This is a genomic window from Turicibacter sp. GALT-G1 (genome assembly GCF_025594995.1).
In the GTDB taxonomy this organism is placed as follows: domain Bacteria; phylum Bacillota_I; class Bacilli_A; order MOL361; family Turicibacteraceae; genus Turicibacter; species Turicibacter bilis.
Map to the genome: position 1 here is coordinate 1 of NZ_JAMQUS010000010.1, position 51,453 is coordinate 51,453.

41 protein-coding genes, 1 riboswitch and 1 other annotated feature are annotated in these 51,453 nt (G+C 35.0%); of the genes, 25 read left to right on the forward strand and 16 right to left on the reverse strand.

Annotation, left to right across the window (positions count from 1 at the left end):
• From NEH74_RS02570 to NEH74_RS02585, 4 genes are all read left to right on the forward strand, one after another.
• Positions 1-309, forward strand: a 309-nt coding sequence (locus NEH74_RS02570; protein ID WP_262941040.1) for an IS66 family transposase, incomplete at its 5' end; no start/stop codon positions are given.
• Positions 310-492: 183 nt separating this feature from the next.
• Positions 493-2,049, forward strand: coding sequence for a glycosyltransferase family 39 protein (locus NEH74_RS02575; RefSeq protein WP_262941041.1), 1,557 nt, complete (start codon positions 493-495; stop codon positions 2,047-2,049).
• 358 nt (positions 2,050-2,407) lie between these two features.
• Positions 2,408-3,874, forward strand: a complete 1,467-nt coding sequence (locus NEH74_RS02580; RefSeq protein ID WP_262941042.1) for a glycosyltransferase family 39 protein — start codon at positions 2,408-2,410, stop codon at positions 3,872-3,874.
• 27 nt (positions 3,875-3,901) lie between these two features.
• Positions 3,902-4,852 carry a glycosyltransferase family 2 protein gene (locus NEH74_RS02585; RefSeq protein ID WP_262941043.1) on the forward strand — a complete coding sequence of 317 codons (951 nt, stop codon included), beginning with the start codon at positions 3,902-3,904 and terminating at the stop codon, positions 4,850-4,852.
• Positions 4,853-4,901: 49 nt separating this feature from the next.
• On the opposite strand, the gene NEH74_RS02590 is transcribed toward NEH74_RS02585, so the two are convergent.
• From NEH74_RS02590 to NEH74_RS02600, 3 genes are all read right to left on the reverse strand, one after another.
• Entirely contained in the window at positions 4,902-5,285 is a 384-nt protein-coding gene (locus tag NEH74_RS02590; protein WP_262941044.1) for a GtrA family protein, read from the reverse strand.
• Positions 5,278-6,744, reverse strand: coding sequence for a glycosyltransferase family 39 protein (locus NEH74_RS02595; RefSeq protein ID WP_055305774.1), 1,467 nt, complete (start codon positions 6,742-6,744; stop codon positions 5,278-5,280). The genes NEH74_RS02590 and NEH74_RS02595 overlap by 8 nt, the downstream gene beginning before the upstream one ends.
• 153 nt (positions 6,745-6,897) lie before the next feature.
• The gene (locus tag NEH74_RS02600) at positions 6,898-8,463 is read right to left on the reverse strand and encodes a ClC family H(+)/Cl(-) exchange transporter (RefSeq protein ID WP_262941045.1); all 1,566 of its coding nucleotides are present in this window, start codon (positions 8,461-8,463) and stop codon (positions 6,898-6,900) included.
• 148 nt (positions 8,464-8,611) lie between these two features.
• Between NEH74_RS02600 and NEH74_RS02605 the strand changes: the two genes are divergently transcribed.
• Genes NEH74_RS02605 through NEH74_RS02615 form a run of 3 tightly spaced genes read left to right on the forward strand, consistent with a single transcriptional unit; the run spans position 8,612 to position 12,486 of the window.
• Entirely contained in the window at positions 8,612-10,180 is a 1,569-nt protein-coding gene (locus NEH74_RS02605; protein WP_262941046.1) for a spore germination protein, read from the forward strand.
• A gap of 2 nt (positions 10,181-10,182) precedes the next feature.
• Positions 10,183-11,346: a Ger(x)C family spore germination protein gene (locus NEH74_RS02610; RefSeq protein ID WP_262941047.1), complete on the forward strand. Its 1,164-nt coding sequence runs from the start codon at positions 10,183-10,185 to the stop codon at positions 11,344-11,346.
• A 15-nt stretch (positions 11,347-11,361) separates the two neighbouring features.
• Entirely contained in the window at positions 11,362-12,486 is a 1,125-nt protein-coding gene (locus tag NEH74_RS02615) for a spore germination protein (RefSeq protein WP_262941048.1), read from the forward strand.
• 12 nt (positions 12,487-12,498) lie between these two features.
• On the opposite strand, the gene NEH74_RS02620 is transcribed toward NEH74_RS02615, so the two are convergent.
• Positions 12,499-13,155, reverse strand: coding sequence for a hypothetical protein (locus tag NEH74_RS02620; protein ID WP_262941049.1), 657 nt, complete (start codon positions 13,153-13,155; stop codon positions 12,499-12,501).
• A gap of 73 nt (positions 13,156-13,228) precedes the next feature.
• A complete protein-coding gene (locus NEH74_RS02625) occupies positions 13,229-14,158 on the reverse strand; it encodes a YihY/virulence factor BrkB family protein (protein WP_068759003.1) in 930 nt (309 codons plus the stop codon).
• 157 nt (positions 14,159-14,315) lie between these two features.
• On the opposite strand from NEH74_RS02625, the gene pdaA reads away from it, so the two are divergent.
• On the forward strand, positions 14,316-15,104 hold the full coding sequence (pdaA, locus tag NEH74_RS02630) for a delta-lactam-biosynthetic de-N-acetylase (protein WP_055277085.1): 789 nt from the start codon (positions 14,316-14,318) through the stop codon (positions 15,102-15,104).
• 1,340 nt (positions 15,105-16,444) lie between these two features.
• Here pdaA and NEH74_RS02635 read toward each other — a convergent pair.
• Entirely contained in the window at positions 16,445-18,031 is a 1,587-nt protein-coding gene (locus NEH74_RS02635) for a Na+/H+ antiporter NhaC family protein (protein WP_262941050.1), read from the reverse strand.
• 146 nt (positions 18,032-18,177) lie between these two features.
• A riboswitch (Lysine riboswitch) is annotated at positions 18,178-18,350 on the reverse strand.
• A gap of 187 nt (positions 18,351-18,537) precedes the next feature.
• Between NEH74_RS02635 and rlmD the strand changes: the two genes are divergently transcribed.
• Positions 18,538-19,932: a 23S rRNA (uracil(1939)-C(5))-methyltransferase RlmD gene (rlmD, locus tag NEH74_RS02640; RefSeq protein ID WP_055305782.1), complete on the forward strand. Its 1,395-nt coding sequence runs from the start codon at positions 18,538-18,540 to the stop codon at positions 19,930-19,932.
• Positions 19,933-20,732: 800 nt separating this feature from the next.
• Here the strand turns inward: rlmD and NEH74_RS02645 are convergent.
• Positions 20,733-21,032, reverse strand: coding sequence for a hypothetical protein (locus tag NEH74_RS02645; protein WP_147614372.1), 300 nt, complete (start codon positions 21,030-21,032; stop codon positions 20,733-20,735).
• Positions 21,033-21,277: 245 nt separating this feature from the next.
• Here NEH74_RS02645 and NEH74_RS02650 point away from each other — a divergent pair, with 245 nt between their 5' ends.
• From NEH74_RS02650 to NEH74_RS02680, 7 genes are all read left to right on the forward strand, one after another.
• Positions 21,278-21,736 carry a DUF805 domain-containing protein gene (locus tag NEH74_RS02650; protein ID WP_055277090.1) on the forward strand — a complete coding sequence of 153 codons (459 nt, stop codon included), beginning with the start codon at positions 21,278-21,280 and terminating at the stop codon, positions 21,734-21,736.
• Between the two features lie 184 nt (positions 21,737-21,920).
• The gene (locus NEH74_RS02655) at positions 21,921-22,865 is read left to right on the forward strand and encodes a glycoside hydrolase family 43 protein (RefSeq protein ID WP_055242379.1); all 945 of its coding nucleotides are present in this window, start codon (positions 21,921-21,923) and stop codon (positions 22,863-22,865) included.
• 602 nt (positions 22,866-23,467) lie between these two features.
• Complete coding sequence (locus NEH74_RS02660; protein ID WP_055242377.1) at positions 23,468-24,412, forward strand: ABC transporter substrate-binding protein; 945 nt, start codon at positions 23,468-23,470, stop codon at positions 24,410-24,412.
• On the forward strand, positions 24,405-25,385 hold the full coding sequence (locus NEH74_RS02665) for a FecCD family ABC transporter permease (RefSeq protein WP_055242375.1): 981 nt from the start codon (positions 24,405-24,407) through the stop codon (positions 25,383-25,385). Before NEH74_RS02660 ends, NEH74_RS02665 begins: the two co-directional genes overlap by 8 nt.
• Positions 25,386-25,387: 2 nt before the next feature.
• Positions 25,388-26,389 carry a FecCD family ABC transporter permease gene (locus NEH74_RS02670; RefSeq protein ID WP_262941051.1) on the forward strand — a complete coding sequence of 334 codons (1,002 nt, stop codon included), beginning with the start codon at positions 25,388-25,390 and terminating at the stop codon, positions 26,387-26,389.
• Positions 26,390-26,408: 19 nt separating this feature from the next.
• Complete coding sequence (locus NEH74_RS02675) at positions 26,409-27,194, forward strand: ABC transporter ATP-binding protein (RefSeq protein WP_212725001.1); 786 nt, start codon at positions 26,409-26,411, stop codon at positions 27,192-27,194.
• A gap of 19 nt (positions 27,195-27,213) precedes the next feature.
• The gene (locus NEH74_RS02680) at positions 27,214-28,482 is read left to right on the forward strand and encodes an MFS transporter (RefSeq protein WP_262941052.1); all 1,269 of its coding nucleotides are present in this window, start codon (positions 27,214-27,216) and stop codon (positions 28,480-28,482) included.
• A 12-nt stretch (positions 28,483-28,494) separates the two neighbouring features.
• Here NEH74_RS02680 and NEH74_RS02685 read toward each other — a convergent pair whose 3' ends face one another.
• The gene (locus NEH74_RS02685; RefSeq protein ID WP_262941053.1) at positions 28,495-29,508 is read right to left on the reverse strand and encodes a helix-turn-helix transcriptional regulator; all 1,014 of its coding nucleotides are present in this window, start codon (positions 29,506-29,508) and stop codon (positions 28,495-28,497) included.
• A gap of 392 nt (positions 29,509-29,900) precedes the next feature.
• Here NEH74_RS02685 and NEH74_RS02690 point away from each other — a divergent pair, with 392 nt between their 5' ends.
• On the forward strand, positions 29,901-30,221 hold the full coding sequence (locus tag NEH74_RS02690) for a hypothetical protein (protein ID WP_055306058.1): 321 nt from the start codon (positions 29,901-29,903) through the stop codon (positions 30,219-30,221).
• Positions 30,222-31,197: 976 nt separating this feature from the next.
• Here NEH74_RS02690 and NEH74_RS02695 read toward each other — a convergent pair.
• A complete protein-coding gene (locus NEH74_RS02695; protein ID WP_070099817.1) occupies positions 31,198-31,359 on the reverse strand; it encodes a DUF1540 domain-containing protein in 162 nt (53 codons plus the stop codon).
• A gap of 172 nt (positions 31,360-31,531) precedes the next feature.
• On the opposite strand from NEH74_RS02695, the gene NEH74_RS02700 reads away from it, so the two are divergent.
• From NEH74_RS02700 to NEH74_RS02710, 3 genes are all read left to right on the forward strand, one after another.
• Positions 31,532-32,497: an alpha/beta hydrolase gene (locus NEH74_RS02700; RefSeq protein ID WP_055242363.1), complete on the forward strand. Its 966-nt coding sequence runs from the start codon at positions 31,532-31,534 to the stop codon at positions 32,495-32,497.
• Positions 32,498-33,370: 873 nt separating this feature from the next.
• Positions 33,371-33,571 carry a hypothetical protein gene (locus NEH74_RS02705; protein WP_055306057.1) on the forward strand — a complete coding sequence of 67 codons (201 nt, stop codon included), beginning with the start codon at positions 33,371-33,373 and terminating at the stop codon, positions 33,569-33,571.
• Between the two features lie 79 nt (positions 33,572-33,650).
• Entirely contained in the window at positions 33,651-34,625 is a 975-nt protein-coding gene (locus NEH74_RS02710) for an IS30 family transposase (RefSeq protein WP_055305169.1), read from the forward strand.
• Positions 34,626-34,796: 171 nt separating this feature from the next.
• Here the strand turns inward: NEH74_RS02710 and NEH74_RS02715 are convergent, their stop codons facing one another.
• Together NEH74_RS02715 and NEH74_RS02720 are read right to left on the reverse strand one after the other, a co-directional pair.
• Entirely contained in the window at positions 34,797-36,101 is a 1,305-nt protein-coding gene (locus NEH74_RS02715) for an MATE family efflux transporter (protein ID WP_238581317.1), read from the reverse strand.
• A gap of 127 nt (positions 36,102-36,228) precedes the next feature.
• Complete coding sequence (locus NEH74_RS02720; protein ID WP_147614392.1) at positions 36,229-36,933, reverse strand: hypothetical protein; 705 nt, start codon at positions 36,931-36,933, stop codon at positions 36,229-36,231.
• A gap of 484 nt (positions 36,934-37,417) precedes the next feature.
• On the opposite strand from NEH74_RS02720, the gene NEH74_RS02725 reads away from it, so the two are divergent.
• The 3 genes from NEH74_RS02725 (at position 37,418) to tpiA (ending at position 41,345) form a co-directional block, all read left to right on the forward strand.
• A complete protein-coding gene (locus tag NEH74_RS02725) occupies positions 37,418-39,334 on the forward strand; it encodes a response regulator (RefSeq protein WP_055306044.1) in 1,917 nt (638 codons plus the stop codon).
• Between the two features lie 128 nt (positions 39,335-39,462).
• Positions 39,463-40,569 carry a glycosyltransferase family 4 protein gene (locus tag NEH74_RS02730; RefSeq protein WP_055306041.1) on the forward strand — a complete coding sequence of 369 codons (1,107 nt, stop codon included), beginning with the start codon at positions 39,463-39,465 and terminating at the stop codon, positions 40,567-40,569.
• A gap of 23 nt (positions 40,570-40,592) precedes the next feature.
• Positions 40,593-41,345 (forward strand): triose-phosphate isomerase, encoded by a 753-nt coding sequence (tpiA, locus tag NEH74_RS02735; protein ID WP_055306040.1) that lies wholly within the window; start codon positions 40,593-40,595, stop codon positions 41,343-41,345.
• A gap of 676 nt (positions 41,346-42,021) precedes the next feature.
• Here the strand turns inward: tpiA and NEH74_RS02740 are convergent.
• The 3 genes from NEH74_RS02740 to NEH74_RS02750 all read right to left on the reverse strand — a co-directional run bounded on the left by NEH74_RS02740 (position 42,022) and on the right by NEH74_RS02750 (position 45,184).
• Positions 42,022-42,483 carry a universal stress protein gene (locus tag NEH74_RS02740; protein ID WP_055306024.1) on the reverse strand — a complete coding sequence of 154 codons (462 nt, stop codon included), beginning with the start codon at positions 42,481-42,483 and terminating at the stop codon, positions 42,022-42,024.
• Positions 42,484-42,606: 123 nt separating this feature from the next.
• Entirely contained in the window at positions 42,607-43,017 is a 411-nt protein-coding gene (locus NEH74_RS02745; protein WP_055306025.1) for a YrvL family regulatory protein, read from the reverse strand.
• 55 nt (positions 43,018-43,072) lie between these two features.
• Positions 43,073-45,184, reverse strand: coding sequence for an alpha-amylase family glycosyl hydrolase (locus tag NEH74_RS02750; protein ID WP_238581315.1), 2,112 nt, complete (start codon positions 45,182-45,184; stop codon positions 43,073-43,075).
• Positions 45,185-45,397: 213 nt separating this feature from the next.
• Here NEH74_RS02750 and NEH74_RS02755 point away from each other — a divergent pair, with 213 nt between their 5' ends.
• Entirely contained in the window at positions 45,398-46,435 is a 1,038-nt protein-coding gene (locus NEH74_RS02755; protein WP_055306027.1) for a DUF2600 family protein, read from the forward strand.
• 103 nt (positions 46,436-46,538) lie between these two features.
• Here NEH74_RS02755 and NEH74_RS02760 read toward each other — a convergent pair whose 3' ends face one another.
• Both NEH74_RS02760 and NEH74_RS02765 read right to left on the reverse strand, forming a co-directional pair.
• Entirely contained in the window at positions 46,539-47,102 is a 564-nt protein-coding gene (locus NEH74_RS02760) for a class I SAM-dependent methyltransferase (RefSeq protein WP_055306028.1), read from the reverse strand.
• Position 47,103: 1 nt separating this feature from the next.
• Positions 47,104-48,060 carry a TIGR01212 family radical SAM protein gene (locus NEH74_RS02765; protein ID WP_055242341.1) on the reverse strand — a complete coding sequence of 319 codons (957 nt, stop codon included), beginning with the start codon at positions 48,058-48,060 and terminating at the stop codon, positions 47,104-47,106.
• Positions 48,061-48,288: 228 nt separating this feature from the next.
• Positions 48,289-48,509: a binding site (T-box leader), on the forward strand.
• 424 nt (positions 48,510-48,933) lie between these two features.
• Between NEH74_RS02765 and leuS the strand changes: the two genes are divergently transcribed.
• Positions 48,934-51,369 (forward strand): leucine--tRNA ligase, encoded by a 2,436-nt coding sequence (leuS, locus tag NEH74_RS02770; protein WP_055306029.1) that lies wholly within the window; start codon positions 48,934-48,936, stop codon positions 51,367-51,369.
• The last annotated feature ends 84 nt before the right edge of the window (positions 51,370-51,453 follow it).

Below are 51,453 nucleotides of genomic sequence, written 5' to 3' on the forward strand. Positions count from 1 at the left end.
AAAGAACTGATGGCATTTTTGAAAGATGGACGATTAGAAGCATCGAATAATCGTGCCGAACGTGCCATCAAAACCGTGGTTATTGGACGGAAAAATTACTTATTTTCAACAAGCTTATCAGGGGCTGAAGCCAATGCGATCATTTATAGCATCATCGAAACGGCTAAGGAACATGGCCTAAATATCTATAAGTATTTAACTTATTTATTTGAACACCTACCAAATGTTGAGTTTTTAATGAAACCAAAGCTCTTGGAGGACTTTTTACCCTGGGCAAAAAAGGTTCAAGAATATTGTAAAGGAATCTAAAAGAAAAGAGACCTCATCTGTACTTTCAGTCTACAGGTGAGGTCTTCTTTTTTCTATACGTGTTATTATTACCCGCTTACAATCAAAAAGAGTTAATTCAAAAAAGTGAAATATATTTCGGTTTATATATAGAAAATATTTCTGCTTGTATTTAGACTGAATAAGAAGGGATAGATATTTAAAATGAATTTTATGAAATCAATGAAGTTATTGAATATTCAGTCAGTTTTAATGAGGATATTTAATGGCGTATTTATTTTAGTGTTCGGATATATTATTTTTAATATAGTTTCCCAACCGTCTGTTTTATGGAGCTTATTTAAACCTATCACATTAATAATGGGTAGTTTAATCTTTATTGGTTTATTTTTAATGATTAACCACTGGTTATTGAAGGTGTCTCAAAAGACATTGGTTAGATTAACTTTTGTAAATTTTGTAATTTTGTTCTTATTACAATTATTTTTCTTTCGTTACTTTAGAGTTATACCAAGTTGGGATTTTGGTGCAATTTTAAACTTCGCTTTATCGACAGTTGAAAGCACAGGAGATTTTGTTTTAGATCGTTATTTTTATTTTAAATATCCTAATAATATTCCAATTTATTTAATATATGTAGGCATGATTAAGTTTTTAAATTCAATAAATGTGACCGATTACTTATCGATTTTTATCATGCTTAATATAATTCTTGTAAGTTTCTCTGTTTTTTTAACCTATTACTTTATATATTTACGATATGGACTACAGCAAGCAACATTATTTAGCTTTTTGATGCTATTTATCACACCATTTTACACATATACAACAATTGTTTATACAGATACCTTAGTCATGATTTTTCCAATATTATCTATACTACTATATTTTTTATTTAATCAGTCTAAAGGATTTAAATGTTATGCATGGTTGCTGTTATTAGGAGTTATCCTGGCCATAGGAACGATGATTAAAACGAATGTTATTATTACTTTAGTTGCCATTTTAATTCATTATTTTATGACTAATAAAGGATGGAATGTTGTGATTTTTATTATTTTATTAGTGCTGCCATTTTATAGTGTTACGTCGATTTATCAACAAGAGATTTCACAGTATTCTCCGATTTCTCAAGAGGAAATGGGGTTTCCAGCGACTCATTGGATTTTAATGGGACTTCATGATCAACCGCAAAGACCAGGAAGTTATTATGCTGATGATGTCAAGCAGACAGAAGAATTAAAGCGTTCAGGACTTACTAATCAAGAGCTTTCAAATTGGCATTTAGAGGCCATCAAAGAAAGATTAGAGGATTATGGAGTTCATGGATATCTGAGATTTTTAAATAGAAAAATTAATTTCACGTGGGGGGATGGAACTTATTATGCTACTAATAAACTATCGAGACAACCGATGGAGGATAATATCTTCCAACCATATGTATTTGGAGAGAAAAATGAACCTTTCGTCATGGCTTGTCAAACTATTCAAGTAGCAATTTTAGGATTAGTATTAGTTGCTGGAATAAGTTTATTTAAATCATCTCATAAATTTGAACAAGTATTAACTATTCTTTTATTTGGATTGTTTTTATTTCTATTAGTTTGGGAAGCTAGATCGCGATATCTTATTTTATATGTACCCGTCATCGCAACTTTGGGGATTTATGGATTAAATCAATTAAATAGTTATTTAAAAAAAGTAAAAGTTCATTATTATAGAAATTTAATAGATAAAAAGTATGAATCTGAGGGAAATTAGTATATACTCATGATTTTTGATAAGAGATAGAGTTATCACCTGTCTATATAGAAGTAGCGATAAGTTTTTCACAGTTGAAAAACTAAGTCCTAACATTAGGGATAGTTACGAGCGAAACTCGCTATAAATCTGTTTTAGTCTTACTCACCTCACTGCTTTGATAGAGGTTACCTGTCATTTCCAATAGCAATGTATCCTCCTCCGCTAAGGCTCTAAAAGCTTTTATCATTTAAGAAACTTACCTGGACTTATATATTCGAAAGAATATAATGAAAATAATTGGAATTGTGTCGAATATATGTTTTTTTTAGTATATAATGGTATAGTTAAAGGTAAATGTGTTTAAAAGGAGGATTTAATGACAATAGAAGAGAAAGTTAAATTAATACTACTTAGTATTTTTAATGTATTATTTATCGGGATATTTTCGTATGTGTTCATTGATGCACTAATTCATCCGAGTCAAGTTTTTGCCATAATGAATCCGTGGATTGTTTTATTACTTTCCTTAATCGTGTTAGTTATTTTATATGGAGTATATCATACCTTAAGTCAACTGTCTAAAAAGTCATTGATTATTTTTTCGTGTTTTAACTTTTTAGTTTTAATAGGGCTTCAGATTTTCTTTCTAAGATACTTTCAAGTGGAGCCAGCATGGGATGTAGGAGGAGTTTACCATTCAGCCTTATCTGTAAAAGATGGTTTTACTGTCTTCCCAGAGTATTTTACGGATAAGTATCCAAATAATATTCCTTTATTTTTAGTTGAATTATTAGGAATGAAGCTTTTAAGTTTACTTCATATTGAAAATTATTATTATGTTTTTACGTTTGCTAATGCCTTAGTGATGACGTTAACCATGGGATGTTTTTATTGGTTTATTAAACGACGTTTAGGGTTAGTAGCGGCGACATGGGGAAGTTTTTTCATGTTATTTATTACGCCACTTTACACCTATACGACGATTTTTTATACGGATACGACAGTAATGATTTTTATGATTTTTGGTGTGTTATTGTATGATTTATTTTATCATTCTAAAGATCGTTCACATTATACGTGGCTTTTATTAATGAGTGTTGTATTAGCAATAGGAGTCTTATTAAAGGCGAATGTTATTATTTTATTAGTTGCCATTTTGATTCATTTTGTTATGACGAATAGTTATAAGAGCTGGTTAGGGTTCTTTACAGGCTCACTGTTACCATTTTTTATGTTGACTATATTATATCAACAATGGATCACGCCTTATTATCCTGTTGAAAAAGCAGAGATAGGTTATCCGATGACACATTGGATTATGATGGGATCAGAAGGAAGAGGAACCTACTCAGCTACTGATGATGAGTTCACAAATGATTTAAAGTTAAATCAAGAATTAAGTAATGAGCAAATAAAAGAGGTTCATTTAGAAATCATTAAGGATCGATTAACGAAAAACGGATTCAGTGGATTGATGAATCATTTAAAAGAGAAAATTAATTTTACATGGGCTGAAGGAACTTATTTTGCACCTGAAAAATTGAGTCGCTTACCAGTGAGTGAGAATGTCTATCAACCTTATATTTGGGGAGATGCTAAAGTTTACTTAGTGTACTTCTGTCAGGCCGTTCAGCTAGTTATATTAGGGTTAATCGTTGTTGGAGGCATTAAATTATTCCAACAAAAATCAGCTTTTGAAATCGTCTTATCGATTGCAATCTTTGGAACATTTTTATTTTTATTAATTTGGGAGACCCGTTCTCGTTATTTAATTGTCGCTTTACCTTTAATCATGGCATTATGTGTTTATGGTATGGCATCTAATGAAAAATTATTAAATTAGAGTTTATTAGTTATTTGGAGGATTTATATGTCGAAAACAATTTATTTTGTTATTCCTTGTTACAATGAAGGAGAAGTATTAGAAGTCACAGCAACAAAGTTAACAGAAAAAGTTGAAACTTTAATTGAGAGAGGTTTAATTAGTAAAGCGAGTCGTATTACTTTTGTAGATGATGGAAGTAAGGATAATACGTGGGCCTTAATTCGAAAACTAGTAGAAGAAAATGTTTTAATCAGTGGAGTTAAACTTTCAAGAAATAGAGGGCATCAAAATGCATTATTGGGTGGATTAATGACGGTCAAAGATTTATGTGACGCAACGATTTCATTAGATGCAGACTTACAAGATGATATTGATGTCATTGATCAATTTATTGAAAAGTTCATCAATGAACAGTGTGATGTTGTTTATGGGGTGCGAAGTGATCGTGCAACGGATACAGGATTTAAACGACATACGGCCCAAATCTTTTATAAGTTAATGAGTATGATGGGAGCAGATATTGTTTATAATCATGCTGATTATCGTTTATTAAGTCGTCGTGCGCTAGAAGGGTTAGCAGAGTTTAAAGAAGTTAATTTATTTTTAAGGGGATTAGTTCCACTGGTTGGATATAAATCAGATGTTGTTTATTATGAACGCCATGAACGATTTGCTGGAGAGTCAAAATATCCATTAAAGAAAATGTTAGCTTTTGCTATTGAAGGGATTACATCTTTAAGTGTAAAGCCTATTCGATTAGTGACAAGCTTAGGAGTAACGGTGTTCTTATTAAGTTTAGTTCCGTTACTATATTCATTTATTCAATGGCTAAATGGGAATACGATTCAGGGGTGGACGACGTTAATTTTATCAATTTGGACATTAGGCGGAATCCAAATTTTATGTATTGGTATCATTGGTGAATATATTGGAAAAATTTATTTAGAAACAAAAGATCGTCCACGCTTTATTATTGAAGAATTTTTGAATGATTAAAAGTGGCAACTTAAAAGGCACTATCAGTCAGTTGATAGTGCCTTTTAAATTATTTTTTTAATGCGAAACGAACCATGAAGAAGTTGATAATGATTGCGATAGGGAAGACAAAGATAGGAGCAAGATTATCTGGCATTCCGATGAAAATAAATACATTTAATAAAATCATATGAACAAAATAATTGATTAAATGGGCGCCTGCAAAACGAATTCCATTTTGTGCATTTGCATTCGTTTTAAACGTGAAGAAAGTAGAGGCGAAGAAGTTAAAGATGAAACTAAGGATATACCCTATCGTATAAGCAAAGTTATAATTAATATGTAGTCCATACTCTAGACTTAAATAAATCGCATAGTGAATGGCTGTTGCTATGACACCAACAATCACAAATCGAGTAAACTCTAGTGTTTTCTTATTAATTATTTTAGACACTTTTATCACATCCTTTAAATATTTGAGTTCCGTAAGCTGCTAAAGCTAAGAAGATTGGAAGATATAAAACTAAATATCTTGAGCGCGTTTCCCACAATAATAGGAATAAAAATACACCTATAATTGTAATGGTTAAAATGGATTCGAATAGATCTTTTTTACGTAATAATCGGAAAGCACCTATTAGCATCGATCCAATTAGCGTAATATGGGAAATTTGACTGAAATAAATAAAATACTTATTTTGATGACCAATTATATAATCGGCATATGGATTATTTTCCATTAATGGTTCACGAATTAGCTTTCTAATCGAGTAGTAGGTCCCGTCCGACCAAGTATAATTAATCTTTTGTTTCAAGTGATCAATCATACCTGTAAATCCATAATTCTGAATTCGTTCTTTTATAATTTGAATATTTGCTTCTTTAATTTCTTGATTTGATTTATCGTCATTTTTTAATCCAATGGAGAAGTGAGCATCGTTATCATCATATCCTCCTGGATTATTTAGTCCCATCATAATCCAATGTGTACTTGGAATTCCAGTTTCACCTCGTGGCATAGAATTATGTGGATAAATCATTACTTTATAAATGAGAATTGTGCTAATAAATAATATTGAAATGGTTGAAGTAAATTTAATCCATGTTTTCCAATCGTGTGTCATAAAGTAATGAATAAGAAGTGCAATTAAAATAATTACCACGTTCGCTTTAATTAGGGTTCCGATGGCTAACCAAATGCCAAGAATAATTAAGAGTTTTTTATTCTTTATTTCAGCATGATAGAACAGATCATACAGTAATAAGGCTACGATCGGGAAAATCATTGAGAATGTATCTGTGTATACAATTGGAACATAGGCATAAAATGGGGTTATTAACAGGAATAAGAAACTAAATAAAGTAGCAGTTTGAAGATTGTAACGACGATAAATATACCAATAGGTACAAATTAGCGATATAAAAATAATTAACATATTAACAGCAATTAAAGGAGTTAAGTAATCTGAAATTCCAAATAATCTAAAGAATCGCATTAACAACATTTCTACAATTAATAGTGGAATGTTATTAGGATAGTATCCAACAAAGTAGAAAGATAAGTACTCAAACTTATCTAATTGACTTAAAGCCCCGTTATAGACCATTCCAAAATCCCAACTAGGATTTACTTGGAAAAATCGTAAAAAGATAAATTGTAAAAGAAATAGTACACTAAAATTAATGATTGAAATAAATATTAGCTTCTTTTTAGAAAGTTTACTAAAGCTCTTTATTAATAAATATAATATTAACAGAAGAATTCCTACACCGAGAATGATAATGAATGGATTTAACTCCATATACATCGGATAGGGATTAAATAGTCCATCATATAAAATATATGAGAAGATGACAAAGAACATTAATGTACATATTTGTAATAGAATTGTTTTGATCACATGATGATTCATAGAACCTCCCCTTTCGTAGATAGTAAAAAATTTTTAACCCATATATAGTATCATTTCCCATTTATAACCTAAATTATTATAGTATAAAATATGCTTGAAAACCTACTATTTTAGCTAAATTTCAACATTTTTCAAGTAAACAAAAGGTCTAATCTATTTGATAGTTAGACCTTTTTGTGTATTGCAGCATAATTTTAACTCTTCTTGAACGGATGAAGCAATGCTTTCTTTGAGAAGAATGACGAGGTAATCACCTGCTAAAAGTTCGGTATTCCCCCTTGGGATGATTTCATGACTCCCACGTTTGATGACAATGAGTAGACATCCATCCGGTAGCGATAAGTCGCGGACGAAACGCCCATCGATATAGGAATTAGTAAAGACTGGGATTTCAATCATGAGTTTGTCCTCTGACGTTTCAAAGGTTTTAGTTCCTTGAAGTTGTCGCCCCAGTAGGTAATCATAAACGGGCTCACTTTTTAGACATTCAGCCACGGTATAGGCGATGAGTGAAATTAAGGATAATGAAAGAAGATGCGTCAATGATCCGGTCATTTCAGTGATTAAGATACTCCCTGTAATAGGTGCACGGACGATGGCGGTAAAATAGCCGGCCATCGCTAAAATGATAAAGTTTTGAATCAAGGTTTCATTGATGAGTCCAAGGCTTGCTGCAACAGTTCCAAAAATCGAACCTGTGAGCGCACCTAAGACGAGGAGTGGAAAAAAGATACCACCGGGTACGCCTGAACCAAAACTAATCATGGAAAAGATAAATTTAACAATTAATAGAAGGAGTAACATTTTAATCGTAAAAGAACCGTGAATGAGGCTTTCCACGAGCGAATGTCCACCGCCTAAAACTTGAGGCAGAATGAATAAGAGAAGGCCTGCTAAAATAAAAGGAATGATGGGACGATACTGTTTTTTTAGCCAGGTGAGTTTATCGTATCTCTCTAATGTCCTTTTAATTGTTTTATTATAAAAGACACCACAAAGCCCGGTTATTATTCCAAGAATGATAATGAGCCAGTAGTGATCAAGTGGGATGGCCTCGAGTGTATTAAAGTTAAAAACAGGTTTTAAACCGAAGAAGTTTTTAGAAACGAAGTCAGCCGTTAATGAGGCTGACATGGCTGAGATAAGAACGAGCGGTGAAAAGTGTTTATGGACTTCTTCTAATGAGAACAGAACACCAGCTAAGGGAGCATTAAAGGCGGCAGCAAGACCGGCACTAGCCCCACTTGAAATTAAGTATTTTTCTTCTACTTTTGACCGATTGGTAAGCTGGCTTAAGTATTGAGCTGTGGCTGCTCCAAGTTGAATAGAAGGCCCTTCTCTCCCAACTGAAAGACCTGCTCCAATACATAATGTTCCTCCAATAAATTTTCTGATGAGAACAGATAATGGGTTCATTTTTAGTTTGTTAGCGAGAACCCCCTCTACTTGTGGAATTCCACTTCCGCAAATCATGGGATCTTTTATCATAAGTTTCCCGACAAATAGAGCAACGAGAATAAGAAGGATGAACCAGCTAATGGTATGCAAGATGGAATGTTGTGATGAAAAGAGGAGTTGTCGAGCCTGTTCGGCTTTCTCTAAAATGAGTCGATAAAAGACGACAACAAGACCTGAAATTAACCCGACGATCATCCCCTCAAGAGCGAGTTTAAGTTTGAGTTGTCGAAGTTGTGTTAATAAGGTTGAAATTGAATTCATATGCTTTCCCCCAATCTGAGTGCATTATAGTCTGTTTACTACAATAATTCAAGGTATTGGGTAAAAATTAGAAAATTATGAATGGGTATAACTTATCTTTTTTCACAAATAATAGGATAAATGCCGAAAAAAAGTGGGTGAAAATGAGATGGATATTTTTAAAATCTTTAAAGGAAAAAAGAATACGAAGGAACCGATTCCTGAAAAAGAACCCCAACGAATTTATTCAAACTTGGAACAAAACTTAACATTAATTAAAGAGAAGTTAGGAAATGCTAATGATTTATTGATTCGAAAGCTTCGTTTACAGGGTGCTGATGATGTCGCTGTTGCCATTCTTGGAATCGATGGATTAATTGATACGAATCAAGCGGAGCAATTTATTGTTCATGTTTTAGCTATTGATTTGTCGTTAGTTGAAGATTCAAAGACGCGTTCATGTGGTGTTTTTCAATCGATTTTTGAGTCTCGTATTAGTATGATAGATGCACAGTGTGCGCAAAGGTTTGACGATTTATATACAAATTTATTAAATGGACATATCATCGTCTTAGTTGACGGGGTCGACCAGTTAATGATGTTTGATTGTAAAGGATGGCAAATGCGCTCCATTAGTGAACCCCAAACGGAACAGTCGTTATATGGTCCGAAAGATTGTTTTGTGGAGACGATTCGCACGAATACGGCGACGCTTCGTCGTCGGATTAAAGATCCTAATCTTCGTTTTGACGCTCATGTGGTCGGAACGGTGACACAGACCGATGTTTTTGTGGCTTATATTGAAGGAATTGCAAATCCTGAACTTGTTCAGACCGTGAATAAGCGAATTAAAAGCTTAGATATTGATGGATTGGTTGATTCGAGTGAATTGATGCAGTTGATTGAAGATCACCACTTAACTATCTTTCCTCGTTTGACTCAAACAGAGCGTCCAGATAAAGTAACAGCTGCCCTTATGCAAGGAAGTGTGGCCATCTTATTCGATGGATCTCCTTTTGTGACGGTTGGACCTGCTTATTTTATTACGATGTTTCAGATTACAGATGATTATTATTCACGGCCTTTGATTGCAACATTAACTCGAATCCTTCGTTATGCTTCTTTTTTATTGGTTATTTTAGTCCCCGGTTTATATGTTGCGATTTCTACTTATCATCAAGAGATGATTCCAACGGTCTTACTCATCACCATTATTAATCAGCGGAGTTCAAATCCGTTTCCAACCTATATTGAAACCTTGGTTATCTTAGTCCTCTTCGAGATTATTCGAGAGGCTGCGTTACGTAAACCAAATGTGGTAGGGGATTCAATGACCATCGTTGGATCTTTAATTATTGGACAGACGATTGTTGAGGCAGGCCTTGTTTCTTATATGGTTATCATTATTGTTTCGATTACTTCGATTGCAGGCTTTATTTTATCAAGTAGTCGTCTGAATAATGCGACTCGAATTTTAACATTTATCTTCTTATTTTTAGGAGCAGCGTTTGGTCTTTACGGAATTACGATTGGATTTATTATGCTTATTCTTCATTTAGCTTCCTTGACGACGCTAGATCAACCTTATCTTGCTGCAATGGCTCCTTTTAATTTACATGATCAAGAGGATCAATTTTTAAGATTACCTTTTTCATGGATGAAATATCGTCCTAAAATTTTCAAAACGGGTAATCGAACGCGTCATAATATGAAAAATCCAGTAAGGAAGGAGGAATAGTGATGAAGCGATGGCTATTTTTAATGAGTGTTTTAGTTTGTTTAAGTGGTTGCGCTCATAAAGTTGAAATGAGTCAATTAGGAATTGTGTCAGGATTTGGAATCGATAAAATTGAGGATCGATATCGTCTAACGGCTCAAGTCGTTAATCCGAGTTCAATTGCTGGAAATCAACATGATACCCTTTCTATTTTTTCTGTTTCAGCTGAAGGTGAAACATTATATGATGCGTATCGTGAATTAAATACGTTGACTTCTAAAGTCCTCTATCTTCCTCATTTAAGCGTGATTGTACTAGACGAAGAAATTGCGAAAGATGGGATTAATACCGTGTTAGATTTCGTTTTACGTAATGCCGCGATTCGCCCCAATATTACAGTGGCGATTGCCAATAATGCTCCGGCGGCAGATATTTTACATGTTTTAATACCGAGTGATCAAATTCCCATTACTCAATTAGATTCATTATCAAATATGTGCGTAAATTGTACAGGAAGACAGGTAAATTATAACCTTTATCAAGTGAGTGAGCGAGTTAATGCTGAAGGAGATAATATTGTCCTAAATAGTGTTGCGATTATAGGAGATGGAATCTCACAAGGTGAAAAAATAGAAAATATTTTACAAGTAGAGCCGCCTACTCAATTACAAATCGATTCATTGGCTGCTTTTAAAAGTGATAAATTGGTCGGTTATTTAGATAGTGAGGAAGCTGAGTACTATAATCTTTTAGTGGGGAATAGTAAGCGTTATGTGTTAAATACAGTCATAGATGAGACATATAAAGTCGCTTATGAAGCACGGGACACAAAAGTTGAGATTAAACCGAATCTTGATGAAAAGAAAGTGAAAGTTGAATGTAAATTGAGTGGAATTTTAATGGAGAATGAATATCCAATCAATTTAATGGAACCTAAAAATATCTCCATCTTACAAAGTTATTTTGAGGAGACTTTAAAAAAAGATTTAATGGATTTTATCTCTAAAACACAACAAGAGCTTCAATCGGATATTCTAGGTGTTGGAAGTAAGATTCATCAAAAAGATCCTAAAAAATGGGCAGCGGTTAATGGCTATTGGGAAGAAATTTATCCAACGCTTGAATTTGAGGTTGATGTGAAAATCGAGATTAATTCGGTTGGAGATATTGCTAATTTAAAAGATTAGAAAGGAGAGTCTGTTATGAAAACATCACGGATTAGTTTAAATCAATTTTTAACTTTACTTGTTTTGTTTTTATCTAGTAGTGCATCACTTGTTAATGTGGGACGTTTTTCAGGACGCGATGTTTGGATTGTCATTTTAATTAGTACTGTTTTTGGTGGTCTCTTATTTACTATTTATTATCGAATTAGTAAATTACATGGGTTTCAATCGTTGACAGAAATTATTAGGGATCTTTTTGGAAAATGGATAGGTGGGTTAATTATTCTTGCTTATATGGGATATTTCTTGTTTTTAGCGACGGGGTTATTGAAAAGTACGTCTGATATGATTAAGGCAACCATCATGATTGATGCTAATCTAACGCTTGTGATTACACTTTTAATGATTCCAATTGTCTATGGACTGATTCTTGGGGTGAATGTCATTGGTCGCTCATCAGAGCTGTTGTTTTATGTTGTTGGTATTTGTTTTATCCCATTATTAATTGCCGTTTTTACATCAGATATCTTTAAATTTGAAAATCTATTACCAGTTCTTGAAAAAGGATTATTTGCCTTAAAGACTGATATTTATACGATGAGCTTGTTTCCATATGGTGAAGCCCTTGCCTTTCTATTTCTTTTTCCATTAATCCCGAATGATAAAAAAGGAAAAATCTTGAAATATGGCTATGTCGGCATTACTTTGGCGATGGTTATCTTACTTGGAATTGATGTGATGAATATTGGGATTTTAGGTGCTGATTTAACAGAAAACTTCGTCTATCCTTTCTTTAATGCGATGAAAATGGTTGGAGTGAGTGTTGTTTTTGAACGAGTTGATCCATTATCTATTATTATTTTAATGACGACTTGTTTTTTTAAGATCAGTATTTATTGTTATGCAGGACTTTCTTGTTTAGAAAAAATCGTTGTTCGATTTAACTATCGTCAATTAGCTATTCCTATTGGAATTTTGTTAATCGTTGGAGCAACAAAGATTAGCTCTAAACGGATTGAAAATATTTACCGTGTAATTATTGAGAATCCTAAAGGGCTTCTCCCTATTTTCCAATTAGCTATTCCAGGATTAATCTGGATTATGAGTGAGTTTAAGTATCGTAAACATCCGAAAGACGTAAAAACTGAGGCTAGTAATTAGCCTCAGTTTTTACTATTTACGGTCGTAGGCCGTTTCTGAAAGACGATCAATTTCTGACCAAGCCAATGAGATGTATTGTTGAGCGAGTTTTTCATTTTCCGCATTTGCATCTAATAACACTTGGCGATCTTGTAAAGTTTCCGCTTTAAAGACTTCATATTCTGCTGTTTTATATTCAACGTTGTAGTGATAAGCCTTTACAACATAGTCTTGAAGCGTTGCGACCTCTTCATTTGGTCGTTTTAGTGATTCAATAGCATTCATTTCATTCGTTGTTTGTTTTAATAGATTATGTCGGATTGAAAGTTGAGCTGTTTCAGCTTCTGTTCCCGCTACAGAATATACTTGCGTTAAGTTAGAGTCGAGTAGTGAAATGGTGTCTTCAAGGGCCTTTACTTTTTCATACATATAATCTACAAAGTCTTGCTGTGTGGCGAATGTTTTTTCTGTTGAATTGGTGGTTTCTGTTTGTTGATTTGAATCATTTGGTTGTGAATTGTTTTCTTCCGTACTTGGATTAGAGACCGTGTTAGTGTTCGTTCCGGTATTGGTTGTGATGGATAGACTTTGTAGCGATTGAGGTGTTGAGATAGTTTTTGGACTTGTATTATTGGAGCAACCGGATAAACTCATGATCATTAATCCTAAAATTAGGCATACATTTTTCATAATTTTCACCTCAGTTATCAGTATGTTCCATTGTATTCATGAAGGTAGAGGTTCATACGAAAAGGAGGTGCATTTAGTTTATCTTTTGTTCGTCATTAACCGTAAATTTTGTCCATTTTGAAAGATATTTAGATTTTTGAATCAGAGTTAGGCGAGGTAAGTAGTCAACGCCTCCGTAATAATCGCGTTTTAAGATATAGTTCACTTGTAATCCAATCATGATGGCATAGCCTAAAATATAGAGCCAAAAGAGAAGGATAATAATGACTGAGAGGCTCCCATAGAACTTATTATAATTGGCGATGTAATTGACATAGAAACTAAACCCAATTGAGGCGACACTCCACCCAACGGCTGTTACTAAAGCACCGGGTATAATTTCATGAATTTTAATTTTAATGGTTGGTGCGAGGTAGAACAGGAGGACAAAGAAGGAGAAATAGGAAATGAAACTGATCGTTGATCGAATGATATTAAAGAGAATAATCATGTATGAATCCACTTGAATATTGAGAAGGTGAAGGACGAGTGAGATGATAGCTTGACCAAATAAAGCGAGGATGATAGCAACCACGAGAAGTAAAATCATAAAACAAAGCATCATAAATGAAAAGATACGTTCAAGATAGGCGAATTTCATGAGGGGAACTTGATAGGTCGTGTTAGCAGCTATCGAAATCCCGTAAAAACCTTTTGAAATGAGCCAAAAGAAAGAGATGGCGGTCAGTAGAACAAATAAAGTTCCCGATTGAGGAGCAGAGGTTGTATCAAAAAGATAGAGTAAAAGTTGTTGAACTTCTTGTGGCGCATAGGCTGTAATCAAATATTTCACGAGATCGGTATTTAAAGAGAGATAAGTTCCGAGCTGAACAATGACGACGAGTAGCGGGACGATGGCCATAATTAAGTTGAATGCAATTTGTTCAGGTAAGGCTTTAATCTCTCGATGATTCATTTGTTCTTTTACTTTTTTGATAAAGGTTAAGCTAAAAACATGTTGCATAATTGGTCCCTCCCAACTAAGGTTTTTAATTTATGATATGTCGTCAGTTTAAGGGAAATACCATGATTAATAAATGGTTTTATGTTGTTTATGTATATTTTACACAAAACTCGACAAATTATTAGTGATAATTCTTTTATAATGAGAGGTGAACAACATGAATCGACATTTTAGTTGGAAGTTGACTGTTCTAACGTTCCTCTTATGCTTTATCTCAGTTTGTCACGCAGAGGCGAAAGATATAGGCTGGGGTATCCCAAAAGGTGAGAATCATGAGCAACCATGGCCGGGTCAAGAGTTTGATGATATTATTCGTCAAAATGATGCTTATTATATTGGTCCCGCCGATCAAAAAATGATTTATTTAACATTTGATTGTGGTTATGAAAATGGAAATACACCCTTAATTTTAGATGTTTTAAAAGAACATCAAGTGCCAGCTTTATTCTTTGTGACGGGACATTTCATGGAACAAAATCCGGAACTTGTGAAACGAATGGCAGATGAGGGACATATCGTCGGCAATCATACGTGGCATCACCCAGATTTAGCGAAAGTCAACAAAGAAAAATTTAATGAAGAATTACAATTAGTTGAAGATAAATATAAAGAGATTACGGGCCAAGAGATGGTTCGTTACTTAAGACCACCTGAAGGACATTTTAATCAACAAATGTTAGATTGGGCGAAAGAGCGTGGCTATTATACAATTTTATGGTCTTTAGCCTATATGGACTGGGATGTGAATAAACAAAAAGGTGCGGATTATGCGTATAATCAAATTTTAGCACGTATGCATCCGGGTGCCATTGTGTTAATGCACAGTATCTCAAGTGATAATGCAGAATGTTTAAATAAGTTAATTCCTGAACTTCGAAATGAAGGGTATGAGTTTAAGTCACTGCAATATTTAATGACACAAGATAGTCCGGTGATTATTGAATAATTGGTTATAATTTGTAGAAAAAAGTGATGTAAACGTTACAGGGACACTGAAAGAACACGTTTAATTCATTTTTTGTACATAACTTTGTGCCATAATAACTATGGATGAAAATGATAATAAATTTTCTCCCCCTTTGATTTTCTTATTCATTATGTTTTCTCACTCCCAAACGGATCGTGTTCCCCCACGACCGTTTAACCAAACCTCGAGAGTTCCCCCTCTCGAGGTTTATTTTATGTTTGTTCAGCTATTTTTGTAGAGCAAAAATTTAGCTGAACTATACTCCGCGCTTGGCGGAGTTGTCTGCTTAAGTGAAGAGATAATTTCGGATTTTCGAAATTATCTCTTTTTTTCTAGGTTGTGGTTAAAAGTTTGATTATTTCTTTAGACATTCATCAGGTAGCTATATAGATAAAAGATGACTAAATTATAATAATATAAATGAGGCATTTATTTTCGATGAAGTGCTTTTAATGGGCATTGCATATGATAAGTGGTTTCACCACTTATCATCCCATGATAGACTCCCTCGTTAAATTGCCTCATTTTATTTATTATTATCATAATTTCTAGGAAAAATGAATTTTGAATCAACCTTTTACTTTGTGGCTAGTGCTTATTAAGACTTCTACTAGTAATAATATAAAAAAATATGAGAGGAAAATCTCTTTTATCAGTTAAATGGTCTTGTATAGAAGGAAGTATCCATTTAGGTAGAAGAAATTAGGTATAACCATTAAAGGTGAACTGTATAAGATGACTTTGATAGGATGATAAGCGTCGCACAGTTATTATTGAAGTGCCTATAAAAATGACCTCGATTTTAGAAGATAATTTATTAATATTTAAAATAGAGTCTTCACCAAAAATGGTGCTTGACTTGGTTCAACTAAGAAATTAACTCTAATGGTTCATCATTAGTAATGATAAAATACTGAAATTCTAAATCTGTGATTCAGCTATTTGTATCAACTTTTTTGTCAAGAACCAATTCTGGTGTTGAGCCTTAAAATAATGAAAAAATTTTCGGATTTTTGTTTAGGATTTTGAATGGGTGCCTATAATGAGGGTGTGTAGAGATAACCTCCCAAGTTAATAGTCTTTCATGGTGGGACTATACTTTGAGTTTGTACTTGAAGTTCTCTATTTACCAATACAGAAGTCTTATGTATTTATCATCTTGATGCTAAATACATATAATGTAGACTTTCTTCTCCAATTCTCTCAACCTCTCTTTAATATAGAAAAAAGGAACTAAGATGCAGTTTCCCCTCTGCACTTAGTTCCTTTTGTTATCTATAATTATTTTTTCCACCTTTGATTTTGTTTTGGAAGCGACCTTATTCTTGGATAGCTTCCGATTTGTTTTGTGATTTTGCATAAAAGATTGTAGCGATGAAGCCAATGATGATGATGAGATAGGCAATCATTAAACTTTCAGTCATTCCAAATGCGATGTATGCGAGTGAAGCGATACAAGCTGATAAAAGGGCGTATGGTAACTGAGAGTTAAAGTGAGCACCTAAATCACAACCTGATCCTGTTGCTGATAAAAGGGTTGTATCTGAAATAGGTGAGGCATGATCTCCAAAGATAGCACCTGATAAAACAGCGGCCATGACTGGAATCATTAAATTCATATCAATCGCCGCTGCGACTGAACCAGCAATTGGAAGTAAGATTCCGAATGATCCCCATGACGTTCCTGTTGCAAAAGCCATGAAGCTTGCGACAATGAACATCACAACTGGGATGAAGTTTGGATTAATGTTCGCTGATGTAATGACAGAGGCTAAGTAGCCACCTGCATCTAACGCACTAACTAACTCACAAATTGCCCAGGCTAATAATAAAACGATAATGGCTCCAACCATTGACTTCATTCCTGAGAAGAAGGCTTTGACATATTGGTTCTGCGTGACTTCACCACTTATGACATGACGATATGCCATTCCCATTGACACGATTAATCCCGCTGCTCCACCAAAGCGAAGCGCTGTTGATAGGTTGATGTTATCTAAGATTGCGAAGAATAAGTTGAAGTCTGATGTGTTATTCATTGCCCCTATATAGCCAGTATACACCATCGTTAACACCGTCACGACGATTAAGGTCAAGATCGGGACGATTAAATCCCATACTGTTCCTTTTGATGACTCCACGTCGCCTCCGTGAGCGCTTGCCACTTCAGCACTCGTAAGAGAACTATCATTCCCATTGATCGTATCCGTCTCGTATTTTTTCATGAGTCCAAGATTTAAATTGTATTTAATGACAATGAAGACCATGATAACTGAGACAATCACATAGAAATGATAAGGAATCGTCATTAAGAAAGCAGAGAACGTATTGTACGTCGCACCTGTACTTGCAAAAATAACTGCCATCGACCCCATCACTCCAGTCGCCCAACTTGAAATCGGTGAGATCACACAGATTGGTGCTGACGTTGAATCGACAATGTAAGCTAGTCGTGCTCGTGAAATTTTTTGTTGCTGAGCTAACGGTTTTGAGACATTTCCGACAACTAGGGCATTAAAGTAGTCATCGACAAAAATTAAAATTCCTAAAATGGCAGACGTATATTGAACGCCTTCGCGCGTTTTGACGTGTTTGATAATCGCTTTTGTAAACGCAGACGCTCCGCCTGATAAGACGATGTAAGCTGTAATGGCGCCAAGTGCAAGTAAGAAGAAAACAATCGACAGGTTCCAATCATTTAAAAAGCCGATTAATCCATCTTTTTCAAAAATAAGTCCACTAAACGTTGATCCAAGCGTTTCAACCGTTTGAATGAGATTGAAATTGGCTAAAATAAAGGCAGCCGAGATGGCACCAATCCCGAGTGATAATACGACACGGCGCGTAAAAATAACAAGGGCAATAGTAAGTAGTGCCGGAATTAACGCATAAATAGTTCCAATCATATAAATCCTCTCCTCAATTGTTAGTGCAATTGAATAAGAAGCTGTTCTTTTGATAAAGAAAAAAGAGCCATGCAGAGTTAAACTCATACATGGCTCTAAAAAGTCTAAGGTTGTTAGACGATAGATGACAAGTATTATTTAACTCTCCGATCATTAGTCCTCCACTACAATTGTAGTGACAGTGTTAAATTTATTCAACATAACACCAGCACAAGTTTGGTTGACACAAACAAGACTTCGGCGTGGACACCTTTTAGAATTTGTCATCGACGTCACTCTCGAAATTCCTACTCATTGGACACGCACCTCTAACTCATCAAAGAGAACAAGAGACATATTCAATTAAGCCTATTTTAGCATCTTTTATAAAAAAGTCAAGCATTGGGTTCTAAAATAATCAAATCAATGTGTGAAAGTTATCATGAAATATAGGGATTTCGATGTAAAATGACAGGGAATGTGGTAAGATAAAGGATAGCTTAACAAAGCATTGGAGGTTTTAATAGATGAATATGTCACCTTTAAAGGTTGGTCAAGAATTTTTAGTGACGATTAAACGCATCGGAATTAACGGTGAGGGAATCGGATATTATAAAAAACAAGCGGTCTTTATTCTAGGAACGTTAGTGGGTGAAGAAGTGGTTGCGACTTGTACGCGTGTGGCAGGTGGTTACGCGGAAGCGGAACTGGTACGTGTGAAACGTAAATCAAAGCACCGTGTGCAACCCGCATGTGAAGTTTATGGACAATGTGGTGGATGTCAATTACAACATATGTCTTATCAAGAGCAACTTCGTATTAAACGTGATGCCGTTTCACAAGCGATTGAACGTTATACGAATTTAGATCCTGAAGAATGTGATATCCGTCCAACGATCGGAATGAAAGATCCGTATAACTACCGCAATCGCGCTCAAATGCCAGTTGGATATGACGAAGATGGGGTTATGGTTGGATTCTACAGCATGAATTCACGTGAATTAGTGAATGTAACAGATTGTGATGTTCAATATGAAGAAATTAACACAGTCATCAATCATGCGGTTGATTTATTAGATGATTACAAAGTGTTCGCTTACGCACCTAAAACGAAAAAAGGAACGGCACGCTATATTGTCGTTCGTCGTGGATTTAAAACAGGTGAGGTCCAGGTGACATTCGTATTCGCTAATAACGAGTTCAGAAAAATGAATGCTTTAGCGAAAGACTTAATGAAATATTGCCCAGATGTTAAATCAGTTTATTTAAATATTAACAACGAAGATACGCATGAAATCTTCGGAAAAGAAATGAAGCACATCGCTGGAGAAAAATTCATTTCAGATGAATTAGGACGCTTCAAGTTCAATTTATCTCCACGCGCGTTCTATCAGTTAAACCCAGAACAAACGATTAAATTATACAACCAAGTCAAATATGCAGCTGCTTTAAAAGGAAACGAAAAAGTGGTTGATGCTTACTGTGGTGTTGGAACAATCGGTCAATGGGTTGCAGATAAAGCAAGTGAAGTACGTGGGGTGGATATTACACGTCAAGCCATTGCGGATGCGAAAGAAAATGCAAAATTAAATGGTTTAACAAATACATATTATGCCGTTGGTAAAGCAGAACAAATCGTACCGAAATGGGCGAATGAAGGATTTAAACCAGATGTCGTGATTGTGGATCCTCCTCGTACAGGATTAGGAACTGAGCTAATCGAGATGTTAAAACGTGTGCAACCAAAAACGATTGTGTATGTGTCATGTAATCCATCGACGTTAGCTAAGAATTTAAAAGAATTAACGAAGAAGTACCGTGTGGACTATATTCAACCAGTGGATATGTTCCCACAAACGTCTCATGTTGAAGCCGTTGTGCGCTTAGTTCGCCAAGACCGCCCAGCTAAAAAACAACGCTAAGAATTTAGACAGTATCTTTAAGATGCTGTCTTTTTTTATACTAAGATGCACAGGGAGGGTATCAGGTCAAGTGGCTAGCGTTGTACATTGATCGACAAGAACAGTAGATGGTTTTAAAATAAGAAAATCTATGAGGCGATATTATAAGGGAGAGCTTCTACCGATGGGCTATTCTTATTAGTAGGTGAGCAAGCTCACCCCTAATCCCATTGATTCGCTCTCCCTGTCATCGCCTCAATTTTATTTTAAAACTTCTTTAGTGAGATGAACAGATACTAGCAATTGAACTGAGGTTATCGTGGTTAGAAAGATGCATGCTAAGATTTTGTAGCACTTGTTTTTTTTGAGATAACGTGGCAAAACAGGTGACAATGGGTCAACTGGATATAAGAGAATCTATCAATAAGGTTTAAATATAATTCGAATGTTTTGGTAGAGATAGAGGGGCTTTGATAGATCGGGTGTCGGTCTTAGTATAAGGGGAGGTAAAAAGAGAAAGAAAATGATAGGCACTAGTACTTGAAGTGAGGGGATCATAGTTAGAAAGATGCATACTAAGATTTTGTGGCGCTTGTTTTTGGGATAATATGGAAAACGTATAACGGTAAATCAACTAGGAAGGGATTTGTATTGATATTAAGTAGGAAGTAAATTGAATTTATAAAAAAGTGTTGTATTATTTTTTAATACTAATCGGTTTGTTGAGGGAATATCTTTGATTTTAGTTGGTTTAATTCTTCCGTTAGTCTATCTATTTCACTATAAAGGTTGTCAAAGTTTTCTTGTCGATATTCACTTCGTTATTGACTCACGGCTTCTCCTTGGCGAGCTAATTGGAATCCTCTTTGTTGAACCATATTCTGACTAGTGACAGCGATATCAAGGAGGGCTCCAGAAACGACATATTGCTCAAAGATATTTAAATTGATATTAATTAAAATAGTTACGACAGTGATGACTAGAATGTACTCAGTAGGATCTAAATCGGCAATAAAGGCTAAAAATTCACTGTCTGTGAATCCATACTTATAACTGCTTATTCCAGCAAATGCATCAAAGTTTAAAAGTGTATCGTAATTACCGGATAGAATAATATTCACTCTCTTTATGATAATAGTCTTGCTAACATATTATATGAACATTAGTGAGGGCAAAAGGCTGATAAAAAACATCCATAATTTTAAAAACGTTTATGATAAAGGATTATTTTATTCATGGGATGGTATCGCATTTGAGGTAAATTTGTTTTTTTATTGAAAGGGAGGAGTTGAGAGAACGTTTTGATGATGAAAACATAGAATATATATTGTAGTTAGATTTTAATGTGGTTTTAGGAGGGATTAGGATGACATTTGTAGGGGCTTTTAAGTCATTTTGGAAAAATTATTTTAATTTTAGTGGTCGTGCATCAAGACGTGAGTTTTGGTTTGTTGTTCTTTGGAATGTGATTATTGGTGCCGTTTTAGGATTTGGATTAGGTCTTTCTTTTGTTGGCATGATGGCATCTGCCGTTAGTTATGGGGATGGTTTTTCTGCGAGTACTGTTTTTGTCTCATTGTTTGGAGGTTTGTTAGCTATTTATAGTTTAGCAGCTCTTATCCCGTCATTGAGTTTATCCGTTCGTCGCTATCATGATACGGGATTATCAGGTTGGTGGTTTGTTGGTTTGTATGTGGTTAATCTCGTTATTGAGTGGACAACAAGTGGACTAGTTTGGTCAGTTATTGGCTTATTAGTTAGTATTGTTATGCTGATTATTACGCTTCTTCCAACGAATCACTTTTTAAAACAAGCTGAGGAATAAAAGCATTTAGGAGTTGAAAATTTTTAGAATTAAACTCCTTTTTTTATTTGAAAGTGCTTTTAAAAATAAGGTTATAATGATAATATATGGTTGTATTTGATTAACATGCAAGTGTTGTAAGAGAGGGGACTAAACTTGTAGGCTGATGTGTGATTCATTCGTTAATGAGAGGGGAAAGTGGAAGATGCAAGCGTATTTATTTGTTCATTTTAGAGAAAAGGCGACACCAGATGGTGAGCAAGTTTATTTTGGTTTGAGTAAAGATGGATTCCATTGGGAGGAAGTGAACAATGGGCGCCCTGTTTTGTGGGCTTATTATGGTGATAAGGGCGTTCGCGATTTTACAATTACGCGTCGTAAAGATAATGGAAAGTTTTATATTTTTGCGACAGATTTAAGTTTAGCTTATGGGATGCGCAATCAGTATCATAATTCTTGGTATGAGATTTCGGTTAACGGCAGTAAAAATTTCTCGGTATGGGAATCTGATGACTTAGTGAATTGGTCGGAACAACGTTTAGTGAAACTTGTAGATGAAAATTTCGGATGTCTATGGGCACCAGATATTATTTTTGATTCAGAAAATGAGGATTATGTCATTCATTGGTCTTCGCTACATAAAGATTATTCAAATGGATTCAAAGGGATTTATTATAGTTGTACGAAAGATTTTGAGACTTTCTCAAAACCTGAGGTGTTATATCGTAAAGAGGATAGTGGTGTGATTGATTCTGCTATTTATGAAGATAATGGAACGTACTATATGTTTGTAAAGAGTGAGGACAAACCTGCTAAGAATCTATTGTTAAAGTCAGATCATGCTACAGGACCGTATACGCGCATTAAAGCATTTGATGAGTGTATGGCTGATTTAGCGCCACATGTTTATGAGGCGCCGACGGCTGTACGTTTAGAAAATGGGAAGTGGTGCTTATTCTTAGACTATTACGGTGTTCGTGGAGCGGGACAAGGCTATGTCCCATTTATTTCAGAGAATATTGATGAAGGAAAATTTGTCCGTTCGGATGCGTCATTTAGTTTTCCATATGGATTTAAGCATGGAACAATTTTAACAATTACCATGGAAGAGTATGAGCGGATTAAAAATCATCAGTGGGATCAAGAATAAAAATATATAAGTTGCAACAAATTTTCTATAGTGAAAATTAAGGCCCTATTAGTTGAGGATTAGATTATCTTTGACAATCTTCTAGGTGAATCAAGCCCTAGCAATTGAGGATACATTTTCTTCGAAAATGCCAGGGAACCCAAACCCTATCAGCGGAGGAAAGCTACGAACTTCGTTACGTAGCATAGGTGACCCATTCCCTACTAGCGGCGGATACCTAACTTTCAGTTAGAGTAGGTGACCCAAACCCTATCAGCGGAGGAAAGCTACGAACTTCGTTACGTAGCATAGGTGACCCACTATCAAAGTATTTTAAGAACTAAGTATGAATTGAAATATCTAGATTATTTTTTACTTTATATATAGAAAGGTGTAGGATAATTTCTTACACCTTTTTTTATTGCAGATGAAAGATAACTGGAAGTTAGGACATACTAATAGTAAATTTATTCGTGTAATAAAAGAATAATAATTATATAAGATGATAAAATAATTAAAAAAGGTGAAAAACTTGTCTGCAAGAAGCTTATTTTGTATAATTCTCTTATCAGTTAGCGGGTGCTAACTATAAAGTTTATAAGAAATAAAAAAGGAGCGTTAATATGAAAAAGACAGTTTTATTATTAACTAGTGTTTTTGTTTTAATGTTAGGGCTTGTAGGATGTTCTAGCAGTGATAAAGGTTCAGATGTAAATGTTGAAATGCGTACGGTAACGGATGTAAAAGGTGAAGTTGAAATCCCGGTCAATCCAAAACGTATTGTTGATATTAGTGGAGCAAGTGATATTTTATCTATTTTAGGATATGACGTCATCGGAACAGCAAATAGTGATGGTTATGATTATACGAAATTCCCTACTTATTTAGAAGATGTGTTAGGTGATGCACAAATTTTAGGTTATAGCATGTTAGCTGAAATGGATGTTGAAGCGATTATTGCTTTAGAACCTGATTTAATTGTAATCTCAACGGTTCAAGAGAAAATGTATGATCAATTATCAAAAATTGCACCAGTTGTCATGGTTGAAATGAAGCAAGTAGATTGGAAAGAAGATTTCATGCACGTTGCAAAAGTATTCGGTAAAGAAGAAGCAGCGACAGCATGGATTAATGACTATTTAGCAAAAGCTGAAGAAGTTGGAAAACAAATTAAGGCAACTTATGGAGAAGATAGTTCATATTTATCATTTTTAGCAAGTGCAGGAAGCTTATTTATCTTCGACCAAGCTGGTATTGGATCAATTTTATATAATGATATGGGATTAGCAAAACCAGCTGGGATGCCTCAACAAGAAAATATTAGCTTACCAGTTGTTTCACTTGAAGGGTTAGCAGAAATCGATGCTGATTATATTTTTGCTATCGGAACAGATGAAGATCTAGCAACATTAACAGCAAGCAGTATTTGGAATGGTACGAAAGCTGTGAAAGAAGGAAATGTAGTTACATTACCTGCAAGTCCATACTTTAACCAAGGTTATAGCCCAATTGGACGTTTAGTGTTCGTTGAAGAAGTACAAAATTTATTAGCGAGCATGCATGAATAAGAAATTAGTTTTTCTTGTTACGTCGTGTAGTTTATTCGCAATAATCGGGCTAATTGTTGCGATTTGTGCAGGTGCAAAGAGTATTCCTTTGCAAACTGTATGGGATAGTATCTTTCATTACGAAGATGTTTTAGATATGCAATTAGTTAGAGATGTTCGAATACCAAGAGTTATTTGTACCGCCTTTGTAGGCGGTCTTCTTGGTATTACAGGGGCCATGATGCAAGGTGTCACAAGAAACCCTGTAGCGGAACCATCTTTAATGGGGATTACACAAGGAGCAACGTTTGCGATTGCTTTAGTAGGTGCTAGTTCTAGTTTATATGGGCTACTCGGTAATACGTTAGCAGCTTTTATTGGAGCGTTAGTGAGTGGATTGCTAGTGCTTGGATTTAGTATGAAAAGTGCACGAAATATGAATATGTCGCGCTTACTATTAGCCGGAACGGCATTAAGTACGTTCTTTATTTCAATGGCGACCGTTATCGCATTACTAACGAATAAGTCACAAAATTTAGCGTTTTGGATTTCGGGTGGTTTTCGTGCCACGACATGGGAGAGTGTTCAATTAGTCATCATAGTGGGCGGAATTGCGACAATTATTTCCCTTTTTTTAGCGCCTAAAATTAATATTGTCAACTTAGGTGAAGATGTCTGTATTGGGCTAGGACAAAATCCCGTGCGAATCCGAATGCAGACATTGTTGCTAATTATTCCGATGTGTGCGGTGTGTGTGGCTGTGGCTGGAAATATTGCGTTTGTCGGTTTAATTGTCCCCCATATTGTTCGTAAAATTTTAGGGCAAGATTATCGTGTGATTATGCCGGTGTCTTTTTTATGTGGGGCTACGCTTGTTATTTGGGCAGATGTGCTCGCACGATTAGTGAATCAACCGTATGAAACACCGATTGGATTATTTACGTCATTAGTTGGTGTGCCCTTATTTATTTGGATGGTTAGAAAGGAGAGTTAGGATTGAAAAAACGTTTAATGATCGTCAGTATCATCATGAGTCTTCTTTTGGTTGCTGTCTTTTTACTAGTGGTTAGTTGGGGAAGTTATACGATGTCCATCGGTGAAGTGGTGAGTACTTTATTTGGTGGGGGATCTAAGCTTCAGTCAACGACAATTTTTGATATTCGATTACCTCGAATCTGCGTTGCGATGGTGGTAGCGGTTTGTTTATCGACATCAGGGTGTGTTTTACAAAGTGTGACACGAAATGAGTTAGCTGAACCTGGAATGATTGGAATTAATGCGGGGGCTGCTTTAGCAGTTGTTCTGTTAATTTCTTCAGGGCAAACGACGTATTATAGTACGATTGGAGACGCCTCATTATTCGTGATGCCGATTGTCGCGATTGTGGGTAGTTTGATAAGTGGGCTACTTATTTATCGTTTAAGTTATAAAAAAGGGGTCTCACCCACTCGTTTAATTCTGACAGGAATTGGAGTGAATGTGGGGATTAATGCGTTCATTTCGTTATATCAATTAAATATGGCACAAGGTGATTATAACCAAGTGTTAACGTGGATTAGCGGAAGTTTGTGGGGAAGTAGTTGGAAGTTCTTCTATTTGATTACTCCATTAGCTTTAATTTTCTTGGGATTAACGATTTGGAAATCAAAGATTTTAGACGTATTAGATTTAGGTGATGAAATTGCCATTGGCCTTGGGGTGAAAGTTGAAAAAGAGCGCAAGATTTTATTTATCTATGCGATTACATTGGCCGCTTTAGCAACATCTGTTGCAGGAAATATTGCTTTTCTTGGATTATTAGGGCCACAAGTGGCGAAACGTTTAGTGGGACCGGTTCATAGAAGACAAATACCAATGGCAGCTATCGTTAGCTGTATCATTGTATTATTTGCAGATTCAATTTCAAGAAATGTCTTCTCACCAATTGAAATTCCAGTTGGAATTACAATTGCGATTGTAGGGGTACCGTATTTTATCTATTTAATGCTAAAAGAATAAGAAGTGTCGGAGGAACAAGATGGAAGCTATTAAAGTGACAGACTTAGATGTGGCATATGAACAAAAATATATTATTAAAAATATGAATTTAGAGATTCCTAAAGGAAAAATCACGATGATTATTGGATCGAATGGTTGTGGAAAATCGACGTTATTAAAGACCATTGCTCGTATCATTACACCTAAAAAAGGTGAAATCCAATTAAATGGTGTAAGTATTCAACAACAAGCACCCAAAGAGATTGCTAAGAAAATGGCTGTCTTGCCACAAAGTCCAATTGTTCCCTCAGGTCTTTTAGTGAAAGAATTAGTGTCTTATGGCCGATTCCCTTATCAAAGTGCAATGGGTGGTTTAAAACAAGAAGATGTTGAGATGGTGAATTGGGCGATGAAGGTAACTGGAATTGCTGAATTTGCAGAACGTCCGGTGGATAGCTTATCAGGTGGACAACGTCAGCGTGCTTGGATTGCGATGGCGCTGGCTCAAGATACCGAAATCTTAGTGTTAGATGAGCCGACAACTTATTTAGATATGGCGCATCAATTAGAAATTTTATTGTTATTACAAAAGTTAAATAAAGAAGAAAATCGCACGATTGTCATGGTGTTACATGAACTTAATAATGCGACGAAATTTGCCGATTATTTAGTTGGGGTGAAGGATGGACAGGTCGTGTTTTCTGGTCATCCACTTCATGTGATTACAAAGGATAATTTACGTACATTGTATGGTATTGAAGCAACCTTACAATTAGATGAGAGCAAGCAGTATCCAATCTGTGTGGATTTTAATATTGAGAAGTAAGGGTTAAAAAGGAGACGCTATGTCGAAAAAGTTGTATGATAAAAATTTTAATATCTTAGTATTGGGGCAAATCATTTCTTTATTTGGGAGTTCGATTCAGCGATTTGCTTTATCTTTGTACTTATTAGATTTAACGGGATCAGCGAGTGTTTTTGCGACGATTTTGGCGATTTCAATGATTCCAGTCGTTCTTATTTCACCGATTGCTGGGATGTTAGCGGATCGCGGAGATAAGAAAAAGTTAATGGTCCTTTTAGATGTATTAAGTGCGGTTTTATTAATGGCCTATGCAGGTGTTGTGTTTAATGGCAATGATCATGTATTCATTATTGCAACGGTGATGGTCTTGTTATCAACGATTTCAACGATTTATCAACCAGTTGTCAGCACGTGTATTCCAGTGATTGTCGCAGATGAGAATTTAGTTCGTGCGAATGCGATTATTCAACAAGTTTCGTCATTGAGTAATTTCTTAGGCCCAATTTTTGCCGGGATGTTATATGGATTCTTTGGGATTACCGGGGTTGTTGTGTTGAATATGGTGAGTTTCTTATTCTCTGCGATACTAGAGCTATTCTTAGATATTCCTCATGAGAAAAAAGAGGGAAAAGAAGCCTTTGCTTCGGCTTTTGTTTCAGATATGAAAGAAAGTTATACGTATTTAAGATATAAAAATCCGATTGTGTTCCGTATGCTTTTATTCTCAGGGTTTTATAATTTATTTTTGGTTCCGGTATTCAGTGTCGCAGCGCCTTATTTAATTAAGGTGACATTCGGATTATCGGCTGAAGTTTATGGATTAGCTGAGGGAATGATTGCACTAGGGATGATTCTAGGTGGACTCATTATTACATGGAAGCCAGCGAAGTTTCACATTAAACGCGTGCATCGCTTACTCTATTTAACGTCGATTTCAATGGCAATGATGGGAGTGTCTGTCTTTTTATTCCAAGGTGGTCGTAGTTCAGCGTTAGTTAGTGTGGCATTGTTTACAGTGTTTGGAATAGTAATCATGGGAGTGCTTGGAATTGCTAATGTTTTAAGTGCGACTTATTTATATCAAGCCACTGAAAGTTCAATGTTAGGAAAAATTTTAGCGTTTGGTTCAGCATTTGCTACTTTATGTATCCCACTTGGACAAATTTTATTTGGTGGATTAATTGAAGTCTTAACAGGGCATATTTATTGGTTAATTTACATTGCTGCTATTTTAGTATTCGGTGTAACATTACTTGTTCGTTGGAATGTATTATTAATTAAAGAAGATAATAAAAACCAGTCAGCGTAAGTTGACTGGTTTTTATTTTTTACTATTATTTCGGTATTGAAGTGGGGTACATTCAAAGGTTTGTCGAAACATTTTAATGAAGTTACTCGGATATAGGTAGCCTACTTTTTGGGCAATGTCAGAAATTCTTAAATCAGTTGTACAGAGAAGGTTTGCTGCAACTGACATCCGTAAAGAGGTTGTAAATTCACCAATGGACATATGATAGTAATGGGAAAACCCCGCTTTGAGTTTTTGTGGATGAAGTAGAACCATTTCACTGAGTGTTTCGATTGTCGGTGGATGTTCGATTTGTCGGCTCAAGATGTCATGAGCTTTTTGGATGCTTTGAATATCTTGAGCATTTAAGTGTAGGTAACGATCTGTTCCAATTTGAACTTTTCCATAATCTAATTGATTCGTAAATGTATTATTGGGCGATTCTTCAATTGTTTGAATAATAATAGAAATGCATTGTAGAATATAGCTTTCTAATTGTAGTGGATCGAGTGTATTTTTATTAGAAAGAGTCTGCATCGTTTGAATAATAGAAATAACTTCTAGTGGAAGATAATGATACGTATAGTTTTTAACGAATAAATCAAAGTCAAGTTCTGTTTTTAGTAATGGTTGGATAATATCAGTAAAATAATCCTCATAAATGGTGATTTCGGCTCCGTGAAAATGTTGACCTGTACTCCATATTTGCTTCCCCTTTAATCCTTGTTCAACGACAAAGAATGAGGAAGGTTTGAATGAAGAAACCGGCTCATTATCTAATTGAAATTCTGTCGTTCCTTTATACACGGTACCAAAACGGACGAGACGTTGTGGATTATTAAATTGAATCGAGAAAGGATGATCAATGGTATAATCGGCAATACCAAAATCGTAGTACCCAGGACGTTCATATAATAGAAAATATCCATTTTTAGGCGTATTAGGATCAGTATAAAGTGTACAGTATTTTTCCGAGTTTGGAAGGAATTTCAATTCAGTTAACACTGTTTCTCGGAATTGTTGTGCAGTTTGAACATAGTTATGCATATAGATGACCTCTTGTTGTTGATATAATATATAAATCTAGATAAGTTTTTTTACATCGTAAAAAATAGGCCTAAGCTATGAGCTTAATCTTCAATTAAGCCACGTAGCGTAGGGAACCCAAGCCCTACCAGCGGTAGATACATTTTCTTCGAAAATGGTAGGTGACCCCCACACTATAGGATGCCTTGGTATAAGTGGTTCATCAAATAAGTCTGATGTAGAGGGGTAAGATATATCTCTGTTCCTATAATAGATTAGTTAATAATTAACTTTAAAATGAGATGACGTATATGTAGAAGTATATCACAGATATTAAGAGAAATTTTAAAAATGTAATTCATAGAATATAAATGTTTTGTGTGCTATAATACAGGTGTTAAGGAGGAATGTGGATGGCACTAGGGATCTTATTGATTTTTATGATCAGTTTGTTTGTGGTGACGTTGATATGTGTGGCATTATTATGGATAGCAAAGCGTGAACGCTTTAATCAAGTGATGGTATGGCTTTGTTTTTTAATTAGTTGGTATATTGTATATTTATCCGTTAGTTCATTACCAACTAATTATATTATTTCAAAAATGATTGCATGGCTGATTGGTGGAGTAAGTCTTATTGGAATGGGGTGCTTCTTTAAGAAAAAATTATTACTGGCAAAGATTTTTATCACGTTATCAATTAGTTTAGGGATTATCCAATTATTTTTCTTTTAAATATATATACAAACAGAAATGTATTTTATAATTTTGAATTATTCTTAGTTGCTTAACCGCTTTGAGACGAAAGCTCCCTATAGTCCAGATAAAAGTTTTTGCCATGTGAAAAACTTATCTGGACTTATATATAAGCAGTGACTTTTGTAAATCAGTTAATCATTTATACAGCGGTAGGAAAACTTCACACGAGTGGAGTTTTTTTATCTATATATAAACCGAAAAGTATTTTACATCTAAGGTAGCAAATAAAAAATACTAATCTATTTTACCTATCAAGACATCCTATAGTTCAGCTAAAAATTTTCTCTCAAGAAAATTTATCTGGACTTATATATTCATTGATACAAAATATGCTTAATGGAATAGGATAGAAAAGAAGGTCATTAATGAACAGGTAATAACCCAATAGATTAAACTATAGAAGTGTAGCAATATTTTGAAAAAAACAGTAAAGTAACAAAGAAAGAAGTATAGAAGTTATATAGAAATAAGGATTAGTATTTTTTAAGTCATGTGTGGAAGAATAAAAAGTAAGAGGCATTTTATAATATCTCTTATGATTTGTATTTATTCGTTTTTTATCGAAATATGTATAGAGGGAGATAGTTAAAATTATTGTTTAAGAATATATAATGTAAGAAGTTTGAATCATTTAATAAGAATAGGAAATATTTTTGTGAATTTATTTAACAGTGTATTAAGTAATAACTTTGAACTTGTGCCCTACTAGAGGAGGAAACATTCATCTGTACGTATTTAACAGTGCATCAGGTGATAACTTTGAATTAGCCCCACCAGTGGAAGATTTGCTTCACATTGTTCAGCGGTGGGGGCCCCGCCCCATAGCCTACCAGTGGAGGAAAGCTATGACCTTTTTCTGCGAAAAAGTCACATAGCGTAGGGAACCTATTTCCCAGGAAATTGAAAAGCTAGACCGATGGGTCTAGCTAAAAGATATTAGGAGAGGATGAAGTTATTCAAGTTCAAATGATTGACAATCTGTACATTCGACTTGAGTTGGATTTTTTTCATGTGTTCCAACTTTAATTGTCTCTAGTTTGCAGTAGTGTTTATTTTTATTGTTAAATTTACAACTGCTGACATTACATTTGATACTAGGATTTTTATCTAACATACCAAATCCTCCAGACTTAGAAGTTTGTTGTGTGTCACAACAATTATAGTATACGAAGGATAATGTCGAATATGAGTGTAAAAAGTTAACAATTCAGAAAGTTTGAAGAACAAAATAATATCTGTTATAATGAGAATAAATAATTTGAAGTTAAAAGTAATGAGGTGACGTCATGAAAAAGAAGAAGGTTGTGATTGGATCTGGGATTGCCGCAACGGCAACAGTAGCTGCTTTAGGTGCTGCAACTTGGATTATTGGTGGAATGGTCTATGATGGGACCGTTGGAAAGAAACCATCTGTGAAAGCAGAAGATATGAAAGAGTTTTATTCGACGCGAGAGGATAAAGTGTTAGATACTCTTGCAAATTATGAACATGAGACGGTATTTGTTAAAAGTGAAGTTAATGATTACGAAGTTGAGACACTGAGTATTAAAGCTAACGAGGAAACATCAGATGCGATGATCGTTGTACACGGAATCGGAAGTAATTATCATGAAGTCTTAAATGTTGCTTTTAATTACTTAGAAAATGGTTATAATGTCGTCGTTTATCATCAACGTAATACGGGATTAACAGGTGGGGATAATTATACGTTTGGATTATATGAACGTTTTGACTTAGAAGCTGTTGCACAGTATACTCGTTCACTTTATCGAGATGGAATTATCGGTGTACACGGATTTTCAATGGGAGCTGCAACATCAACCATGCATACCGAGTTAAATGAAGAAGCACGAAATGTTGATTTTTATGTGCTAGATGCGCCATATCATACGATGGAGAGTGCTGTTGAATTAGGAATTATTGCCGAAGATATTCCATTTTTACCAGTCAGTTTTGCTAAATGGGCGGGGAATGTTGTCTTGAAGGTAAAAGAACATTTAACTTATGATGATATTCAGCCTGTTGATGCGGTAAAAAATATTAGTGTTCCTGTTCTTTTAATTCATGGAACAGATGATAAAGTGACGCCTCCTGAAAGTAGTCAGTATATTTATGATGCGATTCCGCATGAAAATAAGAAATTATGGTATATTGAAGGACTGGGTCACTGTGAGGCGGATAGTCTCATAGAGAAAGAATATTTTGACGGAATTTATCAGTTTATTAATACCTATGTGAAGCCAGGAAAATAATCCTGGTTTTTTTATACCAAAATCCAAATTTATATTATGAAAAAATCAGCTATATTAATTTTTTTGTAAATTTTTTTAATAAATATCCAATTTATAGGAATAATATCGAAGGTGACAAATTTGCAAGATTATTGTTACGTATTGAAATAGGAGATTATCGACTGGAGCAGTATTATGAAGACATCAAGAGCAAGGAGATGATACAATGAAACGATTAATAGAAGTTCTTCGAGTGATTGTGTTAGTAGTGATGGCTGGTTATGATGAATATACCTTTAAACTATATAATAAGTAGTTATTTTTGATATCAATAACAATTTTATTGCTTTTATAATTAGGCAGTGTTCATAATGGCTGAATGTAGGGATGTAAAAAATTAATCTGTTTTTAGATAGAAACTGAATAAAGGAGGTTGATCATGAAGGTAATCTTAGAAGTTATAGAAGTGATTATCTGTGTGGTTTTATTCGGATATCAAGAGGAAAAGTCGGAGTGTCAAAAATGCAAGTAGAGATGAAGGGTCCGAATATCGTAAAAATTTGATGATTTAGGCTTTTTTCAAGATAAATCTTTTGAGGTATAAGGGATATAATAAGACGCATAGAAACTAAAAAATATTTCATATTTTTGAAATCAACCTTAGTTCATCAACCAGTTTGAGATTGGAACCTCTGGAGTTTTCGAAGAAAATATATTCTCAACTGGTAGGAGATTTCCTACGCTAGTAGGGGTTATTTTCTACGATATGAAAAACTTATCGGTATGTATATATTTAACGTGCTCAAAAGGAAAGTTTATCTTTTTAGAGGAGTAGCTAGTTATTTGGAATTGAATTAACCGATATTAAGGTATATGAAAATGGAGGTATATACAATGAGATGGTTTAAATGGATGGGGATGTTACTAGGCGTTGGAATATTACTAGGTGCATGTTCATCAAAGAAGTTAAGTGAATCTGATCAGTTATTAGTTGATTACTTAGTTCAAGATTATCAAACATACTTTGATTTTCCGTTAGTCTTGAATGATTTTTCAGCAACAGTCCTGAATTATATAATTAAGTCAGACAACTGATAATCATATTTAATGGTAATAAAAAAGGCATAGATGGTACACTTAATTCATCGCCAAACAAATTAAGGAGTTTTCATCTATGTCTTATCATCATATTAACATAAATCAGCTGACAAATATAGAGGCAAATTATTATTTAGGTATTAATGCTCGTGAATGTGCACGACGTATGAAGATTGGAAAGGATAAAGTTTATAACTATTATCGCTTATTGAAAAAGGGATTCACTGTTGAAGAAATCTATTCTACTTACAAGGAAAATAAAAAGCGTTGCGGAAGAAAAGAAATCACTTTATCTCAGCAGAAAGTACAAGAGATTCATGAGTTATTAGATCAAGGATGGTCATTAGATGCTATTGCGGGGCGTGATAAGCTGATGGGCCATTCAGAAAGAGTCTCAACTAAAACATTATATAAGCTTGTTAAAAATGGAGTCATTGACGCTAAAAAGCTCCGTCGAAAAGGAAAGAATAACCCTAAAAATCATAAAGAAACACGTGGAAGAATCAATGATTGTAAAACCATTCATGAGCGAGATAAGCAGTATCCTAAAGCTTCGATGAATCAAGAATATGGGCACTTTGAAGGGGATACCATTGTCGGTAAGAATCGTCAATCAGCCATTGTCACTTTAGTTGAAAAGAAAAGTAAATATATCGTCCTATTAAAAGCAAGTCGTAAGAGTCAAGATGTCAAAGATGCGACATTAAATTGGCTAAATGAACAAGTTGAAATCGGCATCAAAACAATCACCTTTGATCGAGGAAAAGAGTTTTCTAGATGGAAAGAAATTGAACAAGAAAGCAAGATACCTCTTGAGATTTACTTTAGTGATCCAGGAGCACCAGGACAACGAGGATTGAATGAGAATTCAAATAGTATCGTTAGACAAGACCTACCGAAATCCACGGATTTATCCGTCCATTCACAAAAGAAATTAAATGAAATTGCGATGAAATATAATCGTGTACCCCGAAGATCTTTAAACTATTACACACCAGAAGAAATCATGAAAAAAGCAACTGGATTAGACTCACTCCTTCCAATTGCTTAGTTTGTGATAAATAATGGTCTGATTTAAATTGACAACTCAGGCTTTAAAACGGAACAGGATACTGTCATCAAAGTTTATGTTAATCAAGATTTAAAACAAGTTGTTGGTTTTTTTAAACAGACGGTGAAGATTTATAACAAAAAAACGATTCATCATGAATCGTTTTTTACGTTAAGCCCATTGAATAGCTCTTTCAGTGATGGTCTTCATTTTTGTAAAGATTAAGAAGGATAACATCGTTAATAATTCAGAGATAAAGAGTGCAGCCCAAATTCCATGTAACCCAACTACCGTTGTTAGAATGAATAAAACGATAGGTAAGAAAATGATTGATCGGCAAGCGCATAATAAATTTGAGTATTTTGTCATCTCAATGGCTTGATAATAAATAGTTGTATTCAGGTTAACTCCAACAATAATAAAGGCTGCATTGACGATGTTTAGACCAATATAGGCCATGTCAATAATTGTTGGGTCCTGAGTGAAGACACTGATAATTGGACGACCATAGAACAAACAAATAGCAATAAATACTAAGTTGATGAGATAGTTTGTGATATTGGTCAGACGATAATATTTCATCATCGGTTCTTGTTCTTTTGCACCGAAATGATAGCTGATTAATGGTTGTGCCCCAAAGGCTAATCCAAGTAGGAGTAGATAAATTGGTGTTGTTAAATAGTTGATAATACTGTAAGTCGTAATTCCTGCTTCTCCAACGGTTGTGATTAAGGCAAGATTGGTTAAGTAAATAATGACTGAGAAAGCAGCTTCAGCAAAGAAGGATGGAAATCCAATATTTGAAAATTCTTTGATGATTTTAAAGTCTAATTTAACATTTCCGAATCGAAGTTGTCCTTGGCGACGAATAAAGTGAATTAAAAGAATTGAGACTGTCACTAATTGTCCAAGACCAGTTGCTAGTGCTGCTCCAAATAAGCCAAGCTGTAGCGGGAAGATGAAGAGATAGTCGAGTACGATATTTGTGATTGCTCCTGAAATTGTCGCAATCATGGCTAACTTAGGGTTACCATCGTTTCGGATAAAGCTATTAAGGGCAATTCCAATAATATTAGGAATGCAAAAGATTGAATAGAATCTTAAATAAATTTTAGCACTTTCATATAAATCAGGGGTTGCTCCTAATCCTTTAACAATAGGTCCTGTAAAGAGGAAGCAGATGATGCTAATGAAAAGGCTAAGAATTAATAAAAATTTAAAAACTTGGCGGAACATTACGTTGGCATTTTGGATATTACCACTTCCAAAGTTTTTAGAAATAAGTGCTCCTCCTCCGACGGCGAACATGGTTGCCATACCAAATAACATAATGGTTAGGGGGATTACAACATTGACGGCCGCTAATGCAAGATCTCCGACTCCTTGTCCTACAAAAATACCGTCAATGACTGTATATAAAGATGAAATAAACATGGCTAAAGCCGAGGGAATTGCATAACTTAAAAATTTCTTCATCATTTCTCTCATACCTTTCTATATAAGTTTCTTTTTAGTATACTAAACTATCTGGTAACCGTATAGTCAATATTTTTGTTTAGAATAACTAAAAAAGGACGTCACTTTTTTAATGATGAACGTCCTTTTAAGTTTGATTCATTCCTAATTGTTGTTTAATGGCATCAATTTCAGCTTGTAATACATCAATATCGTTATAGAGATTGTCAAAGTCCGTTTGTTCGGCTTCATTTCGTTGTCGACTTGCAGCCTCATTTTGTCTTGCAGTTTGGAAGAGTTCTTGTTCTACCATATTTCCAAGGGTGACTCCAATATCAACTAAAGCACCACCGACAATTTGTCGTTCAAATACATTAAGTTCAACACCGATAATAATGGCAATAACAGTAACGACTAAAATATATTCGACTGGGTCCAAACTTCCGATAAAGGCAAAGAATTCAGAGTTGGTAAAACCATAGCAATAAGTTGTGGTTTGTTGAGGAGCATAGTCAAAACCAGTTCCATGAGCTATAGCAGCCGAACTTTGGCCACTATTTGCAGCACTACTATTTTGGATGGGGAGCGTATTTAGAAGACGTCCGGAGGTGTCGGATGTTCCATCCATAGTTGTTGCTGATCCTGGGACTTCTTGAAATCTAAGCTCATCGGGATCGAAGTCATCGGGAAGAGGATTGTACTCATTTAGAGGTGGTTCTGTTTTTTTTTCAGTCGAGTTGGAAGGGTTTAAGGTGTCATTGCCGGGATGAATAGAAGGGGATAGAGGAATATCACCAATCATCGATTGCATTTGATCGACTTTTTCTGTTAAGAGTCCAATGAAGTTATGCATGAGCTCATCAGAGCATTCTAGTTGACGTGCTTTTTGTTTGGGTGACTGGGACTGTCTATGAGTGGAGAGTTGTTTTTTTTTCATAGTGTCCTCCTTATATAAACTACTGCTTTTTATAATAGAAAAAAATTAATAGCATACATTTACTGCATCAGGCTTAAAATCATAAAACGTCTTTAACGCAGACCGACGATAGAAGCAGTAAATTTTTTTGCGGTGTACAAAGGTTACTGTTTCTTATATATTCTAGTATATGCATTTAGGTGAAAGTCGGACATTAGCAATATGAACAAAATTGCTAATTTATCTTGCGTTTACACAGAAGGGATTGAATGTTAGGACTAAAAAACATATAATAGGATTGAATATAGTAAAATAAGGTAATTGTAAATATGGTATAAAATTTCCTAATTTAGGGGATATTTATATTGATGAACAGATTTAAGAGAAAGTGGGGTATCTGTTGTAGAACAGAATGGAAGATATGAGAGTGGTGGAGATTGATAGGTTAGAATTTAATTCTCAATTAGAAGTAGAAATTGGATCGAGCAATTGGTATTTACAATTACTTCATTTAGCTTACGGATTCTTTGAATATCGGGTCAGTGAATGTATTTGGTACGTGAGTGATATGATTGAGCAGTTATTAGAATTTGATTCAGAAACTCAAAATTCACAGAGTTTATTTAATAATGAATCCATAAATGAAATCATTGATACTTTTTTATTGAGTCCGGATACTGAGTTAACTCAAGATTTATTAATTCGTCATAAACATAAACCTTGGGAAACACTCGTGCTAAAATGTGAGAAAGTAATTGATAATAAAGGTGAGGTACGTGTTCGAGGACTATTACTCGATTTATCATTTAAGAAAAAACATGATTTGATTGATGGACAACTTCAAAAGTTACAAGCATTAGGGCAGTTGACAAGTGGAGTTAGTCATGATTTTAATAATCAATTAAATGGAATTTTAGGTTATGTGGCATTAATGAAAACAATGACAGAGGATGAAACACTGTTGCGTTATATGGATGGGATAGAACGTTCAGTCCGTCATTCGACAGAGTTAACCCGCCAATTATTAGCCTTTTCACATAAACCGGAAAATAAACGTATGAATCTTGATTTAGTACAGATTGTTAAAGATACGGTCAATATGTTAAAACATACAATCGATCGTCGAATTAAGATTGAACTAAATATTGAGCCAGATGAATATTATGTATTAGGTGATGAATCTCAATTAAATAATGCAATTTTAAATTTATGTATTAATGCACGGGATGCTATTAAAGGCCAAGGTTGCATTGAATTAACGTTGACTCACGATCAACTAGAAGAGATTCCTGGTAATTTATTAAATACGAATATTACGCCCAATGACTACGCTATTTTAAAAATTAGAGATACAGGCTGTGGGATTGATGCTAGCTTAATGTCTAAGATTTTTAAGCCATTCTTTACAACAAAAGATGTAGGGAAAGGAACCGGAATGGGTCTAGCAAGTGTCGTTGAAACACTACGTAATCATAACGGAGCTATTGAGCTTGACTCTGTTGTTGGAAAGGGAACGACGTTTACGCTATATTTGCCAATTAATCATGGAATTGAAGAGTTTGTTAATGAAGAATCCGTGCCACGTGGTGTTGGAAAAATCATGGTTATCGATGATGAGTTATCAAACTTAGAGATTACGGAGGCTTTACTTGAAAGCTTTGGGTATAGTGTCACAGCTTTCTCAGATCCGAAGCGTGCGATTAAGCACTATGCTAAGACATTTAGTCAATATGATTGTATTTTACTAGATGTCATTATGCCAGGTATGAGCGGTGTGGATGTCTTTAAGGCGATTAAGTTAATTAATACTGATGCTAAAGTTATTTTACTAACGGGCGTTAGTCAATGTTTAGAGCTAGATTTTATTTTACGTCATGGCGTTGATGCGTATGTTCCAAAGCCAGTGGATCATTACACGTTATCCAATGGTGTGTATCGCATCTTGAATTGTAAACCATTAGAAGTGAAGCCAATCAAGGCTGAACAATTAATTGAACTAAGTTCGATGTTAAACATTGCTTATGCACTTGAACGTATTGCTGGAAATACACGTTTATATCTACGTATTGCGCATAATTTTAGAAAGCATTTCTATATGGTAGTTGAGCAATTACCACAATTAATTGAGTCGAATATGGATGAAGCTATTCGTACGGTCCATACCATTAAAGGACTAGCCGGTCAATTAGGGGCAGATGAGTTGTATGAGTATAGTCGTGAATTAGAAACAGCTTTAAAAGAAGATGAAGCACATGAGGATATTTTAAGTATTTTTATGGAAGAATTGATGGAAGTAATGGATGAATTGGCTCGTATTGAAGGATGGAAGATAGGATAAATCTACCTTTTTAAAAAGTAGAAATATGGTGAAAAAGCGTGAGAAACTCATGGGATTTTGGCTATAGACTTCTGTTAACTACTTAGATGTGATATAATAACATAAAAATTTAACCGTGAGGTGCCATGATGATTTACTTATTAGTCATAAGTTTATGCTTCATAATAGCGTGTTTAATTACGCCGTATGTGATGAAATTAGCTTATTTTACCAATGCAGTTGATCAACCCAATAAACGTAAAGTCCATAGTCGTATCATGCCGAGAATGGGTGGACTCGCGATTTATATTGCTTTTCTATTGGGTTATATGATTTTTAAAGTGAAAGGATATGCGCTTGATCAAGATGAAATAGCGTTTATTGATGCTTATTTTATTGCTTCTTTTCTCATTGTTGCTACTGGGATGCTTGATGATATGTTTGAATTACCTGCTAAACCAAAGGCTCTCGTTCAGTTAGTTGCAGCTTTGATTATGGTTTTGTATGGTAATTTCATGATAGATAAGATTTATTTACCGTTTTTACCTGTAATTGATTTAGGGTGGATAGGTGGAATTGTAACGGTCATCTGGATTGTTGGTATTACAAATTCTATTAATTTAATTGACGGTTTAGATGGTTTATCTTCAGGAATATCAGCTATTTCATTTGGAACAATGGCCATTTTAGCGTCCTATCAAGGAGAAGCCTTTGTGGCAATGATGTCTTGTTTATTACTCGGTTCAACATTAGGCTTTTTAATTCATAACTTTCATCCAGCAAAAATTTTTATGGGGGATACAGGATCGCTATTTTTAGGCTTCTCTGTATCTGTTTTATCCCTTTTAGGGTATAAGAATGCGGCTTTTGTTTCATTTATTATCCCAATTGTTATGCTATCTGTTCCAATCTTCGATACAATTTGGGCTATCATTCGTCGTATACTAAATGGGCAATCGCCTTTTAAACCTGATCGTGGTCATGTTCATCATCAATTATTAGATCGTAATTTAGGGCATGTGAAAAGCGTACTTGTTTTATATGGAATTGCAGCATTGTTCTCATTCACTGCTATCCTATATACCATGTCATCGAAGTTTTATGGATTAGTGATGTTAGTAATTGCGATACTAGTGGTCGAGCTTGTATTTAATACAACAGGATTATTCCGAGCAAAACCCAAAAAAGGTAAGAAAGAACAAGTTCAAGAACAAAAAGAAGATGATATTTCAACGGGGGAAATATCAGAAAAATAAGAATAGATTATGAGGTGTGAGAAATGAGAAAACCAATTATTGCAGGAAACTGGAAAATGAATAAAACGCGTGATGAGGCTTTACAATTTATTTATGCTGTTAAAGATCATGTTGCTTCAACAGATGTGGTTGAATCAGTGGTTTGTGCACCATTTCCTTACTTACGCTGTTTAGTCAAACGTCAAGGGGCTTCTTTACGTGTGGGGGCACAAAATATGCACTTTGAATCAGCTGGGGCTTACACAGGAGAAGTGGCACCTGAAATGTTAACATCAATCGGCGTTTCTTACGTCGTATTAGGACACAGTGAGCGTCGTGAAATGTTTAATGAGACAGATGAAACAGTTAATAAAAAAGTTCACGCTGCATTTGCAAATGGATTAACACCAATTATTTGTGTCGGTGAATCATTAAAAGAACGTGAAACTGGAGCAACAAATGCTGTTGTGGATACTCAAACAGTTGCAGCGTTAGAAGGATTAACAGATGAACAAGTGAAACGAGTTGTAATTGCCTATGAACCAATTTGGGCAATTGGAACGGGACGTACAGCAACAGCTGAGCAAGCGAATGAAACGATTGGATATATTCGTAGTGTAATTGAACGTGCGTATGGACGTGAAGTTGCTGAGGCGGTCCGTATTCAATACGGAGGTTCAGTTAATCCGTCAAATATTAAGGAGTTAATGGCTCAAGAACATATTGACGGAGCATTAGTTGGTGGAGCTTCACTAGATCCAAAATCATTCTTATCATTAGTTAATTATCAAGGATAATGATTATCAAGGTGATTCTTCGATTCGAGGAATCACCTTTTTTATTTATATTTTTACTCCAAAAAGCACAGATATCAGGCATTTAATGATAAAAGATAAAGGAGGAGGCCCAATATTCTTCGGAAATCTTTCATGATGGGCCATCTTTTTATTGGAATGCTCCGGCTAAATGGGCCGGTTCTATTAATCATGCATCAATGCACGATTAATCCCATGTGCTTCGCATTCCGTTTAGATGTCCCACACTTTTATTTCGATACTTTTGCAAAATGAATAAAGGTATTTTCTCGTACAAGAATCTCCTGATGATTATAATTATTTTTATAAATTAAGTAATGAAAAGATGTATGGATAGAGTAGAGATATACTAAAAAATGCTCAATATGTTTATGAATTATTTTTTAAAATAAAATAATAGGTTAATGGTTCTAAGGAACACAGGCGTCAGGCATTTAATAAGAGAATATAAAGGGTGTGGGCCATCTTTTTATTGGAATGCTCTGGCTAAATGAGCCGGTTCTATTAATCATGCATCAATGCACGATTAATCCCATGTGCTTCGCATTCCGTTTAGATGTCCCACACTTTTATTTCGATACTTTGGCAAACTATCACTTTATATTTTGAATATGAAAAAAGCTGTATCTTATAGATACAGCTAATCTAGATTTAAAGGTTATTTTTTTCCGCCGTTGCGGATGACGTTGACGTCGCATTTTGCGTGTTTTACGATATCAAGTGAGACGCTTCCGAGTAAGAATCGGTCAAAGCCTGATTTGTTACTTGCTCCACAAACGATTAAATCAGCTTCATAACCTGGAGCGATCACTTCAGCAATCGCAAGCCCTGGTGATGAACTGTATGTTTGGACGATTTCAACCTCTTTGATTCCTGCTTTTTGAGCCTCTTCTTTATATTTTTCTAATTCCTCATCCATATAGCTTGAGAAATCTTGTTTGAAAATGTAAGTCGTTGATAACATCCCCGATGGATCAATCGGTGTGTAAATAATGGTGTTCTTTTTAATATGACAAAGTGTTAATTTTGCATTGAATGCTACCGCAGTTTCAACAGCAGATTTAAAGGCTAGTCTAGACTTGGCACTATCATCAACGGCAACTAAAATGTTTTGATACATAATAGGCTCCTCCCCTTTTGGTAACTTTTTCTATCTATTTTTATTATACACAAACTTCAAATGAAGCGCTACCAAGTTTCACCTTTATTTGGTATATTATTATTATATAAAAAAAAGGAAACTTTATGCTTCCTTTTCCTCGTTTGTATTCATTTCGAGGACGGCAGTAAATAGAAGAATAAGTATCGCAAAGATGATTTCGCCACCTGTTGAGAGAGAGACTCCCTTGAAGTACTCGTCAACAAAGTGAGTAATAAGTAGCGTCATAAAAAAATCTAAGATATAACGAAAAAGTAATCTTTTTTTACTTGTCCATGAAAAGAGGGTGGCAAACCCATCGACAGCCATTCTTCCTATATACTCAGCTAATAAATCAAAGATGGTAATCATAGCGATAAAGAAAAGAATATTCCAACGACTATGATACTGAATCCCACTAATCCATAACATCGCAATTAGTGGAATGGTAATTATTAAAATCAATAAGGTACTCCCAATACTATAAAGAGCCACCTTTAGTACGCGATCTGACATAAAATCTCTCCTACAATAAAAAAGGTAACACCGTGAGATGTTACCTTTTATTATATCATAGTTTAATAATTTTAACTTCACCAGGTTGTAGGTGAACACGTAAATTACGATTACCATCAAATTCATGAACTTCACGTTGCCATTCATGAGTTGAGAATAATAAAGAACCTGTACACCAAGTATTCCCTGATTGAGTACGTAAATCCTCTAAATGAACTGTCACATCAATTGGAGAATACATATCAGTGCTTGCTACAATGATGAAAACATTGTTATTGTAGTGACCGCGCTTTCCTTCCTCAATGTATCCAAATCCAATCGCAGGGTCACTTAAGTAATCAAATCCAAGCGATACAAAGTTTTCAAGTTTCGTAAAAGTACTTAAGTGATCTTTGCGGATTTTTGAAACAGCTTCTAGTGTATCTGGTAACTCCCAGCGCATATGATTCAGATAATGGATAGCGAATTTATCAAAGAGTGCAAGCTTTCCAAAGTAACGATCGTTGTGCGGTAACACATATTGCTCATAGTTACGGCAATCAAGACCTGTATTCATCGGTTGAATTTCATAAACTTCTTGTCCAGAGTTAATGAATGGAACTCCATTTGGCATGAACATGTTCATAACGGTTAACATTTTAGATAACGTACGTCCGCCTTCACGTGCAGCTAAGCGAGGGGTATCATGAGTTTCTCCTCCAGCAAACACAGGACATGGTAAGTGACGTGAATCATACATGAATTTGTGTGTACGATGCTCATACGTACGAGGTTCTTGGAAGAATCCATAACCGATAATCATGTTATATCCGTTATCGCGTGATACTTTTGCATTTTCATCTTGTAGCTCCTCAGCGATGAAGCAGAAGTCTGGATCGTTCGTACGTGCATTGGCAATGATACGATGGATGAGTTCAGACGGAAGAGCATGTCCCATATCGATACGAGCCCCATCAATTCCATAATTTTGTTGATAGAATGGAATAATGTTAGATAAAGTTGCCCATAATCCTTCGTTAATGATATTTCCTTTATATAAATTTGATTTAATTGTATCAAATAAGATATAAGGTGGTAACTCTTGTCCGCCTAAGTATTTTTGGCTTTCCACCGGATGGTCCATATACATACGGAAGAACGTGACATCTGTCCATGGTGGTTGCACATCATTAATATGATCTGAGAAGGCTGGTGCAACAGTTAAACCGAATTCACGGCTAACTAAATCTAAAATAGAAGCCCCTGGTGTTTGGCGATATTCTTCTACCACGCGCTCCCATTTTTCAGGATCAATGATGTTTGGTGCATATGAGAATTTATGAATATGATTCCATACTGCTTGTGATGAATACACATAAGGTAAATATTCTGGTTTCGGTGATAAGGTACTTCCGAGTCCTGGAACATATGGTGGATAATACTCGTGGAATGTATCGGTATATACCCAATAGAACCAATCCGGATGTTCTAAAATTAAATCACTTTCAACTGAATTTGTTCTAGGGATGATGTCAATCATCACTTTCATATCTAAAATATGACAAGCTTCAACAAATGCTTGGAATTCTTCCTCAACAGTTAACTCTGAACCTGTCATGTTATCTTTTAAGCTAGGATCGATTTCAAAGAAGTTGCAAACTCCATAAGGTGATCCTAATTCACCTTTTTTATCTTTTAATGAAAATTTTGAAATTGGGAGCATATAAACTGTATCGACTCCCATTTTCTTTAGTAATGGAAGTAATGCTAATGATTTTACGAATGTCCCTGTTTCATTTAAATCGTATAAGTTATGGTTCTCTAAATCTCCACTTCGGTCATGGTCCCAAGCTGTCGATGTTCGAACCATCATTGAATAAACCACTGAATCTTTAATCCAGTCTCCCCCTAAATAGCCTGGTTTAGCTTCATATGATTGCTTGATTTGACTTAGCGATTGATTATAGTTAACGTCGTCTTTAGCCTGAGGCAAAATGTAGGATTGGATCACTTCACTATAGAAGTTGTATGGATTAACGATGAGTTCCCCCCAACTAGTACGCACCATTTCCTCTCCTTGATAGTTCCATGCATTCCATAAATCAGGAATGGCATAGTTATAGACGTCGTTTTTATGATCATGTTTTTTTAGAACATGTAGTAGTTTTTGTAATTTGCTTCCCCTCACTATTTATTCCTCCTTTTCCATAAATACACAATCATTATAACATCTACATTTGTAAAAAAGTAGAAAACTAAGGGGAATAGGGAAAGGTTGTAATCGGTTACGTCTGTCGAAAAGAAGAGGTTTCTGTAAGAATGAATGACATTTCAGTCAAATGATGATTGAACGCTGGAACCTTGGTCTACACTATAGAGGTATCGATTGAGAGGTGAAAACATGTTCTATCCAGCCTTAATGACAGCTTTTTATAAATCGTATCAACCTAAGACGAAATCATTTTTAAGTTTATATGAACAACATGCGCAACAAATTACCGATCCGAAATTAAAGAAAGAAGCGTTAGCGAGTCTTTCAAAAAAAGCTTTTCATTGCTATGGAGCATCTTTTTATGCAGCCTTAGTAAGTGAAGAGTATCAAGCCGATTATTTAAAATTTATGACGGCTTATCAGACGATGTGTGACTATTTAGATAATTTAGTCGATCAAACAAATGTTATTAATGAAACGAATTTTCGTCGTTTACATCAGTCGTTATTAGATGTCTTTAAACTAACTCCTCATGCCTCAAATTATTATCAGTATCAAACACAGCAACTCGATGGAGGCTATTTGAATATGCTTGTCCGCTTGTGCCAAGAATCATTAAAAAAGATTCCTCACTATTCGCTTTATGCTTCTTGGCTTGGTCGCTTAGCTGGATTGTATGTAGATTTACAAGTTTATAAGCATTTAAAAGTGTCAGAGCGGGAGGTTCGATTAATTCAATTAAGCAGTCAGCAAAAACGATTAGCAGGTGATTTAACTTGGTTTGAGTTTGGGGCAGCCTGTGGTTCAACACTTGGAATTTTTACGATGGTGGCTTATGCGATGAATCAAGACCGTTATCAAATCCAACCTGAGTGTATTTTTCAAGCAATGTTTCCAGCGGTGCAAGAACTTCATATTATGCTTGATTATCTAATTGATTTAGAGGAAGACATCGAAGAGGGAGAACTTAATTTCTTTTCTTATTATCATAACTTTGAAGAGGGAATTTATCGGATTCTTGACGTTTACTACGAGGCCCAACAGCAGATAAGGCTCTTACCGGAGAAAGGATTTCATCAAACGATTAATGATGGACTCTTCGCATTATACTTAGCAGAAGGTGTGAAGAAAAATCCTCAACTTCGTATCGTTCAAAAACAAATCATCAAAAAACTCGGTTTTCGTTCCCGCTTTTTATTCCATCATACGAGAAAGTTTGTAAAGTAATCATGAATGTATAGGTATATGGGGTAGTGGTATTTTCTGAAGTTTTATTTCTTTTATCATTACAAATTAAGGAACAAAAAAAGCTACTGTTAAAGTAGCTTTTTTAATGTAGTTTTTCGATGGCGACAATGAATGGAGCCGTTGGTCGGTTAATGAATTGGTACGTTAAGACTTGAGTTGTTTTAGTATCTAGTGTTTCAAAGCACTGTTCTAAATAGTGGCGTTCCACTTTTCCCTCCTCATGTCCGTGATACACCACTAAAATAATAATTCCATTTTTCTTTAATAAGCTTAAAATGTCAGTGACAGCTTTCCATGTCGTTTCACCATGAGTCGTAATACTTTGATCACTACCAGGAAGGTAACCTAGATTAAAAATCGCCGCGCTAATTGGTTGTTGCACATAATTTAGGACATGTTGATGTCCATCATGAATTAAAGTTACATGGTTAATATCAGCTTCTTTTAACTTAGTTTGCGTACTTTGAATGGCTTCTTCTTGGACATCAAAGCTATAAACATGGCCTGACTTACCAACAATTTCTGCTAAAAATAACGTATCATAACCATTACCAGCTGTTCCATCAATCGCAACATCACCTGGTTTTAAAGCTTTTTCTAATAAATTTTTTGAAAAGGGAAGAACGCGTTCTAATGTCTGTGCCATCTTAGTTTTCCTCCGGTTTTTGATAAAGTCGTCCTTGGTAAGTGTTACGCTCTTTTAAACGATCATCAATTGCATTTAAAACTTCCCATTTTTTTAAACTCCACATCGGTCCAACTAATTCTTCACGAACGGCATCACCTGTTAAACGATGGATAACCATTTCAGGGGGTAAGATTTCTAATTGATCAACGACTAAGTCGATATACTCATCTTTCTCCATAAGTGTTAACATCCCTTTGTCTAACATTTTGTGCATTGGTGTTCCTTCAATGACGTGAAGTAAATGAATTTTGATTCCTTGGACATCAAGTCCCGCTACAGCTTTTGCAGTCTCTAACATCATTTCATGTGTTTCACCTGGTAATCCATTGATGATATGAATGATGACATCGATATTTTTCGCGCGAAGTTTGTTAACGCCTTCGACTAATGTTTGATAATCATGTCCGCGGTTAATTAGTTTTCCTGTTTTGTCATGCATCGATTGAAGCCCAAGTTCTACCCATAAATCGACTTCTTTGTTTAATTCACCTAAGTAGTCGACGACATCATCTGGTAAACAGTCAGGACGTGTCCCAATTGAAAGAGCGACAATATTTGGATCACATTCTAAAACGGCTTCATATTTACGTTTTAAGACTTCAAGCGGGGCATGTGTATTTGAGAAGGCTTGGAAATAGGCGATGTATCCTGCTTCAGGCCATTTTTGATGCATCATCTCTTTGACTTGATTAAATTGAGTTTTTAAATTGTCTTCTGGATTTCCAGCAAAGTCACCACTACCTTTGGTACTACAGAACGTACATCCACCGTATTTAACCGTTCCATCAATATTTGGACAAGTAAATCCAGCATTAATCATGACTTTGAAGATTTTTTGGTTATATTTTTCACGTAAATGATAGTTTAATGTATGGTATCGTTTATCAGCATAGCTGTATGGAAACGGATTGTTCATCTATCTATTCCTCCTGTTTTTAGTATGTTCTTTTTATCAAATCAATCACGAATGCATCATTTAAGATAGTCCTTTAAAATGATGAGGATTGTTGTATGTTGTTTGTTTATCGTCTTTTATTTTATCATAGATGTGAATTAGTGGCACGAGATATTGTTTTATGACGTTTTTTTATAAAAAATCTTGTTTTTTGTGAAAGGTTTGATATAATTTTTCTAGAATAAACTTATATGAACCGTGAAGAGGACTAGTAGTAAGTTGGGACTATTGTAGAGAGCGAATGGTTGGTGCAAATTCGTATAGAACACTTATGAACTCACCTCGGAGTTGCAATTGTGAAATTTAAGTAATGATTGCCGTATTCTTGCGTTAAAAGATGAGAGAGGTAAGAGACTACTTTTTTTAGACTCTTGCAACTAAGGTGGTACCGCGTAATTTACGTCCTTAGAATAGAAATATTCTAAGGACTTTTTTTGTTAGTTCAACGATCTGCTTTAGTGGATTAATTCAACTATATGTATAGCGAAGTAGTTGGACTCTTAGCTTTCCCTCCTTTGATGGGAAGAGGGTGTTCTCTTTAACTTTTTGAGTGAGGGATAAAAGATTTTTCTTACCCCATCTTTATTAAAAAGAATAAGATATAGGTTTATGGAATTTAATCCATTATTTTGTATTAATGAATAATTTATATCGATTCGTCACAAATTATTCATAATATTTGGTTTTATTTTAGTGAAGTGTTTACTTCATCATTTAAGAAAAGAAAGCAGTATTTAAATTTTCTTAATGAATAGTAGACTCACCTACAAATTTAAGATTACCCCAGCAGTGGAGGATACCTGCTTCGCAGGCCGGGGGCCCGGAGGTAGAATTATGGCATTTGATCACAAACAGATTGAACAAAAGTGGCAAAATTATTGGCTAGAAAATAAGACATTCAAAACGTCTGAAGATAAGTCAAAACCTAAGTATTATGCATTAGATATGTTCCCTTATCCATCTGGAGCGGGACTTCACGTCGGTCATCCAGAAGGATATACAGCAACTGATATTGTTTCTCGTATGAAACGTATGCAAGGGTACCGTGTCTTACATCCAATGGGATGGGATGCATTCGGTTTACCAGCTGAGCAATATGCATTAAATACAGGAAATGACCCTCGTGAATTTACGGATATTAACATTAATACATTCCGTAAACAAATTCAATCATTAGGATTCTCATATGATTGGGATAAAGAGTTAAATACAACCGATCCAAAATATTATAAATGGACACAATGGATTTTCACCCAATTATATAACATGGGATTAGCTGAAATTAAAGATATTGAAGTTAACTGGTGTGAAGGGTTAGGAACAGTTTTAGCAAATGAGGAAGTTTTAAATGTTGATGGGAAAATGGTCTCTGAACGTGGGGAACATCCTGTAATCAAGAAACCAATGAAACAATGGGTGCTTAAAATTACACATTATGCTGAACGATTACTTGAAGATTTAGAAGGGTTAGACTGGACAGAAAGCATTAAAGATATGCAACGTAACTGGATCGGTAAGAGTGAAGGAGCGTTAATTAACTTTAAAGTTAATGGAACAGAACATTCATTTGATGTGTTTACAACACGTCCTGATACGGTATTCGGTGTAACATACGTTGTTTTAGCACCAGAACATCCATTAGTAAATGAAATTACAACGCCTGAATGTAAAGAAGCGGTTGTTGCTTATCAAGAAGCTGCAAAAGCAAAATCTGATTTAGAGCGTACAGAATTAAATAAAGAAAAATCAGGTGTGGCAACAGGAGCTTACGCAATTCATCCAATTACAGGAGCTCAAGTTCCAGTTTGGATCGGAGATTATGTTTTAGCAAGCTACGGAACAGGAGCTGTTATGGCAGTGCCTGCACACGATGAGCGTGACTACGAATTCGCTAAGAAATATGACTTAACAATTAAGCAAGTCATTGAAGGGGATATCACAGAAGGTGCCTTCACTGGAGATGATGCTCACATCGAATCAGACTTCATTAATGGAATGAACAATGCAGATGCTAAAGCTGCTGTTATTGAATGGTTAGAAGCAAACGGTGCTGGATCTCGTAAAGTTAACTATAAACTACGTGACTGGTTATTCTCTCGTCAACGTTATTGGGGAGAACCATTCCCAGTGATTATGTGGGAAGATGGAACAATGTCTGTTTTAGAAGCCGATCAATTACCACTTGAATTACCAGTGATGGATAACATCAAACCATCTGGAACAGGTGAATCTCCACTTGCTAATGCAAAAGAATGGTTAGAAGTTGTACGTGAAGATGGAGTAAAAGGTCGTCGTGAAACAAATACAATGCCACAATGGGCTGGAAGCTGCTGGTACTACATTGGCTATATCTTAAAACAAGGTGAAGACTATGTTGGATTAAATACAGAAGAAGCCAAACAATTATTAAAAGAATGGTTACCAGTTGATTTATACATCGGTGGAGCAGAGCATGCTGTATTACACTTATTATACGCTCGCTTCTGGCATAAAGTATTATTCGATTTAGGAATTGTTGAAACAAAAGAACCATTCCAACGTTTATTCAACCAAGGAATGATCTTAGGTGAAAACAATGAGAAAATGTCAAAATCTAAAGGAAACGTTGTAAATCCAGATGATATCGTTGAATCTCATGGAGCAGATACATTACGTTTATACGAAATGTTCATGGGACCACTTGATGCAGCTATCGCTTGGTCAACTGAAGGATTAGATGGAAGCCGTCGTTTCTTAGATCGTGTGTGGCGTTTATTCGTGACTCCAGAGCACACATTAGCTGAAAAAGTAGTCGCTGAAAACGATGGAAAATTAGATAAAGTTTATCATGAAACAGTGAAGAAAGTAACTGAGGATTATGAAAAATTAAGCTTCAATACTGCGATCGCTCAAATGATGATCTTCATCAATGAATCATATAAAGCAACAAGCATTCCACGTGAATATGCAGAAGGATTTGTTAAATTATTAAATCCAATCGCTCCGCATATGACAGAAGAAATCTGGTCGGTGCTTGGACATGAAGGAACTGTTTCATATGAAGCATGGCCAACATATGATGAAGCAAAATTAGTATCGGATACCATTACAATCATTGCCCAAGTTAACGGTAAGTTACGTGCTCGTATCGAGGTAGCTGCTAATATTTCAAAAGAAGACATGTTAGAAACAGCGATGGCACATGAAAATGTTCAAAACTTCGTTGCTGGAAAAGAAATTGTAAAAACAATTGCTGTTCCAGGAAAATTAGTTAACATCGTTGTTAAATAATTAGAATAACTATTAAAAGCCCTCTAATCCCACCACTGATTAGAGGGTTTTTTGTTTATTGAAATAAATGGCTCTTTGTCAACT

Excerpts from the sequence above, each read along its gene's own strand:
- NEH74_RS02600 (WP_262941045.1), bottom strand. The coding sequence starts at position 8,463 with ATGAATTCAATTTCAACCTTATTAACACAACTTCGACAACTCAAACTT.
- NEH74_RS02710 (WP_055305169.1), top strand. The coding sequence starts at position 33,651 with ATGTCTTATCATCATATTAACATAAATCAGCTGACAAATATAGAGGCA.
- NEH74_RS02680 (WP_262941052.1), top strand. The coding sequence starts at position 27,214 with ATGTCGAAAAAGTTGTATGATAAAAATTTTAATATCTTAGTATTGGGG.
- NEH74_RS02615 (WP_262941048.1), top strand. The coding sequence starts at position 11,362 with ATGAAAACATCACGGATTAGTTTAAATCAATTTTTAACTTTACTTGTT.
- NEH74_RS02740 (WP_055306024.1), bottom strand. The coding sequence starts at position 42,483 with ATGTATCAAAACATTTTAGTTGCCGTTGATGATAGTGCCAAGTCTAGA.
- NEH74_RS02695 (WP_070099817.1), bottom strand. The coding sequence starts at position 31,359 with ATGTTAGATAAAAATCCTAGTATCAAATGTAATGTCAGCAGTTGTAAA.
- NEH74_RS02620 (WP_262941049.1), bottom strand. The coding sequence starts at position 13,155 with ATGAAAAATGTATGCCTAATTTTAGGATTAATGATCATGAGTTTATCC.
- rlmD (WP_055305782.1), top strand. The coding sequence starts at position 18,538 with ATGAATATGTCACCTTTAAAGGTTGGTCAAGAATTTTTAGTGACGATT.
- NEH74_RS02610 (WP_262941047.1), top strand. The coding sequence starts at position 10,183 with ATGAAGCGATGGCTATTTTTAATGAGTGTTTTAGTTTGTTTAAGTGGT.
- NEH74_RS02745 (WP_055306025.1), bottom strand. The coding sequence starts at position 43,017 with ATGTCAGATCGCGTACTAAAGGTGGCTCTTTATAGTATTGGGAGTACC.
- NEH74_RS02705 (WP_055306057.1), top strand. The coding sequence starts at position 33,371 with ATGAGATGGTTTAAATGGATGGGGATGTTACTAGGCGTTGGAATATTA.
- NEH74_RS02665 (WP_055242375.1), top strand. The coding sequence starts at position 24,405 with ATGAATAAGAAATTAGTTTTTCTTGTTACGTCGTGTAGTTTATTCGCA.
- NEH74_RS02625 (WP_068759003.1), bottom strand. The coding sequence starts at position 14,158 with ATGCAACATGTTTTTAGCTTAACCTTTATCAAAAAAGTAAAAGAACAA.
- NEH74_RS02720 (WP_147614392.1), bottom strand. The coding sequence starts at position 36,933 with ATGCATAACTTCATTGGACTCTTAACAGAAAAAGTCGATCAAATGCAA.
- NEH74_RS02765 (WP_055242341.1), bottom strand. The coding sequence starts at position 48,060 with ATGAACAATCCGTTTCCATACAGCTATGCTGATAAACGATACCATACA.
- pdaA (WP_055277085.1), top strand. The coding sequence starts at position 14,316 with ATGAATCGACATTTTAGTTGGAAGTTGACTGTTCTAACGTTCCTCTTA.
- NEH74_RS02650 (WP_055277090.1), top strand. The coding sequence starts at position 21,278 with ATGACATTTGTAGGGGCTTTTAAGTCATTTTGGAAAAATTATTTTAAT.
- NEH74_RS02690 (WP_055306058.1), top strand. The coding sequence starts at position 29,901 with ATGGCACTAGGGATCTTATTGATTTTTATGATCAGTTTGTTTGTGGTG.
- NEH74_RS02675 (WP_212725001.1), top strand. The coding sequence starts at position 26,409 with ATGGAAGCTATTAAAGTGACAGACTTAGATGTGGCATATGAACAAAAA.
- NEH74_RS02585 (WP_262941043.1), top strand. The coding sequence starts at position 3,902 with ATGTCGAAAACAATTTATTTTGTTATTCCTTGTTACAATGAAGGAGAA.
- NEH74_RS02730 (WP_055306041.1), top strand. The coding sequence starts at position 39,463 with ATGATTTACTTATTAGTCATAAGTTTATGCTTCATAATAGCGTGTTTA.
- NEH74_RS02725 (WP_055306044.1), top strand. The coding sequence starts at position 37,418 with ATGAGAGTGGTGGAGATTGATAGGTTAGAATTTAATTCTCAATTAGAA.
- NEH74_RS02700 (WP_055242363.1), top strand. The coding sequence starts at position 31,532 with ATGAAAAAGAAGAAGGTTGTGATTGGATCTGGGATTGCCGCAACGGCA.
- NEH74_RS02755 (WP_055306027.1), top strand. The coding sequence starts at position 45,398 with ATGTTCTATCCAGCCTTAATGACAGCTTTTTATAAATCGTATCAACCT.
- NEH74_RS02595 (WP_055305774.1), bottom strand. The coding sequence starts at position 6,744 with ATGAATCATCATGTGATCAAAACAATTCTATTACAAATATGTACATTA.
- NEH74_RS02660 (WP_055242377.1), top strand. The coding sequence starts at position 23,468 with ATGAAAAAGACAGTTTTATTATTAACTAGTGTTTTTGTTTTAATGTTA.
- leuS (WP_055306029.1), top strand. The coding sequence starts at position 48,934 with ATGGCATTTGATCACAAACAGATTGAACAAAAGTGGCAAAATTATTGG.
- NEH74_RS02760 (WP_055306028.1), bottom strand. The coding sequence starts at position 47,102 with ATGGCACAGACATTAGAACGCGTTCTTCCCTTTTCAAAAAATTTATTA.
- NEH74_RS02715 (WP_238581317.1), bottom strand. The coding sequence starts at position 36,101 with ATGAAGAAATTTTTAAGTTATGCAATTCCCTCGGCTTTAGCCATGTTT.
- NEH74_RS02655 (WP_055242379.1), top strand. The coding sequence starts at position 21,921 with ATGCAAGCGTATTTATTTGTTCATTTTAGAGAAAAGGCGACACCAGAT.
- NEH74_RS02685 (WP_262941053.1), bottom strand. The coding sequence starts at position 29,508 with ATGCATAACTATGTTCAAACTGCACAACAATTCCGAGAAACAGTGTTA.
- NEH74_RS02635 (WP_262941050.1), bottom strand. The coding sequence starts at position 18,031 with ATGATTGGAACTATTTATGCGTTAATTCCGGCACTACTTACTATTGCC.
- tpiA (WP_055306040.1), top strand. The coding sequence starts at position 40,593 with ATGAGAAAACCAATTATTGCAGGAAACTGGAAAATGAATAAAACGCGT.
- NEH74_RS02580 (WP_262941042.1), top strand. The coding sequence starts at position 2,408 with ATGACAATAGAAGAGAAAGTTAAATTAATACTACTTAGTATTTTTAAT.
- NEH74_RS02605 (WP_262941046.1), top strand. The coding sequence starts at position 8,612 with ATGGATATTTTTAAAATCTTTAAAGGAAAAAAGAATACGAAGGAACCG.
- NEH74_RS02575 (WP_262941041.1), top strand. The coding sequence starts at position 493 with ATGAATTTTATGAAATCAATGAAGTTATTGAATATTCAGTCAGTTTTA.